Origin of the sequence: Antarcticirhabdus aurantiaca, from assembly GCF_009765365.1 — a bacterium.
Taxonomy (GTDB): Bacteria; Pseudomonadota; Alphaproteobacteria; order Rhizobiales; family Rhizobiaceae; genus Antarcticirhabdus; species Antarcticirhabdus aurantiaca.
In genome coordinates this window covers 1-52,119 of the sequence record NZ_VTOM01000008.1, presented here as the reverse complement: position 1 = coordinate 52,119, position 52,119 = coordinate 1, and the positions used below count along the sequence as shown (strand labels likewise).

The 52,119-nt window shown below is 68.0% G+C and carries 65 protein-coding genes and 2 tRNA genes (1 of these 67 only partly in view); 37 read left to right on the top strand and 30 right to left on the bottom strand.

Annotated features, from left to right (window positions below; all coding sequences use genetic code 11):
• Positions 1-240 carry the 3' end of a hydrogen peroxide-inducible genes activator gene (locus tag FZN60_RS11325; RefSeq protein ID WP_158873597.1) on the top strand. 678 nt of this gene lie to the left of the window's left edge, so 240 of the gene's 918 nt are visible here — the last part of the coding sequence; the start codon falls outside the window, past its left edge; the stop codon is at positions 238-240.
• Here the strand turns inward: FZN60_RS11325 and FZN60_RS11320 are convergent.
• The 4 genes from FZN60_RS11320 to FZN60_RS11305 form a co-directional block, all read right to left on the bottom strand.
• Positions 234-797 carry a formaldehyde-activating enzyme gene (locus FZN60_RS11320; RefSeq protein ID WP_158873596.1) on the bottom strand — a complete coding sequence of 188 codons (564 nt, stop codon included), beginning with the start codon at positions 795-797 and terminating at the stop codon, positions 234-236. The genes FZN60_RS11325 and FZN60_RS11320 overlap by 7 nt on opposite strands.
• 125 nt (positions 798-922) lie before the next feature.
• The gene (locus tag FZN60_RS11315; protein WP_158873595.1) at positions 923-2,155 is read right to left on the bottom strand and encodes a Tad domain-containing protein; all 1,233 of its coding nucleotides are present in this window, start codon (positions 2,153-2,155) and stop codon (positions 923-925) included.
• Between the two features lie 207 nt (positions 2,156-2,362).
• Complete coding sequence (gene guaB / locus FZN60_RS11310) at positions 2,363-3,868, bottom strand: IMP dehydrogenase (protein WP_158873594.1); 1,506 nt, start codon at positions 3,866-3,868, stop codon at positions 2,363-2,365.
• A 116-nt stretch (positions 3,869-3,984) separates the two neighbouring features.
• Complete coding sequence (locus tag FZN60_RS11305) at positions 3,985-5,016, bottom strand: MBL fold metallo-hydrolase (protein ID WP_246726716.1); 1,032 nt, start codon at positions 5,014-5,016, stop codon at positions 3,985-3,987.
• 223 nt (positions 5,017-5,239) lie between these two features.
• On the opposite strand from FZN60_RS11305, the gene FZN60_RS11300 reads away from it, so the two are divergent.
• Positions 5,240-6,631 (top strand): MFS transporter, encoded by a 1,392-nt coding sequence (locus FZN60_RS11300; RefSeq protein ID WP_158873593.1) that lies wholly within the window; start codon positions 5,240-5,242, stop codon positions 6,629-6,631.
• A 116-nt stretch (positions 6,632-6,747) separates the two neighbouring features.
• Here the strand turns inward: FZN60_RS11300 and FZN60_RS11295 are convergent, their stop codons facing one another.
• The 5 genes from FZN60_RS11295 to pyrC form a co-directional block, all read right to left on the bottom strand.
• Entirely contained in the window at positions 6,748-7,506 is a 759-nt protein-coding gene (locus FZN60_RS11295) for an RlmE family RNA methyltransferase (protein WP_158873592.1), read from the bottom strand.
• A complete protein-coding gene (locus FZN60_RS11290) occupies positions 7,503-8,852 on the bottom strand; it encodes a Ppx/GppA phosphatase family protein (RefSeq protein ID WP_246726715.1) in 1,350 nt (449 codons plus the stop codon). The genes FZN60_RS11295 and FZN60_RS11290 overlap by 4 nt, the downstream gene beginning before the upstream one ends.
• Before the next feature lie 335 nt (positions 8,853-9,187).
• Positions 9,188-11,263, bottom strand: coding sequence for a penicillin-binding protein 1C (gene pbpC, locus FZN60_RS11285; RefSeq protein ID WP_158873591.1), 2,076 nt, complete (start codon positions 11,261-11,263; stop codon positions 9,188-9,190).
• Positions 11,264-11,283: 20 nt separating this feature from the next.
• The gene (locus FZN60_RS11280; RefSeq protein ID WP_158873590.1) at positions 11,284-16,809 is read right to left on the bottom strand and encodes an alpha-2-macroglobulin family protein; all 5,526 of its coding nucleotides are present in this window, start codon (positions 16,807-16,809) and stop codon (positions 11,284-11,286) included.
• A 121-nt stretch (positions 16,810-16,930) separates the two neighbouring features.
• A complete protein-coding gene (gene pyrC, locus FZN60_RS11275; protein WP_158873589.1) occupies positions 16,931-17,983 on the bottom strand; it encodes a dihydroorotase in 1,053 nt (350 codons plus the stop codon).
• 221 nt (positions 17,984-18,204) lie between these two features.
• Between pyrC and FZN60_RS11270 the strand changes: the two genes are divergently transcribed.
• From FZN60_RS11270 to FZN60_RS11240, 7 genes are all read left to right on the top strand, one after another.
• Positions 18,205-19,584, top strand: coding sequence for an efflux RND transporter periplasmic adaptor subunit (locus tag FZN60_RS11270; RefSeq protein ID WP_158873588.1), 1,380 nt, complete (start codon positions 18,205-18,207; stop codon positions 19,582-19,584).
• Positions 19,585-19,599: 15 nt separating this feature from the next.
• Complete coding sequence (locus FZN60_RS11265; protein ID WP_158873587.1) at positions 19,600-22,770, top strand: multidrug efflux RND transporter permease subunit; 3,171 nt, start codon at positions 19,600-19,602, stop codon at positions 22,768-22,770.
• 145 nt (positions 22,771-22,915) lie between these two features.
• A complete protein-coding gene (locus FZN60_RS11260) occupies positions 22,916-24,616 on the top strand; it encodes a long-chain-fatty-acid--CoA ligase (RefSeq protein ID WP_304505854.1) in 1,701 nt (566 codons plus the stop codon).
• A 407-nt stretch (positions 24,617-25,023) separates the two neighbouring features.
• Positions 25,024-25,100, top strand: a tRNA-Met gene (locus FZN60_RS11255).
• A gap of 242 nt (positions 25,101-25,342) precedes the next feature.
• A tRNA-Gln gene (locus FZN60_RS11250) sits at positions 25,343-25,416 on the top strand.
• Positions 25,417-25,549: 133 nt separating this feature from the next.
• Positions 25,550-25,765, top strand: coding sequence for a hypothetical protein (locus FZN60_RS11245; protein WP_158873586.1), 216 nt, complete (start codon positions 25,550-25,552; stop codon positions 25,763-25,765).
• Positions 25,762-25,986 carry a DUF2493 domain-containing protein gene (locus FZN60_RS11240; RefSeq protein ID WP_158873585.1) on the top strand — a complete coding sequence of 75 codons (225 nt, stop codon included), beginning with the start codon at positions 25,762-25,764 and terminating at the stop codon, positions 25,984-25,986. Before FZN60_RS11245 ends, FZN60_RS11240 begins: the two co-directional genes overlap by 4 nt.
• A 206-nt stretch (positions 25,987-26,192) precedes the next feature.
• Here the strand turns inward: FZN60_RS11240 and FZN60_RS11235 are convergent, their stop codons facing one another.
• The gene (locus tag FZN60_RS11235; RefSeq protein ID WP_158873584.1) at positions 26,193-27,218 is read right to left on the bottom strand and encodes an IS110 family RNA-guided transposase; all 1,026 of its coding nucleotides are present in this window, start codon (positions 27,216-27,218) and stop codon (positions 26,193-26,195) included.
• Between FZN60_RS11235 and FZN60_RS11230 the strand changes: the two genes are divergently transcribed.
• From FZN60_RS11230 to FZN60_RS11170, 13 genes are all read left to right on the top strand, one after another.
• Positions 27,217-27,474 carry a hypothetical protein gene (locus FZN60_RS11230; RefSeq protein WP_158873583.1) on the top strand — a complete coding sequence of 86 codons (258 nt, stop codon included), beginning with the start codon at positions 27,217-27,219 and terminating at the stop codon, positions 27,472-27,474. The two genes, FZN60_RS11235 and FZN60_RS11230, sit on opposite strands and share 2 nt — an antisense overlap.
• Positions 27,471-27,770 (top strand): hypothetical protein, encoded by a 300-nt coding sequence (locus FZN60_RS11225; protein WP_158873582.1) that lies wholly within the window; start codon positions 27,471-27,473, stop codon positions 27,768-27,770. Before FZN60_RS11230 ends, FZN60_RS11225 begins: the two co-directional genes overlap by 4 nt.
• Positions 27,767-28,180, top strand: a complete 414-nt coding sequence (locus FZN60_RS11220; protein ID WP_158873581.1) for a hypothetical protein — start codon at positions 27,767-27,769, stop codon at positions 28,178-28,180. The genes FZN60_RS11225 and FZN60_RS11220 overlap by 4 nt, the downstream gene beginning before the upstream one ends.
• A complete protein-coding gene (locus tag FZN60_RS11215) occupies positions 28,167-28,385 on the top strand; it encodes a hypothetical protein (protein ID WP_158873580.1) in 219 nt (72 codons plus the stop codon). The genes FZN60_RS11220 and FZN60_RS11215 overlap by 14 nt, the downstream gene beginning before the upstream one ends.
• Positions 28,351-28,587, top strand: a complete 237-nt coding sequence (locus FZN60_RS11210) for a hypothetical protein (RefSeq protein WP_210253416.1) — start codon at positions 28,351-28,353, stop codon at positions 28,585-28,587. The genes FZN60_RS11215 and FZN60_RS11210 overlap by 35 nt, the downstream gene beginning before the upstream one ends.
• Positions 28,580-29,038 (top strand): hypothetical protein, encoded by a 459-nt coding sequence (locus tag FZN60_RS11205; protein ID WP_158873578.1) that lies wholly within the window; start codon positions 28,580-28,582, stop codon positions 29,036-29,038. Before FZN60_RS11210 ends, FZN60_RS11205 begins: the two co-directional genes overlap by 8 nt.
• Positions 29,031-29,324 carry a hypothetical protein gene (locus tag FZN60_RS11200; RefSeq protein ID WP_158873577.1) on the top strand — a complete coding sequence of 98 codons (294 nt, stop codon included), beginning with the start codon at positions 29,031-29,033 and terminating at the stop codon, positions 29,322-29,324. The genes FZN60_RS11205 and FZN60_RS11200 overlap by 8 nt, the downstream gene beginning before the upstream one ends.
• Positions 29,321-29,659 (top strand): hypothetical protein, encoded by a 339-nt coding sequence (locus FZN60_RS11195; protein ID WP_158873576.1) that lies wholly within the window; start codon positions 29,321-29,323, stop codon positions 29,657-29,659. The genes FZN60_RS11200 and FZN60_RS11195 overlap by 4 nt, the downstream gene beginning before the upstream one ends.
• Complete coding sequence (locus FZN60_RS11190) at positions 29,652-29,999, top strand: hypothetical protein (protein ID WP_158873575.1); 348 nt, start codon at positions 29,652-29,654, stop codon at positions 29,997-29,999. The genes FZN60_RS11195 and FZN60_RS11190 overlap by 8 nt, the downstream gene beginning before the upstream one ends.
• The gene (locus tag FZN60_RS11185; protein ID WP_158873574.1) at positions 29,992-30,306 is read left to right on the top strand and encodes a hypothetical protein; all 315 of its coding nucleotides are present in this window, start codon (positions 29,992-29,994) and stop codon (positions 30,304-30,306) included. Before FZN60_RS11190 ends, FZN60_RS11185 begins: the two co-directional genes overlap by 8 nt.
• Positions 30,307-30,968: 662 nt before the next feature.
• Entirely contained in the window at positions 30,969-31,178 is a 210-nt protein-coding gene (locus FZN60_RS11180) for a hypothetical protein (RefSeq protein WP_158873573.1), read from the top strand.
• 21 nt (positions 31,179-31,199) lie between these two features.
• A complete protein-coding gene (locus tag FZN60_RS11175; protein WP_158873572.1) occupies positions 31,200-31,610 on the top strand; it encodes a helix-turn-helix domain-containing protein in 411 nt (136 codons plus the stop codon).
• 77 nt (positions 31,611-31,687) lie between these two features.
• Positions 31,688-32,443 (top strand): ImuA family protein, encoded by a 756-nt coding sequence (locus FZN60_RS11170; protein ID WP_158873571.1) that lies wholly within the window; start codon positions 31,688-31,690, stop codon positions 32,441-32,443.
• Positions 32,444-32,708: 265 nt separating this feature from the next.
• On the opposite strand, the gene FZN60_RS11165 is transcribed toward FZN60_RS11170, so the two are convergent.
• The 8 genes from FZN60_RS11165 to FZN60_RS11130 form a co-directional block, all read right to left on the bottom strand.
• Positions 32,709-32,846: a hypothetical protein gene (locus FZN60_RS11165; RefSeq protein WP_158873570.1), complete on the bottom strand. Its 138-nt coding sequence runs from the start codon at positions 32,844-32,846 to the stop codon at positions 32,709-32,711.
• 885 nt (positions 32,847-33,731) lie between these two features.
• Entirely contained in the window at positions 33,732-34,115 is a 384-nt protein-coding gene (locus tag FZN60_RS11160) for a hypothetical protein (protein WP_158873569.1), read from the bottom strand.
• A complete protein-coding gene (locus tag FZN60_RS11155; protein WP_158873568.1) occupies positions 34,115-34,537 on the bottom strand; it encodes a hypothetical protein in 423 nt (140 codons plus the stop codon). The genes FZN60_RS11160 and FZN60_RS11155 overlap by 1 nt, the downstream gene beginning before the upstream one ends.
• Entirely contained in the window at positions 34,534-35,436 is a 903-nt protein-coding gene (locus tag FZN60_RS28640) for a glycoside hydrolase family 19 protein (protein WP_199266543.1), read from the bottom strand. The genes FZN60_RS11155 and FZN60_RS28640 overlap by 4 nt, the downstream gene beginning before the upstream one ends.
• A gap of 173 nt (positions 35,437-35,609) precedes the next feature.
• Entirely contained in the window at positions 35,610-35,870 is a 261-nt protein-coding gene (locus tag FZN60_RS11145; RefSeq protein WP_158873567.1) for a hypothetical protein, read from the bottom strand.
• A gap of 1 nt (position 35,871) precedes the next feature.
• Positions 35,872-37,215 carry a hypothetical protein gene (locus tag FZN60_RS11140; protein WP_158873566.1) on the bottom strand — a complete coding sequence of 448 codons (1,344 nt, stop codon included), beginning with the start codon at positions 37,213-37,215 and terminating at the stop codon, positions 35,872-35,874.
• 68 nt (positions 37,216-37,283) lie between these two features.
• Positions 37,284-37,640 carry a hypothetical protein gene (locus FZN60_RS11135; RefSeq protein WP_158873565.1) on the bottom strand — a complete coding sequence of 119 codons (357 nt, stop codon included), beginning with the start codon at positions 37,638-37,640 and terminating at the stop codon, positions 37,284-37,286.
• A gap of 19 nt (positions 37,641-37,659) precedes the next feature.
• Positions 37,660-38,064 carry a hypothetical protein gene (locus tag FZN60_RS11130; RefSeq protein WP_158873564.1) on the bottom strand — a complete coding sequence of 135 codons (405 nt, stop codon included), beginning with the start codon at positions 38,062-38,064 and terminating at the stop codon, positions 37,660-37,662.
• 382 nt (positions 38,065-38,446) lie between these two features.
• Here FZN60_RS11130 and FZN60_RS11125 point away from each other — a divergent pair, with 382 nt between their 5' ends.
• Positions 38,447-38,629 (top strand): hypothetical protein, encoded by a 183-nt coding sequence (locus FZN60_RS11125; RefSeq protein ID WP_158873563.1) that lies wholly within the window; start codon positions 38,447-38,449, stop codon positions 38,627-38,629.
• Here the strand turns inward: FZN60_RS11125 and FZN60_RS11120 are convergent.
• From FZN60_RS11120 to FZN60_RS11065, 12 genes are read right to left on the bottom strand one after another with little or no spacing between them, the layout of a single operon-like run.
• On the bottom strand, positions 38,614-38,970 hold the full coding sequence (locus tag FZN60_RS11120; protein ID WP_199266542.1) for a DUF1353 domain-containing protein: 357 nt from the start codon (positions 38,968-38,970) through the stop codon (positions 38,614-38,616). The two genes, FZN60_RS11125 and FZN60_RS11120, sit on opposite strands and share 16 nt — an antisense overlap.
• Entirely contained in the window at positions 38,967-39,485 is a 519-nt protein-coding gene (locus FZN60_RS11115; RefSeq protein ID WP_158873562.1) for a hypothetical protein, read from the bottom strand. The genes FZN60_RS11120 and FZN60_RS11115 overlap by 4 nt, the downstream gene beginning before the upstream one ends.
• Positions 39,473-39,934, bottom strand: coding sequence for a DUF4376 domain-containing protein (locus FZN60_RS11110; RefSeq protein WP_158873561.1), 462 nt, complete (start codon positions 39,932-39,934; stop codon positions 39,473-39,475). The genes FZN60_RS11115 and FZN60_RS11110 overlap by 13 nt, the downstream gene beginning before the upstream one ends.
• Before the next feature lies 1 nt (position 39,935).
• Positions 39,936-41,042, bottom strand: coding sequence for a hypothetical protein (locus FZN60_RS11105; protein ID WP_158873560.1), 1,107 nt, complete (start codon positions 41,040-41,042; stop codon positions 39,936-39,938).
• Positions 41,039-41,398, bottom strand: coding sequence for a hypothetical protein (locus tag FZN60_RS11100; RefSeq protein WP_158873559.1), 360 nt, complete (start codon positions 41,396-41,398; stop codon positions 41,039-41,041). The genes FZN60_RS11105 and FZN60_RS11100 overlap by 4 nt, the downstream gene beginning before the upstream one ends.
• A 12-nt stretch (positions 41,399-41,410) precedes the next feature.
• Entirely contained in the window at positions 41,411-41,659 is a 249-nt protein-coding gene (locus FZN60_RS11095; protein ID WP_158873558.1) for a hypothetical protein, read from the bottom strand.
• The gene (locus FZN60_RS11090) at positions 41,659-42,291 is read right to left on the bottom strand and encodes a hypothetical protein (protein WP_158873557.1); all 633 of its coding nucleotides are present in this window, start codon (positions 42,289-42,291) and stop codon (positions 41,659-41,661) included. Before FZN60_RS11090 ends, FZN60_RS11095 begins: the two co-directional genes overlap by 1 nt.
• Complete coding sequence (locus FZN60_RS11085) at positions 42,291-42,851, bottom strand: hypothetical protein (RefSeq protein WP_158873556.1); 561 nt, start codon at positions 42,849-42,851, stop codon at positions 42,291-42,293. Before FZN60_RS11085 ends, FZN60_RS11090 begins: the two co-directional genes overlap by 1 nt.
• A gap of 11 nt (positions 42,852-42,862) precedes the next feature.
• The gene (locus FZN60_RS11080) at positions 42,863-43,552 is read right to left on the bottom strand and encodes a baseplate wedge 1 family protein (protein ID WP_158873555.1); all 690 of its coding nucleotides are present in this window, start codon (positions 43,550-43,552) and stop codon (positions 42,863-42,865) included.
• The gene (locus FZN60_RS11075) at positions 43,552-44,451 is read right to left on the bottom strand and encodes a hypothetical protein (protein ID WP_158873554.1); all 900 of its coding nucleotides are present in this window, start codon (positions 44,449-44,451) and stop codon (positions 43,552-43,554) included. The genes FZN60_RS11080 and FZN60_RS11075 overlap by 1 nt, the downstream gene beginning before the upstream one ends.
• Positions 44,448-44,822, bottom strand: a complete 375-nt coding sequence (locus FZN60_RS11070; RefSeq protein WP_158873553.1) for a contractile injection system sheath initiator — start codon at positions 44,820-44,822, stop codon at positions 44,448-44,450. The genes FZN60_RS11075 and FZN60_RS11070 overlap by 4 nt, the downstream gene beginning before the upstream one ends.
• Positions 44,819-45,265, bottom strand: coding sequence for a hypothetical protein (locus FZN60_RS11065; protein WP_158873552.1), 447 nt, complete (start codon positions 45,263-45,265; stop codon positions 44,819-44,821). Before FZN60_RS11065 ends, FZN60_RS11070 begins: the two co-directional genes overlap by 4 nt.
• Positions 45,266-45,321: 56 nt before the next feature.
• On the opposite strand from FZN60_RS11065, the gene FZN60_RS11060 reads away from it, so the two are divergent.
• The 14 genes from FZN60_RS11060 to FZN60_RS10995 all read left to right on the top strand — a co-directional run bounded on the left by FZN60_RS11060 (position 45,322) and on the right by FZN60_RS10995 (position 52,058).
• On the top strand, positions 45,322-45,594 hold the full coding sequence (locus FZN60_RS11060; RefSeq protein ID WP_158873551.1) for a hypothetical protein: 273 nt from the start codon (positions 45,322-45,324) through the stop codon (positions 45,592-45,594).
• On the top strand, positions 45,594-45,965 hold the full coding sequence (locus FZN60_RS11055; RefSeq protein ID WP_158873550.1) for a hypothetical protein: 372 nt from the start codon (positions 45,594-45,596) through the stop codon (positions 45,963-45,965). Before FZN60_RS11060 ends, FZN60_RS11055 begins: the two co-directional genes overlap by 1 nt.
• Entirely contained in the window at positions 45,962-46,264 is a 303-nt protein-coding gene (locus FZN60_RS11050) for an XkdD/Y8K6 family phage-associated protein (protein ID WP_158873549.1), read from the top strand. Before FZN60_RS11055 ends, FZN60_RS11050 begins: the two co-directional genes overlap by 4 nt.
• Positions 46,261-46,428 carry a hypothetical protein gene (locus FZN60_RS11045; protein ID WP_158873548.1) on the top strand — a complete coding sequence of 56 codons (168 nt, stop codon included), beginning with the start codon at positions 46,261-46,263 and terminating at the stop codon, positions 46,426-46,428. Before FZN60_RS11050 ends, FZN60_RS11045 begins: the two co-directional genes overlap by 4 nt.
• On the top strand, positions 46,428-46,661 hold the full coding sequence (locus FZN60_RS11040) for a hypothetical protein (RefSeq protein ID WP_158873547.1): 234 nt from the start codon (positions 46,428-46,430) through the stop codon (positions 46,659-46,661). The genes FZN60_RS11045 and FZN60_RS11040 overlap by 1 nt, the downstream gene beginning before the upstream one ends.
• Positions 46,658-46,945 (top strand): hypothetical protein, encoded by a 288-nt coding sequence (locus FZN60_RS11035; RefSeq protein ID WP_158873546.1) that lies wholly within the window; start codon positions 46,658-46,660, stop codon positions 46,943-46,945. Before FZN60_RS11040 ends, FZN60_RS11035 begins: the two co-directional genes overlap by 4 nt.
• Entirely contained in the window at positions 46,942-47,859 is a 918-nt protein-coding gene (locus FZN60_RS11030; protein ID WP_158873545.1) for a PD-(D/E)XK nuclease-like domain-containing protein, read from the top strand. Before FZN60_RS11035 ends, FZN60_RS11030 begins: the two co-directional genes overlap by 4 nt.
• Entirely contained in the window at positions 47,856-48,986 is a 1,131-nt protein-coding gene (locus FZN60_RS11025) for a recombinase RecT (protein WP_158873544.1), read from the top strand. Before FZN60_RS11030 ends, FZN60_RS11025 begins: the two co-directional genes overlap by 4 nt.
• The gene (locus FZN60_RS11020; RefSeq protein ID WP_158873543.1) at positions 48,986-49,369 is read left to right on the top strand and encodes an HNH endonuclease; all 384 of its coding nucleotides are present in this window, start codon (positions 48,986-48,988) and stop codon (positions 49,367-49,369) included. Before FZN60_RS11025 ends, FZN60_RS11020 begins: the two co-directional genes overlap by 1 nt.
• Before the next feature lie 88 nt (positions 49,370-49,457).
• Complete coding sequence (locus FZN60_RS11015; protein WP_158873542.1) at positions 49,458-50,453, top strand: hypothetical protein; 996 nt, start codon at positions 49,458-49,460, stop codon at positions 50,451-50,453.
• Positions 50,440-50,961, top strand: coding sequence for a hypothetical protein (locus tag FZN60_RS11010; protein ID WP_158873541.1), 522 nt, complete (start codon positions 50,440-50,442; stop codon positions 50,959-50,961). Before FZN60_RS11015 ends, FZN60_RS11010 begins: the two co-directional genes overlap by 14 nt.
• Positions 50,948-51,433: a hypothetical protein gene (locus FZN60_RS11005; RefSeq protein WP_158873540.1), complete on the top strand. Its 486-nt coding sequence runs from the start codon at positions 50,948-50,950 to the stop codon at positions 51,431-51,433. Before FZN60_RS11010 ends, FZN60_RS11005 begins: the two co-directional genes overlap by 14 nt.
• Positions 51,430-51,744, top strand: a complete 315-nt coding sequence (locus FZN60_RS11000; RefSeq protein ID WP_158873539.1) for a helix-turn-helix domain-containing protein — start codon at positions 51,430-51,432, stop codon at positions 51,742-51,744. The genes FZN60_RS11005 and FZN60_RS11000 overlap by 4 nt, the downstream gene beginning before the upstream one ends.
• Positions 51,627-52,058 carry a hypothetical protein gene (locus FZN60_RS10995; protein WP_500786073.1) on the top strand — a complete coding sequence of 144 codons (432 nt, stop codon included), beginning with the start codon at positions 51,627-51,629 and terminating at the stop codon, positions 52,056-52,058. Before FZN60_RS11000 ends, FZN60_RS10995 begins: the two co-directional genes overlap by 118 nt.
• Positions 52,059-52,119: the final 61 nt, after the last annotated feature.

Sequence of the window (52,119 nt, the reverse complement as noted above, 5' to 3'; positions counted from 1 at the left end):
ACGATCCTGCAGATGGTGTCAGGCGGCCTCGGGGCGACGCTGGTGCCCAGCGTCGCGGCGCGGGCCGAGGCGCGGCCCGGGCTGACCTTTCTCGCCTTCGCCGATCCCGCCCCGGCCCGAAGCCTCGTTCTCGCCTTCCGCGCGTCCTCGCCGCGGCGACGCGACTTCGCCGCGCTGGCTCCGCTGATTCGCGATGCCTTGTCGGCGGAGCCGGCCGCGACCGCGGCCGCCGCTCAGTAGTCGACGACGCCGTCCAGGGCGTAGTGCTTGACCGACTTGCGGTTGGCGATGAGCTCGTCGACGCTCGGCTCGTTGCGCATTGCGCGGGCGATGGCGAGCTTCGTCGCCTCGTAATTGGTGCGGTAGAGGTCGCGCTTGTCGAGATTCGGGTCCTCCGCGCAGCGCGGATCGAGCCAGATCATGATGATCATGCACAGCTCGTCCAGGCCCTCGCGCGGCAGGATGCCCTCGATGATGCAGTCGACGATCGCGTCGCCCGTCGCGCCCTGAACGACGCCGCCGAGCAGCTCGACGTATTCGGCGCTGCGGATCGTCGCCTTCGTCGTCATCATCGTCGCCGGGCGGACGAGCTGGTTGAGATCGCGCACCACGAACATGCGCGTATGCCCCTCCGCCTGCCCCATCATCGAGGCGAAGGCCTGCCCCACGGGCCCCCGCACCGAGCCGATCAGCACCTCGGGCATCGCGTCGGTCGCCTGCCCCTCGGCCGCGAGCACGGTCGCCTCCCCGGTACGGAACCAGATGGGGGTGGCGGGGGCGGACTGGGGATCGGTCATGAAGGGTCACGTCTCGTTTCAGCGCCGGGCGTGTTGCCCAGGCGCAAGGCCCGGCAAGCCTCACTCTTCATCAACGGGCGGTCAAGCCGCACCGCGATGGTCGCTTCTCACATGAAGCGGCTTCTTCACTGCACGAGGCGGCGACTCGGAAGAAGGGCCTTTGTGACTTCGAGCAACTTGGCGGCAGCGTTATCGGCGTCCGAGGCGACGAAATGGAGACCGCTGCTCGCACAGTCGCGCAGTCCCTCGCTGATGCCATCATAATATCCGGACACGCGGCTTTTAAAGAATCCATCCTTATCGTAATTGGCGACGTACTTAACCTCGAGCACCACCAATTTCATCCCCTTATCCTTGATAACCTTGCATAACTTCGGATCAAGCGGTCCAAGACCGAAGCTTCCGAACCAAGGATCGGTATCCCGCACACCATCAGTGATGAGGATCGCGATCTTTTCAGGATCGCTGCTCCGCTCCCCTGTTCCTTGATCACCGAGCCCCGCATTGAAGCGATTGAAGGCGTTCGCGAAATTCGTGTGCTTACTGGCAACGGGTCTTGCCTTCTCCTCAAGGGAGGCGATGACATCTCCACCCAAGTCGGTCGGTCTCTGAATTCCCCAAGCGAAGTCGTCCGAGAAGAAGGCGGTTGAGATCCGGGTCTTCCACATCGAATTGGGTTTGGCATTCTCGCCGAGGATCTGGCGCGTCATGGTCTTTACCGCATCGCGCACGACGTCGATGCGCAGCCTCGCTCCTTCGCTCGGCTGCTTCTGCAAGGCTTCCTGATTCATGTCGTAGACCGACTTATCTGCCCACTCCGGCTCGACGATGTGGCAGGCGAAGGCGCAGGGACGCTCAATGCGCGTTCCCCGCCAGTCCTTCATTTTTCCGTTCTCGCGCATCCACTTGGCCGTGAAGGCTTCCAGCTTCTTCCGATCGTCATCGCTCGCCGCGATGTTCATGGACTCGGAGGCGTCCACGAGAACGTAGAAGTCGGTGTACTGCTTGCGCTGGATCGACGAAGTAGCCATGGCCGCGACGTTCATGCTGTCGATCCGCACGAGGGGGAGGAAGCTCGGTTTGATGCTCCCTTCGGCCGCGACCTTCACCGTCCGCTGTTCCTTATCCACCTGAATGACGATCGGGATCGACTTCAGCTCCGGCGGAAGGCTGGCGCGGCCAATGGCCAAGGCGGCTTCGTCAGGAGCGGCGTCGATATCCTTCTCAAGCTGTTTGGCGGCGGAGAGCGCGATCGCATCCACCGCTGCCTGGAGCGCGCTGGTGCCGCGATATTGCCGCGACAGGTCGACTGCGCCACCGAGGGCTGCGGCGAGCATGATGCCTACCAAGCCGGCCATGATACCGAAGTTGCCGGCTCCACTCCTGCAGAAACGGAAGTATAGCTTACTCATATCGCGCATCATGTGCCCCTGTGCGTGGGGAACAATCTGCAGCGATGTGCGTGTAAAAGGTGTTTACGCTACAACTCTCTGCCTCTTTCAGTATTCACACCTACTAAGCGGAACACAGTCAAATCGATAAATAACTACTATTTATCGATCTGCTCAAGCCCCGCCGCCGGGGTAGTTGGGGCTTTCGCGGGTGATGGTCACGTCGTGGGCGTGGCTCTCGCGAAGGCCGGCATTGGAGATGCGCACGAAGGTGGCGTTGCGGCGGAAGTCCTCCAGCGTCGGGGCGCCGGTGTAGCCCATGGCAGCGCGAAGGCCGCCGGCGAGCTGGTGGAGGACCGCCGAGACCGAGCCCTTGTAGGCGACCTGGCCCTCGATACCCTCGGGGACGAGCTTCAGCGTGTCGCGCACCTCGGCCTGGAAGTAGCGGTCGGCCGAGCCCCGCGCCATGGCGCCGACCGATCCCATGCCACGATAGGCTTTGAAGGAGCGGCCCTGGTGGAGGTAGACCTCGCCGGGGCTCTCTTCCGTGCCGGCCAGGAGCGAGCCGACCATGGCGGCCGAGGCGCCGGCGGCGAGCGCCTTGGCGAGATCGCCGGAGAACTTGATGCCGCCGTCGGCGATCACCGGGATGCCGGCCTTGTCGGCCTCGCCCACCGCGTCCATGACGGCCGAGAGCTGCGGCACCCCGACGCCCGCGACGATGCGGGTCGTGCAGATCGAGCCCGGCCCGATACCGACCTTGATGCCATCGGCGCCCGCGTCGATCAGCGCCCGGGTGCCCGCCGCCGTCGCGACGTTGCCGGCGATGACCTGCACCTCGTTGGAGATGCGCTTCACCCGCGTCACCGCGTCGAGGACGCGTTGCGAGTGGCCGTGGGCGGTGTCGACGACGACGAGGTCGACGCCCGCGTCGATCAGGCGCTCGGCGCGCTCGATGCCGTCGGCGCCGACGCTGGTCGCGGCGGCTGCGAGCAGGCGCCCGGCCGCGTCCTTGGCGGCGTTCGGGTTCAGCTGCGACTTCTCGATGTCCTTGACGGTGATCAGGCCGATGCAGTGCCCCTCCTTGTCGACCACGAGGAGCTTCTCGATCCGGTGCTTGTGGAGAAGGCGCTTGGCCTCTTCCTGGTCGACGGTCTCGCGCACCGTGATCAGGTTCTCCCGCGTCATGAGTTCGAATATCTTCTGCCGGTCGTCCGATGCGAAGCGCACGTCGCGGTTGGTCAGGATGCCGACGAGGCGGCCCTTGGAATGGCCGCCCTTCCCTGCGTTCTCGACGACGGGAATGCCGGAGATGCGGTGGATCGCCATCAGGGCGCGGGCGTCGCCCAGCGTCGCGTCCGGGCCGATGGTGACGGGGTTCACCACCATGCCGGACTCGAACTTCTTCACCTGCCGCACCTCTTCCGCCTGCTCCGCGGGCGACAGGTTGCGGTGGATGACGCCGATGCCGCCGGCCTGGGCCATGGCGATGGCGAGGCGCGACTCGGTCACCGTATCCATGGCGGCCGAGATGATCGGGAGGTTGAGCTTCAGGGTGCGGGTGATCGCGGTGCGGATGTCGACCTCGCCCGGCATCACCTCCGAATGTCCCGGCTGAAGCAGCACGTCGTCGAAGGTCAGCGCGGTCGCGCCGGTGGCGGTTTCGATGATCCGGGCCATTGCCAGTCCCTTACGCAGTCAGCCGAAGAAGGATGGCAAGGGCTGGTAGCATGGCGCCTCGGGGATGGGAAGGCGCCGGACAGCGCCTTCCGCCGCATCGCAGCACGAGAGCGGGCTCAGCCCTCCTCGACCGCGAACTGGTAGCTCGCCGGCACGTAGCGGAAGGCGTCGCCCACCGCCTCGACGAAGCCGATCGCCGGGAAGGGCAGATGATAGCCCATCACCGCCATGCGCTCGGACGCCAGCATGGCGGCGAGGCGCCGGCGCGTTTCGGCCGCCGCCTGCTTGTCCATGTCGAAGCGCACGTGCCAGTCCGGCCGCTGGAACGAGATCACGAAGTGGCTGAAGGTGTCGGCCGCCATCAGGACGCGGTTCTCGCCTTCGCCGAGCTCGAAGGCGAGCATGCCGGGCGTGTGGCCGAAGGCGGCCCGCGCGACCATGCCGGACACGATCTCGTCGCCGTCCGTCAGGAAGGTGATCCGCTCGCGCAGCGGCACGACCATGGCCTCCACCGCCTTGGCGTTGCCGGCCGCCGGACCGTTCTTCGCGGCGTCCGAGGTCCAGAAGTCCCATTCCGCCTGCCCCGCGACGACGCGCGCGTTCGGGAAGGCGGGCTGGCCTTCGGTCGTCATCAACCCGTTGATGTGGTCGCCGTGGAAGTGCGTCAGCGCGACGATCGTGATGTCCTCGGGCGCGAAGCCCGCGCCCGCCATGCGGTTGGCGAGGAGGCCCTGCCCGTTGTCCAGGCCGGCCGGGCCGAAGCCGGTGTCGACGAGAATCCGCTCCTCGCCCGCCTCGACGATCACGGGGTTGAAGAAGTTCGCGAAGCGGTTGGGCGGCAGGAGGTTGGCGCGCATCAGCTCGGCGACGCTTTCGGCGCTCTGGTCCTCGCCGAAGGTCGGATGCGGCCCCTCGCCCGGCCGGATGCCGTCGAGAACGGTGACGAGCGCCACGTCGCCGACCACCGTGCGGCGCCAGCCCGGCGCGAAGGGAAGGATGTCCTCGCCGCCGCCTGCCATCGCGCTTTCCTCCTCGGTCGGAGCGGTCGGATCCGCCTGCTGCGCGTCCTGCGCGCGCGCGCCGCCGATTGCAGCGGCGGACAAGGCCATGCCGCCCGCCGCAGCCTTCAGGGCCTGGCGTCGGCTCATCGTCGGCTTCAACACATCACCTCTCCCGAATCATCGTTCATCGCGCGGGGAAAGCAGGGCGCGGAGCGCCGACGGCAAGCCCCGATCACCCCTCCTTGTTCGGCGCGGCGTCGGAAACAGTTCGTAACGCAAGTTGGCTTTCCCGGCCCGCCGTCGATCTGGCATGGAACCCGCACCCGTCGCGGCGCCTTCCGGCCCTGCTTCCCCAGGGGTCGCCCGTCCCGTGAAACGCATCGTCCCGCTCGTCCTCGCCGTCGCCCTGTTCATGGAGAACATGGACTCGACGGTGATCGCCACCTCCCTCGCGACCATCGCGCGGGACATCGGCACGAGCCCGATCGCGCTGAAGCTGGCGCTGACCAGCTATTACGTCTCGCTCGCGATCTTCATCCCGATCTCCGGCAGGATGGCCGACCGCCTCGGCGCCAAGCTCGTGTTCCAGGGCGCGATCGCCGTCTTCATGCTCGGCTCGCTCGCCTGCGCCTTCGCGAACTCGCTGGAATCCTTCGTCCTCGCCCGCTTCCTCCAGGGCATGGGCGGGGCGATGATGACGCCCGTCGGCCGGCTTCTCCTGGTTCGCGCCTCGTCGAAGTCCGACCTCGTCGGCGCCATGACGTGGTTCTCGATCCCCGCCATGATCGGCCCGCTCGTGGGGCCGCCGATCGGCGGCGCCATCGCGACCTATGCCGACTGGCGCTGGATCTTCCTGATCAACCTGCCGATCGGCGCCATCGGCATCCTCCTCGCGCGCCGCTTCCTGCCGCACATCGATCCGATCCGCGGCGTCGCCTTCGACTGGCCGGGCTTCGCCCTGTCGGGCCTCGCCTGCGCCGGCCTCGTCTTCGGCCTGTCGGTGGTGTCGCTGCCGGCCCTACCGCCGGTGATGGGCGCGGGGCTTGCCGGGCTCGGCCTCGTCTTCGCCGCGCTCTATGTTCGCCATGCGCGGCGCACGAAAACGCCTGTCCTCGATCTCGGGCTCCTCGGCACGGCGCCCTCACTGCGCGCCTCGGTGATCGGCGGCGCGCTGTTTCGCATCGGCACGGGGGCGCAACCCTTTCTCCTACCCTTGATGCTCCAGCTCGGCTTCGGCTTCACCCCGCTCCAGTCGGGGCTCGTCACGGCCTCGACGGTGGGCGGCGCCATGGCGATGAAGTTCCTGGCGCGCCCGATGCTGAAGCGCTTCGGCTTCCGCGGCGCGCTCGTCCATACCTCCATCGTCGGCGGGCTGTCGCTCGCAGCCATCGGCCTCTACCGGCCCGAATGGACGGTGCCCGCGCTGATGCTGCTGCTTCTCGTCGGCGGCTTCTTCCGCTCGCTGTTCTTCACCGGCGTCAACGCCTTCGCCTTCGCCGACGTGCCGGGATCGAAGGCGGGCGACGCGACGGCGATGCTCGCGGCCTTTCAGCAGGTGTCGATCGCGATGGGCGTGGCGCTCGCCGGCGGCATCCTGGAGGCGGGCATCGTGATCGGCGGAACGGGCGAGGCGGCGCTCATCGACTTCACGATCGCCTTCGCAGTCGCCGGCCTCGTGACCTGCTCGGCCCTCTTCGCCTTCCTGCGGCTCCCCGCCACCGCCGGCGCCGAACTCTCCGGCCACCGCGCGCCGGCGGAGTGAGCCGCGGAAGCGGTCACGCCTGTCGCGATCCCGGCGAACGAGGCCTCAAACGATCGCGCGCCTTCGCGCGCCGCCGGCCCGGCGTCGGATGAGAAGCGAGCGGCCGATCTCGATCGTCACGGCTGGCCGAAGTCAGCCTCCGCGTCGTCGACGTCCTCGCCCGGCCCCTCGTCCCGGCGCCCCTTGAACCCCTTGGCGAGGAGGTAGAGCTCGACCGAGCCGTCGCGCGAGGCGGGCGGCTTGACGTGGTGGACGGCGGCGAAGTGGCGCTTGAGCTGGGCGAGGAGGTCGCCTTCGGTGCCGCCCTGGAAGGTCTTGCACAGGAAGTGGCCGCCCGGCTTCAGCACCGAGATCGCGAAATCCGCGGCCACCTCGCAAAGGTGCATGGTCCGCAGGTGGTCGGTGCGGCGATGGCCGGTGGTCGGCGCGGCCATGTCGGACAGGACGATATCCGGCGGCCCGCCCAGCGTCTCGATCAGGGCGCCGGGCGCCTGCTCGTCGAGAAAGTCCATGAGAAGGATCGTCGAGCCGGGAATGGGGTCGACGGGCAGATAGTCGATGCCGACGACGCGCACCTGATCGTCCGGCGAGCCGACGCGCTCCACCGCCACCTGGCACCATCCGCCGGGCGCCGCGCCGAGGTCGACGATCCGCGCGCCCTTCTTCAGGAGGTGGTAGCGGTCGTCGATCTCGATCAGCTTGTAGGCCGCACGCGAGCGCCAGCCCTCCGCCTTGGCGCGGCGCACATAGGGGTCGTTCAGCTGGCGCTGCAGCCAGGCGCGCGAGGAGGCCTTGAGGCCGCGCTTCTTCTTGACGTTGACGGTGAGGCCGCGGTCGCCGCTGGCCTTTCCGCCGGTTCCGCGTCCGGTGCTCATGCGTTCGTTCCGTATCCCTTGTCGGCGCCGTTGCCGCCGCGCCGCCAGACACCGTCGGCGACCATCATCTCGGTGAGCAGGCCCTCGCGGAGCCCGCGGTCGGCGACGCGAAGCGCCCGAGCCGGCCAGACGCGCCGGATCGCCTGGAGGATGGCGCAGCCCGCCAGCACCAGATCGGCGCGATCCGATCCGATGCAAGGGTTGGCGACGCGCTCCTCGAAGCTCCAACCGGCGATGGTGGCCACGAGCGAGTCGGCCTCGGAGCTGGTCAGCCAGAGCCCGTCCACCTGCCGCCTGTCGTAGCGCTCCAGGCCGAGATGGACGCCGGCCAGCGTCGTCACCGTGCCCGAGGTGCCGAGAAGGTGGAATCCCGGCTGCCCGACGATGGCCTCCAGCTTGTCGCGCCCGCCGAAGCTGGCGATCAGGATCGTCACCTCGTCGACCATGCGCTTGAACAGCTCGGGGGTGACGTTTCGCCCGCCATAGCGTTCGGCGAGGTTCACGACGCCGACGGGAAGCGAGGTCCAGGCGACGATGTTGTTCGACAGGCGCCGCGAGAAGCCGCTGCGCAGATCGAGGAGGGCGATCTCCGTCGAGCCGCCGCCGATGTCGAAGAGCACCGCGCCCTTGGCGGAGCGATCGACGAGCGAGCCGCAGCCGGACACGGCGAGCCGCGCCTCGGTCTCGCGGCTGACGATCTCGAGCTGCAGGCCCGTGCGGTCGCGCACGCGCTCGATGAACTCCTCGCCGTTCGACGCGGCGCGGCAGGCTTCCGTCGCGATGAGCCGCGAGGCCGCGATGCGCCGCGCCGAGAGCTTGTGCGAACAGATCTCCAGCGCCGCGATCGCGCGGTCCATGGCGATGGTCGACAGGCGTCCGGTGCGCCCCAATCCCTCGCCGAGGCGCACGATGCGCGAGAAGGCGTCGATCACGCGGAACTGGCCCGGCTTCGTGGGCACGGCGACGAGCAGGCGGCAATTGTTGGTGCCGAGATCGAGCGCGGCGTAGGCGGCCGGCCGCGGGCGCTCGCCCTCCGGCAAAAGCGCGGCACCGTTGGTGTGGCCATTGATCGGCTCGGGGCTTCGCTGCGGCGCGTCTCCGCGGCGCGGAGCCTGATTCGGTGGCGCAGGCCGCGCGGGGGGATGGCGGGCGCGCGGCTCGGCGGCGGACACGGCGACCCCTTCGGGGGCGCGCGAACGCTCGCCCGCCGGCTGCTTGTCGCCCGGCTTGCCCCAACGCCGCCCGCCGCGCCGGCGGACCTGCCGTGCGCCTTGGGCGAGCTTGCCGCTCGCGGCCTTGTCCGCCGCCGCGCGCTTCTCGGCCTGCGCGCCGGCAGCGACCGGCATCTGCGCCTTTCCCGCGCCGCCGCCTTTTCGGCGGCGCCGCTTCTGGCGCTTGGTCAAAGGCTCATCACCGTTCGGCCGCGCGTCGGCCGGCGACTCCCCCTTGCGCTCGGCACGGCCCGTCGGCCCCGCATTCGGCGCGGCGCCGGGTTTCGGCGCCTTTCGCTTGCGTCTTACGGATGTCGAAGGGGGCCGATGTCTCCGATCCAGCTCATGGATGCTCACACACGATCTCCGGCGATCGGCGCGCGGCTACGCGACGCGGATCACCTAATGTTTCAAGTCAGTTGATGCGGAGTGTATCAACTGACCCGTGAAGCACAAGGAGGGGCGAGCTGCTACTTCACAAGGACGCGCGTGCGCGCCGCCGCTCCCGTGGAATCCACGACCGAGAGCGCGACGAAGCCGGTGGCGTCCGGCGACCATTGCGCCGAGCGCCCGAGGACGTCCCGCGCCACCGGCCGCCCGTCGGCATACCAGGTGAAGGGAGGCCGGCCGTTGCGGACCTTGAGGAACAGGGTGCCGCCGGCCGCGTCGCCGAAGCCGACCTCCACCTGCGCCTTGTCCGGGGGATAAACGATCTCGGGCGCGAGGCCGCTTCTCGCCTCGGTCGCCGCGCGGCCGACGCGCTTCAAGGGCGGCGGCAGGGCGGCGCTGGCATCGGCGAGGATGCCGGGCGGCGGTCCCGGCAGGGCCACGGGCTTGCCCAGACGGGCGAAGACGTCGCGCATCATCGGGGCGGCCGAATCCTGGCCGACGAGGCCGGGCACCGGCGCGCCGTCCGGCCGGCCGAGCCAGACGCCGACGACGTGGCGCCCGTCATAACCGACCGTCCAGGCGTCGCGGTAGCCGTAGGAGGTGCCGGTCTTCCAGGCGATCGTGCCGGGCGACCCCTTGGCCGTCACCGGCGCCCCGGCGAGGATCGACGACACGTACCAGGCCGCCTGCTCCGACAGGATGCGCTTGGGAACCGGACCGGACAGGCCGGAGACGGGCTCGATGCGCAGCGGCTCGGCGAGGCCGCCATTGGCGATCCCGCCATAGATCGCGACGAGGTCGGTGAGGCGCAGGCCGATGCCGCCGAGGCCGATGGCGAGGCCCGGCAGCGAGCGGTCGCCGAGCTCCGGCTCGACCCCGGCCCGGCGCATGCGGTAGACGAGGCGGCTCGGACCAACGGCCGAAAGAAGCTCCACCGCCGGCAGGTTGCGCGACAGCTGCAGCGCCCGGCGCGCGGTGATCGTGCCCTCGAAGACGCGGTCGAAGTTCTCCGGAGCGTAACCGGCGAAGGCGGCGGGGCTGTCGTCGACGAGGCTCTCAGGATGGGCGACGCCGAGCTCGAAGGCGAGGCCGTAGATCAGGGGTTTGAGCGTCGAGCCCGGCGATCGCAGCGCGCGCGTCAGGTCCACGAAGCCCTGGCGCGAGGCGTCGAAGAGATCGGGCGAGCCGACGCTCGCGACGATCTCGCCCGTCGAGGCGTCGGAGACGAGGATGGCGAGGCTGACGGGCTTGGGCAGCTTGGAAACGGCGCCGCGGGCATAGGCTTCGAGGTCGGCCTGGGCGGTCTCGTCGAGCGTCAGGTCGATGCGCCAGGCGTCGGGGCGCTCGGCGTGGAGGCGCGCCGCGGCATGGGCGGCGAGGATCGGCAGCTCGCGCCGGGCGCTCGGCACGGGTTCGGCCATGGCATGCGTCGCTTCCGCCGGATCGAGGACGCCGAGCTCGCTCATCCGGGCGAGCACGCGGTCGCGGGCGCGCTTGGCGCGCTCGGGATATCGGTCGGGCCGGATGCGCTCGGGCGACTGCGGCATGGCGACGAGAAGCGCGGCTTCCGCCGCGGTGAGCCGGCCCGGCTCCTTGCCGAGCCAGGTGAGGCTCGCCGCCCGCACGCCCTCGACGTTGCCGCCGTAGGGCGCGAGGCGCAGGTACAGGCGCAGGATGTCGGACTTCGAGCGCGTGCGCTCCAGCGCGACGGCGCCGAGGATCTGGTCGAGCTTGGCCGCGAAGCTCCCCGTCGGCAGGCGCTCCAGCATGCGCGCGACCTGCATCGTCAGCGTCGAGCCGCCGGACACGACCCGCCGATGCTCGGCCATCTCGATCATCGAGCGGCCGAATGCGAGGAGATCGACGCCGTCATGCGCCTCGAAGCGGCGGTCCTCCCAGGCGAGCAGCATGCGCAGGTAGCGCGGATCGACGTCGTCCGGCCCGGCATCCAGCCGCCAGACGCCGCCGGGCGCGGCGAAGGCGCGCAGCAGCCGGCCGTGGCGGCCGAGCACCTCGGTGCCGACGGCCGGCTCGGCGAAGCCGGCAACGCGCCGCTCCACGGCGCGCTCGAAGGCGCCGTACGCCGCGAGCCCGAGCGCCAGCAGGATGAGGAGCGCGATGCTCCCGCCCTGCGCCAACCGCCTCAGCCGCGACATCGGCAGACGCCCTCCGCCGCCTACCGCGCACCATCGGCGACGGTGACGCGGCCTTCCGCGGTGGTGCCGCGGCGGCTCGGATCGTACATGTTCTCGACGAGCGCGGCCGGATGGACGAACTCGCCGGCCGAGACCGCCCGCACGATGTAGGCGAAGCGGCGGATGGCGGTGTCGTCCTTGTCCTTGTCGAAGGCCGCGACGAAGCGGTCGGCGCGGAACTCGACATGCGCGACCTCGCTGGAGAGCTCCAGCCAGTCGAGGCTGGAAACGTCGCCGCCGCGCAGGATCGCCGGATTGTCGATCGAGAAGCCCGCCGGCAGGGGGTCGTCCAGGACGAGCTTGGCCGGCCCGTTGTCGAGGGGCACGACTTCCAGCACCGCGACCAGCCGGTCGCCCTGCGCGATGGTCGCGGGGTCGGCCTCCTCGCCGTCCAGCGTGTAGTAGCGGCGCTCGATGGAGTAGCCGCTGGTTTCCGCCGGCCCGGCGACGGTGGGCACGCCGCGCACGGTGACGGCGGCGCTTTCGGGCGCGTCGTCGCGGTTGGAGACTTCGGGGCCGGCGCGCAGGCTCGCCTCGTCGAAGGAGCCGGACCAGGCGCCGTTCACGTCGCGGCCGGCGACCGTCAGGGCCGGCGGGTCTCGGTCGAGTAGGGCGTGGGCGGCCAGAAGCGACCAGGCATCCTCCTGCGTCGAGGTGTAGCGCGCGTCGCGGCGACCGGCATTGACCGCGTCCACGAGCCCGTTCAGCGACACCCCGTCGACGCCGCTCTCCAGGCCGACGGCGAGGACGCCTGCCTCGTCGCGCAGCTTGGTGCCGTAGTCGCTGCGCGTTTCCGGCCCGGCGCCCGGCGCTTCGGCGTCGCGCACCGCGTCGGACAGGACGCGCTCGGCCCGCACCCGGTCGCCGTAGAAGGCGAGCGCCGCGGCGAGCTGCGCCTTGGCGAGCGGGGTCGGGAAGTTCGACAGCTCGTTCTCGGAGTAGTAGCGCAGGTCGCCGATCGCCGCCCGGCCGTTGCGGGCGAGGACGTAGTAGCTGTAGGCGACCGCCGGCCAGTCCGGCGCGTCGCTGACATAGGCGAGGGAGTTGCGCAGGTTGTCGACGGCGAGCGTGAAGCCCTCCTCCGGAACCTGGTAGCCGGCCTCGCGGGCGCGGGTCAGGAAGTCGGTGACGTAGGCGTCGAGCCAGAGGTCGCCGTAGCCCGGCTCCCACAGGCCGAAGGAGCCGTTGGAGGACTGGTTGGCGAGAACGGCGGTGACGGCCTTCTGCACCCGCTCCCTGACGTCGTCGACGCCTTCCTGGCCGAGACCGGCCGCGACCACCGTCCTGTCGAGGTAGACGAGCGGCATTGCCCGGCTGACGAGCTGCTCGGTGCAGCCGTAGGGGTAGCGGTCGAGCGCGCGTACCACGCCGGCGACGTCGAACTGCGCGGCGCCGGTGACGCTGACGGTCACGGAGCCCGTGCCCGGCTGGAAGTCGGCGAGGATCGCCGGGTCGAGCGACAAGCGCCCGCCGTTCGGCGCGAGCTGGACGATGCTCTTCTCCACCTGCTCGGGCGCATTGGAGCGCACGGGCAGCGTGAAGGTCTTCTCCAGGCGTTCGCCGCCGGGCAGGCTGACGGACAGCCGCATCTCGGCGTCGCCGACGCGCGAGGCGAGGACGGGAACGAGCACGCGGGCGCGCGCCTTTTCCGACACGTCCACCGGATACTGCATGCCGCCGCTGAGCGACACAACGCCCTCCCCGCCGGTGAGGCTCAGCACGGCCTCGCCGGTCGGCCCGTCGACATGGGTGAGATCGACGGCGATGCGGGTCGAGTCGCCGGGGGCGAGGAAGATCGGCCGGCTGACCTCGACCACCACGGGATCGCGCACCAGCATGTCGGCATTCGCTTCGCCGACCGCCGTCTTCGTCCAGGCCAGCGCCATCAGCTTGAGCGAGCCGTTGAAGTCGGGGATCGGCAGCGGCACCGTCGCGGAACCGTCCGGTCCGACGGTGACGACGCCGGAATAAAGCGAGACCAGCTCGTCCATCGGCGGGGGCGCGTCGAGCGAGCCGGAGGCGTCGCCGCCTGAGCGCACGGTGCCGGGCGCGCCCTGCATGCGGTCGATCAGCTTGCCGTAGAGGTCGCGGATCTCGACGCCGAGCCGGCGCTTGCCGAAGTACCAGTCGGAGAGCGACGGCGGCTGGAAGTCGGTGATGTTGAGGATGCCCTGGTCCACCGCCGCGAGCGTGACGTAGGCCTGATCACCCGGCTGGAGGCCGGCGACGCGCACGGTGGCGTCGACGATCTGGCGCGGGCGGATCTCGGCCGGCGCTTCGATCGAGACCTGGAGCTTCTTCTCGGCCGGATCGACGCTGCCGTAGGCGAGCCCGATCGCCCGGCCCGGCATGCGCTTCTCCTCGATGCTCATCGGCCGGAAGGCGGTGGCGAGGACGTAGGCGCCCGGCCCCCATTCGCGGGTGACGGGGAAGGTCACCTCGCCGCCCTCGGCGGGGATGTCCGCGGTCTGGCGGGCGACGACCCCCTCGTCGAGGACGAGCACGTCGACCTTGGCGGCGAAGCGCGGCTCGATGCGCACGCGCGCGGTGTCGCCGATCCTGTAGCTCGGCTTGTCGAGGGAAACGCTGGCGACCTCCGGCGTGTCGATGGCGCGGGCCGCGACGTACCAGCCGGATTCGAAGTCGGCGCTGGCGGGAACGACGTCGCCGCTCGCGGCCTCGACCCGCAGCTCGTACTCGCCCCACTGCGTCGGAACGCTCAGCGCGGCCGGCGCTCCGTCCGAGGGCAGGTCGAGCGCGCCGTCGGCGACGCGCTCGGAGCGGCGCACGACCTCGTAGTTCCAGTCGCCGTTGGCACCGTACCATTGGAAGTCGGTGGTGATCCGGTTCAACGTCCAGCGCGCGCCCGACAGAGCGACGCGCGCGCCGGAAGCGTCGAGCGCGACGACGTCGAAGCCGGCCTCGCCACCCTCGTCGACGGCGCCGTCGAAGCGCGGCTTGATGCCGAGGCGCGGGGCGGCGCCCGCGAGGGCGAGCTGGAGGTCGCGCTCGACCGGTCGGCCGCCCGCGTCGAGAACGCGCACCTGGAGGCTCGCCTGCAGCGGCTTGGTCGTCGACGGCGGCGCGAAGGCGGGAAGGCTCACCTCCGCCTTGCCCTCGGCGTCGAGCTTCACGGTGTCGAAGGGCTGGCGGATCGTCTCGACCGCGTCGTCGGCAAGGCCGAAGCGGTAGCCCTCGAAGCCGGCGAGGCCCGCGGCCTCGCTCACCACCACCTCGCCCTGGACGTCGAGGTTGGCGGCCGGCGCGCCGAAGAGGTAGCGCCCGTCGACGGAGATCGTCGGGGGCGCCTCGGGGTCGAAGGTCTCGCTCGAAGCCGACAGGGTGAAGTCGAGCTTTTCGGGCTGGAAGTCCTCGACGCGCACGCTTGTCTCGGCGACCGCCGGCTGTTCGGGATCGGTGTGGACGGTGAAGCGCCAGGTGCCGCGCTGGGTGCCGGCCGGCAGCGCCGTGTCCCAGGCAAAGCCGCCGGCGCCGCCGTCGGCGAGCTGGCGGCGGCCGAACTCGACACCGTCCGGCCGGGTGACGATGCCGGTCAGCGTCAGGCCATCGACGGCCTCGCCCTTGCCGTCGCGCACGAGGCCGGTGATGTGGGTGGTCTCGCCGGTGCGGTAGATGCCGCGCTCCGGCGTCAGGAAGACGTCGAGCGCGCCGACGGGCGCCCGGCCCTCGACGCCGCGGTCGGTAAGGTCGAAGGGCGCGGCCTCCAGGTCGAGGAAGTTGAAGTCGGCGCCGTTCCTGGCCGCGGTCAGCACCACCGGCCGGTCGCCGCCGGTGCCGCGCAGGAGGCCGGCCGGGATCACCGCCTGCCCCGTCGCATCGGTGGTCGCGGTGGCGAGGATCTGGTTGTTGGCCGCGACCAGCGTGAGTTCCAGGCCTTCGATCGGCTCGGCGGTGCCGAGGAACCGCGAGATGACGTGGAAGCCGTCCGTGCCCGAGAAGGAGGCGAGGCCGATGTCGCTGACGACGAACCATTGCGTCGCCGGCTCGCTGGCGTTGGGCGAGGCGTTCTCGGCGACGGCGGTCAGGACGTAGACGCCGGGCTTGAGGTCGGACACCAGCTCCGCGACGGGAATCGCGGTGGTCACCTCCTCGTTGACGGCGTTGCGCACGCCGACCGTGCCCTTCCAGACGTCCTCGCCGCGCGTGTCGGCGATCGAATCGACGGAATAGGTGTAGAGGCGCGACAGGAAGAGCTTCTCGGCCAGCGTCGAGGCGAGGCCCCGCTCGCCGATGAACTGGACGCGCGCCTTGATCTCGTCGGTGTTGACCGTGGTGACGGGGATCGTCGCGTTGCCGCCCGCCGGCAGGACGTAGGCGGTGGTCGTGAAGCGCACCGAGGGATCGCGGTCGCGGACATAGACGTCGAGGTCGGCCGAGCGGGCGAGCGTTTCGCCATCCTGGGAGGCGATGCCCGAGCGCACCACGACGCGGTAGCGCTCGCCGTGGCGCACGCCGTCGACGCAGAGCTGGCTGCCGCTCGCAGTCACGGGAAGCGTTTCGCCGCCCTGGACGGACAGGTAGTCGCCGGGATTGTCGGAGTTCAGGATCGAGGGCGCGAGCGGGTCGGAGAAACTGACGCAGATCCGGGGATTGGCGGCATTGTTGTCGACCGTGTGCTCCAGGATGCGGAAGCCGTGCTCGGCGACGACGGCGTCGAGCCGCGCCCGGACGTCGGCGTCGTCTGCCACGGCGAGGCTGGCGCGATAGGCCTTGATCGCCGCCTTCCAGCTCGACTGCGCTTCGAGCGAGCGGCCGATGGCGTCGAGCGCTGCGGCCCGCCCGGGCTCGCTCGCGGCGGTGAGATAGGCGTTGATCGCCGCTCCGTCGCGCAGCCGCGCGTTCTCGACCTGCGCTTCGTATTCCTCCGGCTGGTAGGCCAGCGCCGCATCGAAGAGGCCCATCCAGGCGCGGTGCACGAGCGGCTCGCGCTTGGCAGCCTCCAACCAGGCGGTTACGGCGTCGGCCTGCGAGAGCGACGCGCCGGCCCGCTCGGCGAACTGGTCGAGGGTGAGGTCATCGAAAGTCGAGTCACGCGTCGCCTCCGTCAGCTCCAGGCGCAGGCGCTTGGCGGCGTCGCGGCTCGTGCGCGGTAGGAAGTCGAGGTCGGCGTCGCGCCGGTCGAGCGAAGCTTCGTCGGAGACAGCGGCGGTGGCGACGGCGGGACCGGTCGCGACGCGGCCCGATACGGCGCCGGCCACGGGGCGCTCCTCGCCGACCTCGCTCTTCAGGAAGCACCAGCGGCTCTTCTCGTTGAAGGTGAAGGCCGCGCACTTGTTGTCGGCCAGGCACGCCGTCTCGCAGAGGTCGAGATCGACGTCCCGCATGGTCTCGTAGTCGCCGCCGAACAGGTCGGCGCCGGACACGCGCTCCATGCGGCGCAGGATCTCGGAGCCGTCCTGCGCGAGCGCCGCGCCGGGAAGCGCCGCGCCGAGCGCCGTCGCGGCAAGCGCGCCGAGAAGCCAGCGGACGGTTGTCGAGCGAGCCATGGTTCCCCTCCCGGAAGGCATATCGGCCACGCGATTGTGACCCAAGCGCGAGGCGGGCGGAAGGGGTAGCGGCTCCATGTTTCCGCGGTGTGACGTCGATCGCCGCGCGGCGATCGGCCCCTCAGGCCGCCTGCCGCACGCGCCAGGAGAGGCCCGCATCCGGCTGGAACACGCGAACGCCGCCCCCCTCGACGGCCACGTCGCAGAAGATGTCGGACGCCGGCGCGCCGCGCTCCAGCGTGATCGTGTCCTCGTTCACCGGCAGGCCGTAGAAGGCGGGACCGTTGCGCGAGGCGAACCTTTCGAGCCGGTCGAGCGCGCCCTCCTCCTCGAAGACCTGCGCGAGGCAGGCCATGGTCACCGGCGCGTTGAAGACGCCGGCGCAACCGCAGGCGCTTTCCTTGTCGCCGATCGGATGGGGCGCCGAATCGGTGCCGAGGAAGAAGCGCCCTTTTCCCGAGACCGCGGCCCGGCGCAGCGCCAGGCGGTGCTCCTCGCGCTTGGCGATCGGCAGGCAGTAGAGGTGCGGCCGGATGCCGCCCCGGAAGATGTCGGAGCGGTTGATCATCAGGTGGTGTGGCGTGATCGTCGCGCCGATTCGCCCCTCCGCGCCCTCGACATAGGCGACGCCCTCCCGCGTCGTGACGTGCTCCATCACGACGCGCAGGCCGGGAAAGTCGCGGCGCAGCGGAATGAGCACGCGCTCGATGAAGACCGCCTCGCGGTCGAAGATGTCGACCGCTGGGTCCGTCACCTCGCCGTGGACGAGGAGCGGCACGTCGGCAGCCTGCATGGCTTCGAGCACGGGGCGGACCTTGGCGAAATCGCGCACGCCCGCATCCGAGTTGGTCGTTGCGCCGGCGGGGTAAAGTTTCACCGCCGAAAGCTCGCCGGACGCGGCGCCCTCGCCTATATCTCGCGGATCGGTCGTTTCCGTGAGATAAAGCGTCATCAGCGGCTGGAAGACGTGCCCGTCGGGCAGGGCCGCCAGGATCCGGCCGCGATAGGCGCGAAGCTCGGTCATAGTGCGAATGGGCGGCTTGAGGTTCGGCATCACGATGGCGCGGCCGAAGACGGCGCTCGTCAGCGGCAACACGGCCGCGAGCATGGCGCCGTCGCGCAGATGCAGGTGCCAGTCGTCCGGCCGGGCGATCGTCAGCGTGGTCTCGGTCATGGCGAGCTCCGTCTCGTTTCCGGGCGAGGGTTGGACCAAGCATCGGTCCGGCGCAAGGCTGCGGCAGCGGCGGATGGACGGTCGGAACGATGCGGCGGCTACGGACTCTTTTTCTGGGTACTGAGCCGCCTATAAGTGTTTTGTGCATCGCAATGCAGCCGAATATCTGCTACGGCGCCCATGCGAACGATCATTCGTTCGCGAGTGATCGGGATCAGTTCATGCGTCTTCGCTTCATCCGTTTGGCGGCCATCGCCGCTCTGTCGCTGGCTGTTTCCGCCTGTCAGGACGGCGCCGGCGGCGAAGGGGCTGCCGGCGGCGGCGCTGAAGGCGGAGGCGCGCCGCCGCCGTCCCAGGTCGGCGTGATCGAGACCAAGACCGAAGCGCTGCCCGTGATCTCGGAACTGCCCGGCCGCATCGCGCCCACGCGCATCGCCGAGGTGCGCCCGCGCGTCGGCGGCATCGTGGTCCGGCGCGTCTTCGAGCAGGGCACCTTCGTCGAGGAGGGCCAACCCCTCTTCGAGCTCGACAAGGCCACCTATGAGGTCGAGGTCCAGGCCCAGCAGGCGTCGGTCGCCAGCGCCCAGGCCCAGCAGCTCCAGGCCCAGCAGGACTACGACCGCATCAGCCAGCTGGCCCGCAACCGGACCGCCAGCCAGGCCCAGCTCGACACGGCCGAGGCCGCCCTCGCCCAGGCCCGGGCCGGCGTCCTGTCGGCCCAGGCCGCCCAGCGCGCGGCCGAGATCAACCTCGACTACGCGACCGTGCGCGCCCCGATCTCCGGCCGAATCGGCCGGGCGCAGACCACCGAGGGCGCGCTCGTCAGCGAAACCAGCGCCGAGCCGCTCGCGACCATCCAGCAGCTCGATCCGGTCTATGCCGACATCCAGCAACCGGTGTCGCAGCTCCTGCGACTGCGCACGGCGCTGGAGAGCGGGCGGCTGCGCCAGATCGCGCCCGACGTCGCCCAGGTCCGCCTGAAGATGGACGACGGCGCCGACTATCCCGAGCCCGGCAAGCTCCTGTTCGCCGAAGCGACCGTCGACGAGACCAGCGGACAGGTGACGCTGCGCGCCGAGTTCCCGAACCCGAACGGCGACCTCCTGCCCGGCATGTACGTGCGCGTCGCCATCGAGCAGGGCATCGAAGAGAACGCCATCGCTGTTCCGAACCAGGCGGTGCAGCGCGACACCGCCGGCCGTTCGCAGCTCTACATCGTCGACGCCGAGAACAAGGTCGTGGTGCGCAACGTGACGGTCGCCCGCGTCCTCGGCACCCGCTCGGTGATCTCGGAAGGGTTGAAGCCGGGCGAGAAGGTGATCGCCGACGGCTTCCAGAAGACCGGCCCCGGCGCCACCGTCGTGCCCGAGCCCTGGGTCAACCCGCTGACGCAGCCGCCCGCCGCGCCGGCCGCCGACACGCCTGCGCCTGCGCCTGCGCCTGCGCCTGCCGCCGAGGCCAATGCGGCGCCGGCGCCGTCCGCCGACGCCGGCCAAGCCGGCGCGGCCGAAACGACGCCGACCCCGACGCCCGCCCCCGGGCGCGACGTCGCCCAGTCCGAGCAGCCGGCCCGGCCGGTTTCCGGCGGCAGCGCCCAGTAAGGACGGCCCGACCCGATGCCAAGTTTCTTTATCGACCGCCCGATCTTCGCCTGGGTCGTCGCGATCTTCATCGTCCTGGCCGGCGTGATCTCGCTGCCCTCGCTGCCGATCGCCCAGTATCCGAACGTCGCGCCGCCCTCCCTGACGATCTCCACCGCCTATCCCGGCGCCTCGCCGGAGGATCTCTATCTCCAGGTCACGCGGCCGATCGAGGAGGAGCTGAACGGCGTTCCCGGCCTGATCTACTTCGAGTCCACCTCGGACGCGACCGGCGCCGTCCAGATCACCGTGACCTTCCAGGCCGGCACCGACATCAGCCAGGCCGTGGTCGACACGCAGAACCGCCTGCGCCGCGTCGAGGCCTCGCTGCCCGCCGCCGTCAACCAGCAGGGCGTCCTCGTCGAAGAGGCCGGATCGAGCTTCCTCATGGTGGTCGCCCTCACCGGCGACGAGACCGCCAACCTCGATGCCGTCGGCCTCGGCGACTACGTCAGCCGTAACGTCCTCAACGAGATTCGCCGCGTCGACGGCGTCGGCCGGGCCCAGCTCTTCGCCTCCGAGCGCGCCATGCGCATCTGGATCGACCCGGACCGGCTCGTCGGCCTGAGCCTGTCGGTCGCCGACATCACCAACGCCATCCAGGGCCAGAACGCCCAGGTCGCGGCCGGCTCGATCGGCGCCAATCCGAACCCCGTCACCCAGCAGGTGACGGCGACCATCCTCGTCAAGGGTCAGCTCCAGACGCCCGAGGAGTTCGGCCAGATCGTCCTGCGCTCCAATCCCGACGGCTCCCTCGTGCGCCTGTCGGACGTCGCGCGCGTCGAGATCGACGCCGAGGACTACAACTTCAACACCTTCCTCAACGGCCAGCCGAGCGCGGCGGTCGGCGTCCAGCTTTCGCCGACCGGCAACGCGCTCGACGCGGCGACTGGCGTGCGCGAGGTGATGGAAAGCCTGAAGCCGCTCTTCCCGCCGGGGGTGTCCTATTCCATCCCCTACGACACGACGCCCTTCGTGTCGGCCTCGATCGAGAAGGTGATCCACACCCTCCTCGAAGCCGTCGCGCTCGTCTTCGTCGTGATGTTCGTGTTCCTGCAGAACTTCCGCTACACGGTCATTCCGACCCTCGTCGTGCCGATCGCGCTGTCGGGCACGCTGGCGGTGATGCTTGTCGCGGGCTTTTCCATCAACGTCCTCACCATGTTCGCCATGGTGCTTGCGATCGGCATCCTCGTCGACGACGCGATCGTCGTCGTCGAGAACGTCGAGCGCATCATGGCCGAGGAAGGACTGTCGCCGAAGGAGGCGACGAAGAAGGCGATGAGCCAGATCACCGGCGCGGTGATCGGCATCACGCTCGTGCTGTGCGCCGTGTTCGTGCCGCTCGCCTTCTTCCCCGGCTCGGTCGGGGTCATCTACCGTCAGTTCTCGCTGACGATGGTGACGTCGATCCTGTTCTCGGCCTTCCTGGCCTTGTCGCTGACTCCGGCGCTGTGCGGCTCGTTCCTGAAGCCCGTGAAGGCCGGCCACCACCACGGCAAGCGCGGCCCGTTCGGCTGGTTCAACCGCGGCTTCGACTGGACCTCGCATCGCTACAGCCGCGTGGTGCGCGCCACCGCCAGCCGGCCGAAGCGCTTCATGATCGTCTACCTCGCGCTTTTCGCCGGGCTCGGCTGGTTCTACGTCCAGATCCCGACGGCCTTCCTGCCGCAGGAGGACCAGGGCTTCCTGATCTCGTCGTTCCAGGGGCCGTCCGACGCGACCTCCAACCGCATGCGCGCCGTCACCTCCGAGGCCGAGAAGTTCATCCTCGAGCAGCCGGGCGTGAACTCGATGGTGACGATCCAGGGCTTCTCCTTCTCCGGCCAGGGCCAGAACGCCGCCCTCGCCTTCATCACCCTCAAGAATTGGGACGAGCGCGGACCGGCCGAGAGCGCCGACGCCCTGTCGGGCAAGATCACCGGACGCCTCCTGCAGTTCCGCGACGCGATCGCCTTCGCGCTCTCGCCCCCGCCCATCCAGGGCCTCGGCACGACCGGCGGCTTCGAGTTCCGCCTTCAGGACCGCGGCAATCTCGGCACCACGGCGCTGTTCGCCGCGCGCGACCAGCTCCTGGCTGCCGCCGGGCAGAGCCCCATCCTCACCGGCATGCGCTTCGAGGGCCTGCCGCCGGGTCCCCAGATCGCGCTCAACATCGACCGCGAAAAGGCCAACGCCTTCGGCGTCACCTTCGCCGACATCAACTCGACGATCTCGACGAGCCTGGGCTCCAACTACGTCAACGACTTCCCCAATGCCGGCCGCATGCAGCGCGTCACCGTCCAGGCGGACGACCGGGGCCGCATGCGCGTCGAGGACGTGCTGAACCTCAACGTTCGCAACGCCCAGGGCGGCATGGTGCCGATGTCGGCCTTCGCCACCGCCGACTGGACGGTCGGTACCTCGCAGCTCGTCGGCTACAACGGCTATCCGTCCGTCCGCCTCTCGGGCGGCGCGGCGCCGGGCTACTCCTCGGGCGAGGCGATCGCCGAGATGGAGCGGCTCGCGAGCCAGCTTCCCGCCGGCTTCGGGTTCGAGTGGACGGGCCAGTCGCTGCAGGAGATCCAGTCGGGCAACCAGACGCCGTTCCTGATCGGCCTCGCCATCCTCTTCGTCTTCCTGTGCCTCGCGGCGCTCTACGAGAGCTGGGCGATCCCGATCTCGGTCATGCTCGTGGTGCCGCTCGGCGTCATCGGCTGCGTGGCCGCGATCATGCTCCGGGGCCTGTCCAACGACGTCTACTTCACCGTCGGCATCATCACGATCATCGGCCTCTCGGCCAAGAACGCCATCCTGATCGTGGAATTCGCGGTGGAACAGATGGAAGCGGGCAAGGGCCTCCTGGACGCCACCGTCGAGGCCGCGCACCTGCGCTTCCGACCGATCCTGATGACCTCGCTCGCCTTCACCGTCGGCGTCATCCCGATGGCGATCGCGACGGGCGCCTCGGCCGCCAGCCAGAACGCCATCGGCACGGCCGTCGTCGGCGGCATGATCTCGGGAACCTTCCTCGCGATCCTGTTCGTGCCGGTGTTCTTCACCTTCATCATGCGCCTGTCCGGCACCGCCAAGCGGATGGAGAAGACGAAGGCGGCGCCTCCCGCCAAGCCCGGCGGCGGCGAGCCCGCGCCGCAGCCGGCGGAGTGACTCCCGTCCCTGTACCGGAACGCCCGCCGGCTCCGCCCGGCGGGCGCTCGTCGCTTCAGGGTCACGCAACCGTTCCAGCCGCGCGAGTTCCGTTTACGTCAATGCTGGTGTATGCCTCGGCGAGGTCGATGTCTGGGAGGAATCGATGACGATCATGCCGACCACGGCGCAGACGGCCGTGGCCAAGCCTTGGCTTTCCAGCTATCCCGCCGGCATGCCGGCCGAGCTGCCGGACTTTCCCTACCAGTCGCTCGGCGACCTTCTCGACGAGGCCCTCGCCCGCCACGGCCCCATGCCGGCCTTCCGGCTGCTGGGCGCCACCATGACCTATCGCGAGCTCGACGAGGCCTCGCGCGCCTTCGCCGCCTACCTCCAGTCCCTGGGTCTGAAGCCGGGCGACCGCGTCGCCCTGATGATGCCGAACGTCTTCCAGTACCCCGTGGCGGTTGCCGGGGTCGTTCGGGCCGGCCTCGTCGTCGTCAACACCAATCCGCTCTACACCCCGCGCGAGCTCCAGCATCAGCTGACGGATTCGGCCGCGCGCGCCATCGTGATCCTGGAGAACATGGCCGCCACGCTGGAAGCGTGCCGCGCCGCGGTTCCCGTCGAGCACGTCGTCGTCACCGGTCTCGGGGACATGCTGCCGACGCTCAAGGGCGCGATCGTCAACTTCGTGGTGCGACGCGTGAAGAAGCTCGTCCCGCGCTATTCGCTGCCGGGCGCGGTGCGCTTCAAGGACGCTCTGCGGCGCGGCCGGGCCGCGCGCTTCACGCCGGTTCGCCGCGAACTCTCGGACATCGCCGTCCTGCAATATACCGGCGGCACCACGGGCGTGTCGAAGGGCGCGGTGCTGACCAACGCCAACATCGTCGCCAACGTCCTCCAATCGGAGCTGTGGAACGCCCCGGCCCTCGAGAGGAAGCCGGCGGACGAGCAGCTTTCCACCGTTTGCGCGCTGCCGCTCTACCACATCTTCGGCTTCACCGTGAACATGATGCTGTCGATGCGGCAGGGCGGCTGCAACATCCTGATCCCCAATCCGCGCGATATCCCGGCGACTCTGAAGGAGCTGCGCCGCTGGCGCTTCCACTCCTTCCCGGCCGTCAACACGCTGTTCGGCGCCATCGCGCGCCATCCGGACTCGACCAAGATCTACTGGTCGAGCCTGACGCTCTCGGTCGGCGGCGGCATGGCTGTCCAGGCGGCGACGGCAGAGCTCTGGAAGCAGCGCACGGGCTGCGCGATCTGCGAAGGCTACGGCCTGTCGGAAACCAGCCCCTCGGCGAGCTGCAACCCGGTTCTCTCGACCGAATATACCGGCACGATCGGCGTCCCCATTCCTTCGACCGAGTTCCGCATCGTCGACGACGACGGCGTCGGCCTTCCGCTCGGCGAGCGCGGCGAGATCGCGATCCGCGGCCCCCAGGTCATGGCCGGCTACTGGAACCGCCCGGAGGACACCGCCCACGCCTTCACGGCGGACGGCTTCTTCCGCACGGGCGACATCGGCACCATGGACGAGCGCGGCTTCGTGCGGATCGTCGACCGCAAGAAGGACATGATCAACGTGTCCGGCTTCAACGTTTATCCGAACGAGATCGAGGAGATCGTCACCCGCATGCCCGGCATCGTCGAGGCGGCGGCGGTCGGCATTCCCGACGAGAGCTCGGGCGAGGCGGTGAAGCTCGTCCTCGTGCGCAGCGATCCGTCCGTCGACGAGGATCGGGTCAAGGCCTTCTGCCGCGAGCAGCTGACCGGCTACAAGCGCCCGCGCGCCGTCGAGTTCCGCGACGAGCTGCCGAAGACCGGGGTCGGCAAGATCCTCCGCCGCGCGCTGCGCGACTGACGAGGCCGACGCCGCCCTCCCCTTCCCGGCGGGCGGCACCGCTCGGCTTGGACGCGGAGCACCCGACCGCGTCGGCGTGCCGCCCGGCCAAGTCCCGTCCGCCGCACGAATTCTGCCCGCGCTCCTCACGGTAGAAAGGCGGCTGATTGGCGCGCGCTGCGATGTCCGTCCCCATCCGCCTCTCGTGCCGGCCTCGCGCCCGTCTGCCCTTCGCGTCTCCACCGCACGACTGGGTCTTTCCGGCACGCGAATCGTCGGCTAGGCTCCGCGCAACGATGAACGACTGCCGCACAAGGGCTTGGGCGGCACAGGAGCCTTTTTTCGCCGTCATGCAAAAAGGGCTTTTCATTCACGGAACTGTCGCTTATATCCCGCTCACCGACGGCGACGAGCCGCTCGGCAGGTGACGCGGGGTGGAGCAGCCCGGTAGCTCGTCAGGCTCATAACCTGAAGGTCGCAGGTTCAAATCCTGCCCCCGCAACCAACATCGAATGACTGCACAGCCCTGGCTTTGCCGGGGCTTTTGCATTTCTGGACTTCGCCCCTCCAAACCGACGTCTGCCGCTCGATCGACACCACGCGTGGCCCGATCACGCCTCGCGCGGCACTCCTCCTTGGCCCGTCGCAAACACGAACGAAAAGCGTTCGCCAAGCGACACTTTTCGGGTTCACATCCGCATCGGTCTTCTCTATATGGAGCCCATCGCAGGCGACACACTGCCCTGCTGGGGAATAGGTTAACGGTAGACCAGCGGACTCTGACTCCGTTAGTCCTGGTTCGAATCCAGGTTCCCCAGCCACTCAAAACCCTACGTTTCCAGGCTTTCTGACAGCTCGACACGCCCGACATGGGCGCCTCGACCGTCGCACTGTACCGCACGAAACCGGGCACAGTCTGTTCTCGGCTCGTTCAGGGTCGCGGAGGGCTGGTTGATGGGCCTCACCGTTCCGCAGATCAAGCTTCTCGCCAACACCATTGAGGACGACTTCGAGGTCAGCGTCCGATCGAGGCCAGCCTGCGCCCTCGTCCGACGCGGCTATGCCATCTGGTCGATCACGTACCAGGGCATGGGCTTTCTCCAATCCACCGAGAAGGGGAAGGCCGAGATGGCGCGCCTCGCTCGCGCCAAGCGGAGGGGCGCCCGATGACGCGCGTTCTCGTCTGCGGCGGTCGCCACTACAACGACGCCCGCACCCTCAACGCCACCCTGGACGCCATCAAGGACGAGGTTGGCATCACGGCCATCATCCACGGCGGTGCTGGTGGCGCCGACCACCTCGCCGGCCTGTGGGCACACTTCTACGGCATGGCATGTGTGGACGCCCCTTCTGGCGCAAGAGAAATCTTCGGTCCAGGTTGCTGCGCGTGATCGGGTGCTGCCATGTGTCCGGCCTCTGATGCGGCACGAAACATGGCCGCGGGCCCGTATGGGAGTACGAGGATCAGGTCCACATCACTGGAACGCGCTCGAAGCGCTCCCCATGCGCCTGGTTCTCCTGATCCCGCCTCACCGACGTTGCGCCATACCTGTCCTTTGACCTCCTCACGCCACCGACAGCCTCGCGCCCGTCCCGCTTACGCAGGCACGGCCGGAGCTCGATAGGTTCCACCCTTCGTCAGCAGCGCCCAAGCGATGCGGGCGTTCTTGTTGGCCAGCGCGACGATCACGAGCATCGGCGGCTTGCGCGCCAGCATTCGACCCAGCCACGAGCCGGCCGGCACACCCTTGCGCCTGGCCCAGCGCACCACCGCACTCGAAGCGATGATCAGGAGGCGCCGCAACGTGCGCTCGCCCATGCGCGACGTTCGGCCGAGGCGCTCCTTTCCGCCTGTTGATCGCTGTACGGGTGTGAGGCCCACCCAGGCGGCAAAGTCGCGTCCCGAGCGGAACGTATCCACCGGTGGGGCCAGCGCTTCGATGGCGGTGGCGATCAGCGGGCCGATCCCGGGCACCGTCATCAGCCGGCGCGCAACGTCATCAGTCTTGGCGCGGGCGGCGATCTCGGCATCGAGAGCGGCGGTCTGTTCCTGCAAATGACGCAGCGTGCCGACGAGCAGGGCAAGGCAGGTGCGGGCCGCCTGCGGCAGCTCCGAGGCAGGGTCTTCGATCTGAGCGATCAATCGTTCGACGTGGAAAGGGCCTTGCGGCGCGATCAGGCCGTACTCGGCCAGATGCCCGCGGATCGCGTTGATGATCTGCGTGCGCTGGCCGACCAGCATGTCGCGGGTCCGGAAGATGACGGCGGAGGCCTGCTTGGCCTCACTCTTCACGGCCACGAACCGCATGGTCGGGCGCTGCGCGGCTTCGCATATCGCTTCGGCATCGGCGGCATCGTTCTTCTGCCGCTTAACGAATGGCTTCACGTAAGCCGGGGCGATCAGCTTTACCTCGTGACCGAGCTTGCCGATCTCGCGGCCCCAGTGATGAGCACCCGGGCAGGCCTCCATTGCGACCAGGCAAGGCTCATGGCCCGCGAAGAAGGTGAGAAGCTGATCGCGCCGCAGCTTCCGGCGGAACACGACGTTGCCGGCAGCATCGGCGCCGTGAGCCTGAAAGGTGTTCTTGGCCAGATCCAGGCCGATGGTGCTAACCTGCGTCATGGACGCCTCCCTGTGGTGGCTTTCGACACCCCATCCTGGCACGACGATGCCGTCGGGGGCGTCCACCCCATCACCGGAGGTCTACGAGGCCGACTGGCACGAGCACGGCCGTGCCGCCGGCCCGATCCGCAATGCTCGGATGATTGCCGAAGGTCGTCCCGACCTCGTCATCGCCTTCCCCGGCGGTCGCGGCACGGCCGACATGGTGTCTCGCGCTCGCAAGGCGGGGATCGAGGTTCGGGAGGTGTCGGCATGAGGCCCGCCCTCCACTTCGTCGGCTTCCGCGACGACCGCTACACCTCTGCCGTCCGCGTCTTCGGCGAGCCCGACTTCATCCATCGCGGCTGGGACCGTCGTGCCCTGCGCGAGATCGCTGACGTGGATACGGTCGTCTTCGCCGATGGCCCGCACGACCAGGCGCCGCGGGCAAAGAGCTTCACAGACATCCATGACGGATCGGAGCCGGGCTCGCCGTTCGTCGGCTCGTCTCTCTCCGCCATGCGCTCGGTGAAGGTGCCGGGGAAGCGGTTCAGGATGGGGAGGGAGGGGTGAGCGAGCAGAGCTTCCGCATCGACTGGCTGGGCGGCAATTGCCCCGTCCAGGCTGAAGGCGAGATCGACGGCAAGCCCTTCTATTTCCGCGCACGGGGCGAGCGTTGGTCCATGAGCATCGGGGGCAACGATGTCGTGGGTGAGCCCGAGTGGTATTACGAGGAGCCCTATGGCGACGAGGATTTCGCCGCAGGGTGGATGACAGAGGACGAGGCTCGCGCCTTCATAGACAGATCCATCGCCCTGTTTAGGCGCAGGCCTGATGACCCCACCGTCTCCCCAGAAGGCGGTGATAGCGTCGCGGCAGCCCGTTCCTCCTCCCTCCCGTCTCGTTCTTCCAGTCTGGAAGGAGAAGGCTGCCGCGAAGACCTCGGGATCGGGCAGAGGGAGGCGGACAATGGCCGCTCATGAGATGGCCGACCCGAGCATCTCGCCCGATCAGCAGCCCGGTTTCTGGCCGAATTGGCAGGCGCCGACACTCATGGCTGAAGCGATCCAGATGCCGCTTCACCCGCCGCACAAATGGATCAACGGCGTGCTGAACGCGCACCGGAAGACAGGTCGCCCCGGCGGGCAGAGGGATGAAGGAGGCTGCCGCGATGCCATCACAGCTTGATCGCGTCCGTCAGCAGGTAGCCGCGCACCTCGACGTCATCGGCCACCTGTTCATCCCCGGTGCCAAGCTCACGATCCTGGTTCGCCGTCCTGGCGAGCCTGATTGCGATTTCCTGATGACGAACGACGAGATGTCGGAGGTAGCCGCCATGGTCGCGCGCCTGTCTGATGATGCCGGTGAAGAAGGCTACCGCGATGCGTGAGATGACCAACAGCGCCCGCGAGACGCTGCTTCTCGCCCTCCGCCTACGTGCCCAGAGCGTCGATCCGACCGATGGCACCATCATGCGCGAGGCTGCCGACATGATCGAGCACTTGATCATCGAAACGGGGTATCAACGCGCGGCTTTCGAAAGAAAGGCAATCAAGCTCCTTGACTGGAATAACTCGGTCTTCACGACTGACGCGTCAGAGCACAAAGCTTGGTGCTTCTTCGGGCGATACCACATCCGCTCCCTACCGACGTGCAAGCCGCCCGAGATGTATCAGTGGTCGTCCCCGATAGGTCGGAAATGGGGCAACGAGGATACCCTTGAAGCCGCCAAAGCCGCCGCGCAAGCTGACCTAGAGCATCATATCGCCTCCACCTTTTCCGCAGAAGGCTGTGACAGCGTTGCGGCAGCCCAATCTTCATCGGAGACCGATCATGTCTGAGACACGACCTCGCAACGTAGCGACCGTCCTCGCCGATGCGATTGACGATGTGATCCTGTCTGCCCTGGAGCGCCGTCCGGATCGAGAACTGTCCACGGTCGGCTTCATTCTCGCCTTCGCTCGGGAGCTTCGAAAGACTTGGCCTGACGTCACCGACAAGCAGGCCGCCGAGTGGCTGCGCGGCTATCTCGACGTGAAGATCGGCACACCTGGGCATGACTGGACATATGGCGGGGCGGCGCACCTCGCCCGCGAATACATCGCCGAATACGGAGAGCAGCCATGACCCAGGACGTGAAGGAGAAGGCTGCCGCGATGCACGAGGCCACCGACATCGGGACGCTTATCGAGCGGGTGGAGGCTGCGAAACTCCCACCTCGCCAACGGTTGGTCCTGTCCAAGCTCGGCAGCATGTCGCGATCCGAGAAGGACATAGCCGAAATGGCGGGCATCCGCACGACATGGCCGGCTGAGACGGCGCGCAAGCACCTCATGGCGCTGCGCAAAGGCGGGCTGGCGCGCGAGATCAAGGTCAAGTTCGGCCGATCCGTGTGGCAGTCAACCGAAGCAGGCTCCGCCCTTCTCCGCTCTCTCCAGTCCGAGGAAACCAGCAATGGCTGAGGAGATGATGACAAAGGCTGCCGCGATGCGAGGCGACGGACAGATGACGATGGTGGAGCAAGCCGCCAAGGCGATCTACAGTGCGTGGGCGGCCGAGAACGAGGTCACGCACACATGGGACGAACTGACCGAGGCGGTTGCCGTATCGCCCGCTGACGCCGCCCCCACGCTGCATAGAATGCACCGGCTCGCCTTCGCAGAAGCTCGGGCCGCGCTTGAAGCGGTGCGCGAGCCGACCGACTTCGTGCTGGCCGCCGCCCATCGCAACAACCATCCTCGCGACATCGAGACATGGCAGACGATGATCGATGCCGCTCTCTCGGAGGCCGACCATGGCTGAGAAGGAACAGGCTGCCGCGATGCCGAACAGAGCTAGGCTGACGAAGGCTCAACGGCGCGCGCTGGAAGCAGCGAAGCAGGGGCCGCTGACGATCTGTGCTCGCGGGTGGCTGGCCTTTGATGGCGCGGATGGATCTCGCCATGCCTTCGCATCGGTCCACGCCGCAGGACAGAGAAAATGGCTGGCGCAGGTGGATAAAGGGCCATTCAGCCACACGAAGCCGACAAGCTACGTGCTGACCGACGCCGGCCGCGCCGCCCTCGCCGAAGACCCTCTGCCCGAGACCAAGGGCATCGCGGCAGCCTGATCAAAACCCGGTCAAATGGTAACGCATTGATCTGGATGAAACTTTTACCTAAGCTCCCCAGCAGATGCAGAAATTGCATGAGTTGCCTGACCTTCCCCACCTCTGCTCATAGCCGGAAAGGCGGGGGTGTGGCTGTGGCTTCTACGCAGTCGACTTATCGCACGATAAACGCCAGATTGCCCGTGGAGCGGCATAGTGCGCGCGGGACACAGCCGAGCCATGAGAGCTGATGAACGACGCATGTTCCTCTTGGCGACCGTCACGGTCTTCATGCTCGCCGTGCTTCAGATGATTCCCCTCCTGCTATGACGGCTCTTTCACCCAAAGGCTGGCTATGGCAGCCATCCCGGGTGCGTGTCATAGTCAGCCATGACCCGAAGGTCGGAACTCACGGCGATGCAGATCTGGGCACTCACGTTCCTAGATGATGGCCTCAACGACGAGGACGCAGTCGGGCGTGAGACTTTCGAGCTTGAGGCTCAGCCGGGCCTCTTCCAAGCTGCAGAACACCTCGTGAAGCTTGGGCTCGCCGAGGTTCGGATTGGCCCTTCGCTCCCCCGGTCCTTCTCGGCCTGGTATCGCCTGACGCCTCGCGGGCGAAAGCGGATCGACCACGGGCATGACGGGTGACGGGCTAGGCTGACGCGTGCCATAGCTCCGCCATGGAAGAAGACGACGACATCATCGCCGAGATGGACGCCCGCCTGGACGCCCATCGCATGCTTCTCGCACTCATCATCCGCAACCTGCCCGACCGAGACAAGGCGCTGCTGGCACTTCAGCAGCTCGAAAGCCTCTCGCGCAAAAACAACCTTCACGGCGGCACGATCCGGGAGCTTGCCGAGATCCGGGACGTGCTGGACGACCTGTAGGGCCGCATGCATAGTCGGCGCATGGATGCGACCGACGCCTCACAGGTAGAAGCCCCTAAACGCCTTCAAGGCAAGCGGGGGAACGATCATGATCGGGCGATTGCTTCTATGCTGCGACAAGCTCGCACATCGAGAGGCGTCAGCCAGCCGCAGCTGGCCTTCCTTATCGGCTGCAGCTTCCAGCAGGTCCAGAAGTACGAGTCGGGCAGCAATCGGATATCGGCCGGGCGGCTTGTCTCGATCGCCCGAGCTCTCAAGATGGACATCGCAGAGTTCTTCGGCGACTTGCCAGCGCTCTCCAGCGGGCCGACGCTGCAGGCTGAGGAGTTGCGCTTTATCCGAGCCTATCGCTCTATCTCTGCCAAACAGGCTCGGTCCCTTGATGCCTTGGTCGCGGCACTTGAGGCATATGGCGACGTGAACGCCGCCTAGCGACTCACTGATTGTTCATGCCATCTGTTCTACCTTCGTTCTTACAGGCGGAGGCAGACCGGCATGGACCCGCGACGATGAGCACGCACGACCAGCGACTTGCCGAGCTGCGCGACCGCGTCCGCAAGATCGAAGGAGCAAAGGCGCGCGGGCACGGCGTCCTGCCCTTCGGCATCTCTGAAATCGACGCTCGTCTACCCGGTGGCGGCCTTGCGCTCGGCGCGCTGCACGAGTTCGCGGGCGGCGGCAACGGCGCGGTGGACGGCGCGGCCTCGGCCCTCTTTACCGCAGGTGTGGCGGCGCGCACGAAGGGCATGATCCTCTGGTGTGTCGTCCGGCAGGATCTCTTCGCCCCTGCTCTCGCGCAAGTTGGCCTCAAGCCCGGCCGGGTCGTCTACGTCGAAGCGGGCAACGAGCAGGAGCTGCTGGCCTGCTTTGAGGACGCGCTGAACCACGGTGGGCTCGGCGCGGTGATCGGTGAGGTGGCGAAGCTCTCGATGACGGCCTCGCGCCGGCTGCATCTGGCGGCAGAGCGCTCTGGCACTCTGGCACTCGCCATCCGCCGCTGGCGGCGCCAGACGGAAGCCGCGGACTTCGGCCAGCCGACGGCCAGCGTCACGCGCTGGCGCATCTCGGCACTGCCTTCCGTCGCTCTACCTGTGCCAGGCGTCGGCCGCGCCCGGTGGCTCTTGGAGCTGATCCGCGTGCGGTCCGGCGAGAGCGCCGATTTCGAGGTTGAGGCGTGCGATCGTGAAGGGCTGATGGCGCTTTCGCCTGATCCGGCACAGCGGGCGGCCAACGCCCATCTGGCGCGACGCAAAGCAGGGTACTGAAACGACGAAGCCCGCCAATCGGGGAACGATAGGGCGGGCTTCGGGTGGGACGCGAAGATCGGAGCCAACCCGTCCCACATCGACAGCTTACGAGCAGCGGCAGGGCGTGTCACGAACGAAAAAGCCCGCTCCTCGTGCGAAAGGAGCGGGCGTGTTTGCGGGCGGCGAATTCCCTCAAGGGCACCCGCAGAAACAGACTGCCTTGTCAGGCTTGTCTGAGCCTGAGCCACTGAAGAGATGGAGACGCAGCCATCAGCACGGCTTCCTAGATTAGCCCCTTACGGATGGCGATGTTCACCGCATGAACGGCATTGCGAGCTTTCAGAGCGTCGCAGGCAACTTCGATCATCCCGACGATCGCGCCTTCATCACGCCCTAGCTCATCGGCGATTTCCGGCACCATGCGCCCCTTGGCGAGTAGCCGCAGGCAGTCAACCATATTGGGCGGGTACGGGCATGATGATGCTATTTCAAGATGCGTCCTCTGGCGCGATAGACCAAGCGACCGCCTGGGTCGTGTCTGACTATGGCCTTTGGCTATGCACCATGCGGTCCAGCGGCCGGGCGGATGAGAACATGAACGTTATCGGAAATCTCCACGAGCATGGGCTCATCACAGAACCAAGGCTCGAACCATGCTTCCCAGGCACGTGTGGACAGGAGCAAGTTGTCATTGGCGCCATCCACGATCAGAGATCCCGGATGATGGCACAACCTCTGCCAGGACAAGCCTGATGACATATCGCGCCTCGATCCAAATACGTCTCTTAAACTGACAAGATGACCTATTGACGTACTTGTCTAGATCGATTGTCTATGCACAGCCACGCTTAATCATCGAAATGGCGCCGGAACGTCATCGTCAGCCACGCAAAACTTCGCCAGGGCGAGGACTAGGCGGGGCTCTTCTGGCGCGAAGCTCAGCTCAGGCGAAACGACCCACCCAGCCCGGCAGCTCCTTGCGCCAGCGATGATGCGGCGGGGTTCGCCGCGGTTCGCTCGCACCCTCAGTCCAGCCTACTGACATAAAAATCGTCATTACGGACAATCACCTACTCCATGTTGAGCTAGGGCGACCTATTAGATGGTGTTGCGCAATCCGCGCCGATAGCGCGCGACAGGCCCATACCCCCTCCTTCCAATGTACTCGCGCTCTTCGACGCCTTTGACGCCTTCATGAAGACGTTGATCGAGGAGGCCGAGAAAATGATCGAGCCTGTCGTGACGCCCGATGCCCCGCATCGGCACTATGCGCCGATCAGCTCAGGACGCCAGCCATGATCAAGTGTCAGCGCCGCTGCAGGGTCATCGCGTGGCGCAGTTCCTTGATCTCGTCCTCGAGCTTGAGGATCGCTTGTGTCCGCTGATCGCTGGCGCGCAGTTGATCCTTGGCCAGCGCCGCCGCGTCTCTGGCGGTGGCCGCGCCCTCCTTCATTGCCATAGCCAGCGCCTCGATCGAATGCGTCTGCTTGCTGATCGCCACGACCTGCAGCGCGATCTCGCCGGACAAAGCTCTGACCGACTCACTGTCAACAAGGGCGCCGGCAATCACAGACATCGTCTCAGGCGGCTGGCGGGTCTCCGAGTTCCACCCGGCCTTGACCACCAGCGCGCCGATGGCAGTCCCGATCCCCGTTGCGAGCCAATACAGCCACTCCGGTATGCCTTCCATCAGCCGTTCCGCCGCTTGTCTTTCGTGGCATGAAAGAGCGCGTACAGGCTGTAGACGCTCAGCATGAAGTAGGTCCAAGCGCCCGTGGTGAGGATGCCGGACAAAAAGTAGGCACCGAGAAAGCCGATGCAGAGGATGCCGGAGGCCAAGGCGCCGAGGAACGCGCAGATCATGCGCAGGGTCGAGGTCACCATCTGGCGTGCGCCGTTGATGAACAGGGCGATCAGCCAAACGAAGCCGATGCCGCCGATCATGAGGCCGGTGCCCTCTTCGCCAAGCTGTGCGAAGCCGTCCCAGGAGGGCGAGGTGAAGGTGGGGCTCGGGTGCATCAGCACGGCGCCGAAGCCGAACAGGACGGTTGCCGAGTACCACTCAGCCGAGCGCTCATGGAATCGGCGGCGAACCTCCCTTATGGCGATCACGGCCGCGTCTCCGCATTCCGCGGCGCGAGGTAGGTGCCCGCCCACGCGCCAGCCGCGAGCAGCAGCGCCGTGACCTGGATCAGCACCTCCGGGTCGGTCGCGATCGACGCGGGGATCCAGCCGAACTTGGCCATGAGCCCCAGCAGCGGCGAGACGACGATGACGCCAATCGCTCCACCGTTGGCCTTTGACACGGGGCCTCCCGTCGGCGTCGGCTTGGCGACGGGCTCCGGCTCGAGCGGCGGCCCGCCATTGTGCCCGATCGGCACAGGCGTCTGCGCCGGCGGCACGATCACCACGGCGGGCGTCTCCGGCACCGCACCGGCGCTCGCCCCGTCGTAACCGGCGCCGTCGAGCGCCACTTCGAACTGCCGCGCGTGGCCGGCGATGAGCTCAGCCTTGTCAGTGCCGTTCACGACCCGGCGGGCCTCGCGGTAGTCGACCTTCGTGCCAGCCACGTAGTCGCCGAGCTTCCGGCCCGTGAAGGTGCCGAGCATCATGCCCTCGACGAGGATCCTCGCGGCGATCGGGCGCTGTTCGGCGAGATCAGGATTGCCGACGAGATCGACGCCGAGGCGCTTCGCCCAATCGGTGTAGTTCCGCCGGCCGGTGATCTGGACGAAGCCCCGACCGCGAAAGCGCCGCCCGTCTCCGGCTGTCGTGTTGCCGAGGTCGCGCCGGCCCTCGTAGGCCTCGCCGCTGGCGTATTCTCGCATGGTGCGGAAGCGGTCGCCCTCGTGGAAGGCCGTCGCCAGGATGTAGGCGAGCTTGCCGCGGTCGCCGTCGCCGTAGACCTGGAAGGCGGCAAGGATGGCGCTGACGCCGTCCACGGCTTCCTGGCTGAGCGAGCCGGCAAAGGGCGCGGCGCGGATGGTGGCGAAGAACTGCGCGAGGTCCAAGGAACCCTCCTATGAGCGGGCATGAAAAAAGCCCGCTCGAAGCGGGCCTGTTGAAGCAGAGGGCGGGGAAGCATCGTCGCAGGAGCCATCCCGCGGCGATGTCGAAGGCGGAGCCGATCCACCAGCAAAGGCGGAACTCGATGCGGTGCGCGAGGGTCGGAGGGGCGAGTTCGTTAGGCGTCCTCATCCGGCTCAGGCTCCGGCGGAAAGGCCTCCGTGACGTCGAGCGACACCACCGTGAGCATCCGGAAGGCATCGCGGCGCGCTTCGAAGGCGTCGTCGTAGATCACTCGCTCGGGCAGGACGTACTTGCCGGTGTGAGGCCCGCCACGCACGAGCACCGGATCGAGCCGGTTCTCGTCACCGGCCGTCTCCTCACGGAAGCGCGCGGCCTGAAGCTTGTCCATGAGCAGAAAGGGTCGAAGGTCGGCCATCTTAGGCGGCTCCTATGGCGGTGAGGAAGGTTGAGAAGCGGTTGTGGATCGCCTGCGCCTCGGCGTCGGTAATGCCGCCGCCCGTGAAGGCTGCGGCCAAGCGGTCGTCGGCGTATTCGGTGCCGTTGCGCAGTAGGTACGCCGGCCCGGTCGCAATCGCATTCGAGACCGCCGTGTCGGAAAGGCTCAAGGCGCCGTTGCGATAGTAGGCGCGGGCGTTGGCCCCGGTGCGCGTGAGGAAGCGGCTCCCGGTCATGGCCTCGGCCGCGCCGAGGTTGAGCGAGGTGCTGTCGTTCATGCGAGCCTCGCCGTTGCCGGCCGTGTTCGGGCGGATGTAGCTTCGCGTTGACTGCGATGATCCGATGAGCGGCCGGAAGCCTGACTTGGGTCCCTGGAGATTGCACCATGTGCCGATCGTGGCCGAGTTCAGCGCGTACTGATTGCCAGTCGCGTTGAACGCCTCGTTGAAGGACAGGTGCGACGACAGAGCGTCGCCCGCATAGCCGCGATCCGTGGTGAACGACGGCGTATTGACTGCCGCCAGCGACTTCGTGGGGGCGCGCAGGTTGAGCCGAGCGGCTTGCGCATCGTGCGCCGCGAGGATGGTCAGCCAATCGAGCTTCGACCAAACGCCGTCCGTCTTCAGACCGGCAACCAGGTCGCTGTAGAGCTGCTTGCGAGCGGCTGCCGGCTGGACCGTCATGGCATCGAACGCCGCCTGTGCATCCGGGTCGTAGCCCGCCGCGGCGGCGGCCACCGTGGGGGCGCGCACGAGGGCTGTGGATGCGATCAGCGCGGGCGCCACGTTGACCGCGCCCGGCTGGACGACGGGGCTCGGCACGACTGCCGTGCTGGCGATGATGGCCGGCGCGATCTGCGAAGCGCCCGCCTGGATCGTTGGCGCGAACACGGCCGAGGTCGAGCCGACAACCGTCGGCAGGACGGCGACCGGACCAGGCTGAACGGCCGGGGCGAAGACGGAAGCCGTGGATACGATGAGTGCCGGAGCCACCGACACGGCGCCGGGCTGCACCGTGGGCGCCGGCACCGCAGCAGTCGAAGCGATGACGGCGGGGCGAACCTCCGCGGCGCCGGGCGCGAGCGCTTCTACTGTCGGAGCGCGCACCTGCGCCGTGCTGGCGATCATCGCCGGCTGCACCGTCACGGCTCCAGGCTGGACGCTGGGCGCGCGCACCGCCGCGGTGGAGGCGATGACGCTCGGACGCACCTCGACCGCACCAGCGGCCACTGACGGGGCCAGGACGCGCGCCGTCGAGGCGATGAAGGCCGGGCGGACCTCGATCCGGTCCGTGACGGGCGGCAGGGGCGGCGCGGCGAGCGCCACCGTCAGCCCCGCCGCGGCCGTGACGAGGATGCCGACGGTGGCGGCGCGCTGGATGGTGACGGTCGGCGTCATGCCTGGCCCCGCGTCACCGGCTTCTGCACCGGGATCTTCAGCGCCACGTAGAGGTAGACGTCGGGGTTCGGATCGGTGCGGGCGAGATCGAGCACGACCGACGAGTGGCCGATCGCCGCCGTCTGCTCCGCGGTGAGGCGCACCTCGATCGTGCCGTCATCGATCCGCACGAGCCCGCCGTTCTGCGTGGAGAGCTCGGCCAGGATGGAGCGCGCGCCAGGGTAGCTGCGCACGTCCGCCCGCAGCTCGCACCCGTCGGGGAAGAGGACGTCACCACCCTGCCCCGTGACCGCGATGCGCAGCGTATAGGCGTAGGACAGGACGATCGGCGGTCCTTGGATCGTCTGCGACATGGCGCGCGCTCCTTGTCGCTTAGAGGGCGAAGATGCCTTCGGCCGCCCATGTGACGACCACGTTGCCGCCATTGGGCGTGACCGGCAGGCCCGGGGCCGCGTCGATCAGGGTAACGAGCCGAGAGGTGCTTTCCGTGCCGGTGTCGATGTAGATCAGGATCGCCTCGGCCGCCGAGCCGGTGCCGGTGCCGGCAGGTACGTTGGGGATCGTGACATCCGACGCATCGAAGACGCCATTGACGAGGGTCTTGGAGGTCAGCGTCTGCGGCGTCCCGATGCGCGCGCCGGACGGGACGGACGAAAGAAACTCATGGGCGGCTGAGTAGGTGTAAGCGCCCGTGTCGATGAGGACGACCTTCACCGTGCTGCTGGCAAGAGTGGTGAGCAGCTGCTCCTTGAGCTTCATGTAGAGAATGTTGGCCATAGGGATGCTCCTTCAGGGCACATGAAAAAGCCCGGCTCGAGCGCGGCCGGGCGGTGGAAAGATCGCGAACGAAGGTTCCCCGCGCTGCAGCAGGGCGCTACCTTCGGTCGGGGACAAACTGAAACCTCAGAGAGTCGAGCCGATGATCGAGCAGGTTCCGAGCGCCGCGGCGGCGCTCGCTTTTGTCGGCGTATTCGCGACGGCGGTTTTCATCTGGCTCGAGGACGCCAAGGCAAAAGCCAAAAGATAAAATGGCCAGCGTGTCGCCTGACGCAGACGGGATCGCCCGGTACAATCAAGAGACTTCGACCCTCTGCATGCACGGCTTATTTATCGAGCGAGTGCTAGGCGTATCGGATATGCCTGTGAGTGAGATGCCCGCATGGTGCTCGAGGTCGCACTTCCCGCCGTTTCTTCCGTCGGTTTCGTGCTGCTTGTCATATTCGTCGCGTTCCTATGGCTTGAACATCAGCGTTCGATGATCGCCGCTGACGCTCTCAAAGCGGCCGCAGCCAAGGCAGCCGCAAAGCGAGAAGCTGCTGAACCTGGCTACTGCCAGCGATAGAAGGCGACGGCCGACGTCATCGCTAGCCGACGAGCGGCCGAGACGCCGTCGGCCTTGAGCGCCTCGTTGAAGGCTCCAGCGGCCGTGACGCGATCAATGCCGCCGATCAACATCAGGTCGTGGATCGCCGCAGCTTTGAGAAAGCGCGGATCGCGAGGTGAGAACGCCCAGCGCAACGCCAGCGGGATCGAAACGTCGAAGGTGGTGTTGGCCGGCACCGTGAAGAGCCAGCCGCTGTCGACCTTGCCCACCTCCCACGCGATCGGCGCCGTGGTGCGATAGAGGATGCCGCCGACGGGCACGAACAGACCGGCGGTCTCGACGCTGGTGTAGAGGCTCACCCGCGCGGGCGCCCGGCGAAGACGAAGAGGTGCGCCACGAAGCCCGGCGGCTTGATCGGCACGGGCGTCGGCGCCGCGGAGCCCGCTTTCGCCGTCGTCCGCTTCACGTCAGCGGTCACGATGCCGGGCGACGTCGTGAGGAGGCTAGCGAGGAGCCCAGACACGTTCGGCTTCACGGACGCCTGGTTGTCCTGGTAGTCGTGCGCGTGCTCGGGCAGATGCGCCGCCAGGAGCGTTACGCTGTCCGAGCCGATCAGCGTTCCGGCCGCGCCGTCGAAGCCGCTGGCGACCGTGGCGTAACCCGCCGGAACCTTTACCAGCTTGAACTTCGCCGAGGTCGACCCGGCCAGGAACCACGACATGCCAGCGGCCTTGGCCACGAAGTCGGGGTACATGGCGCGCTGGTACTCGGTCTTGCCGTCCAGTCGCAGCCAGGCCGGCCCGAGATCGTCGAACAATGCATGCCGAAGGAGGCCGATCGGCAGCGTGACATTGCGAAGGTCTACGCCGGCCATAATGCGTTGCTCCCGATATCCGCGATGACCTCTCCGGCGGTGATCCGCTGCTTGAGGTCATTGCCGGCCACGATCAGCAGACCCTCACGCGCTGCCACGGCATTGCCGAAGGCCACCATCGTCTGCGCATCCATCGGCACGCGCGTATCGTTGGCGGCGATCCAGAAGAAGTCGACGGGCAGGCCATGCCAGCGCATATCGCCTTCCTGGACGCCATTCATGATCGCCACGATGGCCGAGATGCGGGACCGGTCGATGCGCTCGCGCGAGGTGTCGTCTGACTGGAAGACGTTACCGGCATAGGTGATGCCCGCGCGGAGGCGGCGATCACGCTCGGCGTCGATGTCGGCATCGGTTCGCGCTGCTGGCTGCCGCCCCGCCTCGAACGTCGCCTCTTCGGCGGCCGTCATCGTGACGGTCTGGCCGTTGACGATCTGCTGAAGGGCCATGTCAGCGCCTCCCGAAGAGCTTGACGGTGCCGGCGTCCAGCTGCCCGGCGCTGGCGCTGATGCGGATGCCGTTGATCGGATCGCCCACGTACCGAGCCTCGCTGGATGCGATTGCGCCAAGGGTTGCTGATGATGGAACGGCCGACCCTATAGCCGATGCCCTGATGGTCGCAGCTCCAGCATTGAGCCCGATTGCGCTGGCCAGGTAGTTGATGGCCGATGCCGCAGGGAACGCTGCGCCCATCGCGCCGAGGGACTGCCACGTCGCGCCGTTGTCGGTCGTGATCTCCAGGTTGATCGACGCGTTTGAGCCGCTGTTGTGGCTCATCAGCCGAGCGTCGACGATGGCGTCGTTGATGTTGAGCCCGGTGAACGTGACAGCCGCTACGGCGGCGCTGATCGTCACCGTCGAGCCAATCTGGCGCATCCTCGGGGCCGTTGCCGGGGAGAGCGCACGGGTGGTGTCCGTTCCGGCATCGACTTCGGCTTGCGTTGCAAGCTCGACTACGCCTTTGGCAGCCGTCGTTGCATCGGGCAAATTGCTCGTCTGGTAGCCGTCTCCGGCTGCGTTGACCCGCAAGAACCGGAGAGCGTCGGCAGCGGTGAGGCTAGGCAAATTGAGGCCTGCAGCTGCCTCTTCCGCATCGTCGCGGGCTTGCTCCGCATCCTGCGCGTAGCCGCTGGCATCAGATGCAGATCCGGCCGCAAATCCCGCGGCACTCTGCGCCGCCTGGCGATCGGCCGCGGCGCCTGAGCCGTCCATGAGGATCGACCACCTGGAGGCATCCGTGCCCGGGAGGACGCCTGTGGAAGCCGCGAGCGCGATCCAAGCACTGCCCATGTAATGCACGCCGTCGCGCGCCGCATAGGTCGCCACGTTGGCCCAGGCGCCGCGCCAGTTGATGCCGATCGGGCCGTTAGGACCCTGCGGGATGGTGAAGTCGAGCACCGCATCGGCCTCGGTGCCGCTATTCTCCACGGCAGCGGCCGAGCCCGGCGCGCCGGTCGTGACGATGCCAATCGCAACGGTCGCGGCTCGCCCGCGCGGTCCCGCCTTCTTGACGGACACCCCTTCCGGAGACGAGGGCGTGACGGAAACGATGGTCATCGCGTGATGCCCCTCTGGATCGTCACCTTACCCGCCACGAAGCGATCCACGATCCCGTCGGCGTTGGTCCAGACCATGTCGTAGGCGTAGTCGCCGGGCGGGATCAGTCTCAGAACCTCGGGCGGCACGTTCCAAGCCACAGTGCCATCGGTCGTCGGCGCCGTGATCTGCAGCATGCCGTTGGCGGTGCTGGCCTCGAGAATGATGTGCAAGGCTTCGGCTGGCTGCCGGAGCTGCGCGACGAACGAAGATCCGGCGAGATTGACGGGCGTCTCTGCCTCGCCCTCCGTGAGGGTCAGCGCATCACGCCAATCCTCGTTGGTGGCAATGAGGAAATCGACCGTGGTCAGCGACATCGCCGGTCATCCTCATGCGTCATAGAGGAAGCCGGACACCCCGAGCGGCGTGCCACCGGTCGACAGGATGTCTCCGGCCTTGGCCGTAACGGGACCAACGGGAAACGTCGAACTCGTGGAGAGAAGGTCCACGCCGTTGATGCGCATCGTCACGAGGCTCGTCGTGTTGATGGCGAAGGTGGAGAACACGGCCTGCTTGCCGGCCGGAACCGTGTACGGCGTGCCGCTCGCAACATTGGCGTAGAAGGGTGTGCGGGCCATTACATGCTCCCCAGGAAGAACATTTCAGAGTGGAGGTAGTCGGACAGCGTGATGCTGGCCGCGATTTGATCGACGGTTGCCTTGCGATGAGCCCCATCGGCGGCGGAATAGATCGCGACGAGGTCCGCCGATTTCGGCGCCGGCTTGGCCGTGAGGCCGTTGATGTCCAGCTTCAGCTCGCGGTTGGCGCCGAGTGTACCGCCGCCCTGGATGCCTTCGCTCGTCGTCACCGAGCGCACCGCCCCAAGCGCCGCCATCAGGCTGTCGCGGGTGATCACCTTGGCTTCCTGAAGCGACACGTCCCAGAAGACGAAGAGGTCGCCGGTCTCCAGGCTGATGTCGGTAGCCGCCCCCTTCACCACGCGGTTGATGAGGTGCAGCGCCGCCTGGTTGGAGGTGAGGCCGAACCAGTTGCCCTGCGTCGGGTCGAAGCGCTTCAGCGTGCGAACATCCCGGTGATACCAGAGCTTCGATCGGTCCGAGGGAGCCGTGTTGCCGATCTCGATCTCGGCGAGCCCCATGTCCTTCAGGACCCGAGCTTCGAAGTCGCGCATGTCGAGCGGCAGGGCGTCCTTCAAATTGCCTGTCGAAGACGTGACGAGCTTGTCCGTGGAAGGGTTCAGAGCCGGCATCAGGCCACCGTCAGTTCGGCGCCCATCGGCGCGATGGAAAGAACGACGTCGTTGGTCGAGACGGCGATGTCGATGCCGCCGGCATTCTTGAGGCGCCGGAACTGCAGGCTTCCGCCGTTGACGGAGGCGTAGACGAGGCCTGTGCCGGTGCCGATGTTCTCGCCGCCTGTGATCGACCCGCCAGCGCCGCCCACGCCGGCCAGGAAGGCGGTGCGGGTCGTTTTACGGTGCGCACCCGCCGAGATGTCGAAGAAGGCGACGATGTCATCGCCGGCGACGGAGTTCTCGACCTCAAGGCCGGAGAAGTTCAGGCGCAGCGTGCGATCATCCTGGAGATCGCCACCACCTTGGATGCCCTCAGTCGTGGCGACCTGCCGGAACTTGGATGCCATGTCCCCGATGTTGAGCGCGTTGATCGTGCTCTGAAGGGTCTGGATCAGCCAGTTGAACAGGCCGGGGTCAGCTCGGCCACAGCGGAAGCCTTCCTCGATCTCATCGGCAGTCGGCGGCGTGATCAAGGCGTCGTCGTCCGACGCCCAGACCGGGTCGAAAATAGCCATGGAGGCCTCGTTCAGTTGAGGGTGATCTGGACCGGGAAGGAGCCGTCGCAGAAGCCGCCCCACCCGTCGCCGAAGCCGAAGGCGGGGCCGTTGCCGTGCCAGATGTCGAGCCGAACACCCGGCGCGATCGGCAGAGCCTGCCGGTAGAGGTGGGCGATGGAGATCTCGACGCCTGACAGGAGCCGTCCGGTGGCCACAGCGACGCGGCCGGGCGCCTCCCGGTAGATGACGGCGTCGGCTCCGAAGACGGCGCGTGAGGCGAGCGTGAGACCGTGGCGCGAGTAGTCGCCGCGGTTGGTGATGATGCGGGCCTTGAGGAAGCCTCGATAGAGCTCGTCGTCGATGAAGCGGAACGGCACGTAGTCGGGCCCGCCGCAGTCCCACTCCGCCTCGCAGAAGCCCGCGACGGGGATGGTGGGCGGCCCGCACTCGTCGGCGCAGGCGAAGCCGAACACCGGGCGCCGTTGCCCGGCGCGGTGGTCGCGCGGCCAGCCCACCACCTTGCCGAGGATCGTCAGCTGGTCGCCGACGGCCGTGTCGACGTCGAAGAAGTCGAGCATCCGGCAGGCGAGGTTCTGAGCTTCGGCGGCTTGGCCGAGGTAGGCCCGCATCACGCCTTCGAGGCGCGGGCTTTCGCGGTACTGCGTCAGACGCTTGTCGATCTTCGACTGCACCAGCTCGGCGGGATCGATGCAGGCCATCAGACGTATCGCACCGAGACATAAGGGGCGAGGATCACCGGCCGCTCGAAGATCGCGGTCGGGATCTGGTCGACCACGATCAGGTCGGCGTTGCGGGCGATCCGCGTCTCGACCACTTCGATATCGCCAACTTGCGCGGCTTCCGATGCGATGCGCGTCTCAAGGACGGTGTCGCCATTCCGGTAGCCGGCCTCTCCGGAGAAGGCTGCGACTACCGCCGCGGCGATCGTGCCGACGCTCGGCGGCGCGCTGTCCCGGCTGTCGGCGATCGGTCGCACGTCGACCTCGACGCGGATCGGCACCTCGGCCGGGCGGATGAACGCTACCTGCTGGCAGAAGCCGTCTGCGATGACGGGGATGGATACGTTGCCGAACAGCGTGATGCCACCGACCGAGTTCTGGAAGACGGCGAGAGCGACGGCTTCGTCCGTACCGCCCGTGACGGCATAGGCGACGGAGTGCGGCGGCAGACCGAGAGCGTCGGTCGTCTCGCCGGAGTTGGCGCGCACGGCGGCGAAGGTGACGCTTGGCAGGTCACGCAGGCGGTTGAGGTTCGCCGTGAACGAGATGTCCGCCTGGCCGAAGTTGGTGATGCGCAGGCGAAAGGCGTCGTCCGTCTCGTCGTCCGGTCGGGCGAGGCCGCGTAGCTTGGCCACGATGTCGAGGCGCGGGCCCTCGGCCTGGTCGGCGTCGAAGGAGGCGTAGACGTCGGCGAGCGTCTCCTGCGCGTCGACGAGGGCGTCGGTCATCACGCCGTTGATCTGGCCGAGCGGCGACTGTGACGTCTGGATGATGCCGGGTCCGAAGGTCGCGACCATCGCCTGTTCGAGCTCGTCGAGAATGGTCGCGATGTTCTTCGGGACGAAGCCCTCGGGCAGGACGCCATAGGTGTTGCTCATACCTGTGCGACCTCGTCGTGCTCGGTGGCGACCACGGCCCGCGCAACGTGGATGCCGCGAGTGCGCCGGTCGAAGCTCATTGCGAAGGCCTCAATGCCGGTGACGCCGTCGGTCTCCAGGATCTCGGTCTTGATAACGCTCTCCGCGAGCGCCTCATCGAACTGCCGGCCCATGATCTGCTCCAGCCAGGGCACGCCGCAGGTGGTGTCGATGAACCATTCGCCTTCGAAGGTCATGATCCGCTGGCGGGCGTGCTGGCCGACCGCCTCGCCGTCGGCGACGAGCTCCAGGTTGCCGTCTGCCGTCATGCCGAGGTCGGCGATGCCCTCTTCGTTCGACCGAAGTGCAAGTCCAAGCCGGGCGACCGTCACAGTGCCATTCCGTCGAGTAGATCGGCAATGGCGAGCACCGCGGCCTTCTGATTGTGGTCGTAGAGGCCGGTGCTTGACCCGCTGGTGACGACAGTCTTCGCGTTGGCGAGGCTGCGCAGCGCCGTGGCGATCAGGGTGTAGACGTTGCCCTGCGCGCCCTCGATAGCGACCTTCCCGTCAGGCGATCCGCGGATCCCGAACCTGCCATCCTCATCGAAGCGGACGTGATGGTTCTGCGCGTCGAAGTTCTTGATCGGGCTCGACACGCTGTCGCCGCCGACGACTGTCGCGCGCATGTCGGAGAGCGAGAAGGAGCGATCGGAGACCGCGTCGAAGGCGCCGCCGTCCGTGTCGTAGGCTGAGGCGTCGTACATCATCGGGCGTAGACGGACGCGGTCGCCGACCTTCAGTCGAGACGCCGCCGCCTGAGGCGGATGCTTCATCGGCTCCTTCACCCGAGCCGATGCGGTGTCCATCCCCTGAGCGGAGGCGCATCCCAATGACATCGCAGATCGCATTGAAGCCTTTCGGCGCGCAGCCTTGCGCGTTCACCTCGGCCGATCTCGCCGCCTTCGAGCGCGAGATGGCCCTGCCATTCGATGATCGCGAGATCGTCGACCCGGCCGCCGCGCCGGCGACCATCCGCGAGCGTCTCGTCACCCGCATCGATAGCTTGCCCTTCTGGCCGCTGGTCACGGTCGTGGTGTCGGCGACGTCGGGGTTCTGCTGCTTCCAGTTCGGCTACTTCGCCGGCAAGGCGGGGCTGTTCTGATGGCCCCCGCTTGGCACAACCTCCCCCACGCGAAGATCCCGCTCGAGCACCGCGTCACCATCGCCGGCCTCTACGTCGCTGACGTGGAGGTGGTCGCCTGGATCTACCGCGAGAACGACGGGATCTACGTCGGCGAGGTGGAGCTCGAAGGCCGACCGATCTCGCAGCACGGCTATGCCGCCTGCGATGAGGACGGAGCGCCGGTGATGGCTTCGGCGACCGTCAAGGACCCGGAGCCCTGGAACAAGGATCAGGTCTCGGCCGACGTCGCCTTCCTGCGCTCGGTCGAGCGGGACGTGAACAGCCTCTACGCAGAGGAGGCCGACAAGGCGCTCCGCGAGGCTGAGGACGGCTGGAGGGCTGCGGCATGAACCTCGCTCAGCACACGCCCGGCCCGCTCACTGTCGCCGCCAGTGGCGATCGTCAATTCCACATCAAGAGCGACTACCTGCATCGCGAAGGCGAGTGGGAGGACATCTATGTCTCGCTCAGCGGCTTCTGCGGGTCCTATGGCCCGCAGCTCTTCGCCGCCGCACCAGACCTTTTGCACGCAGCAAAGGCGGCGCTCTTCGTGCTGACGATCGTCAACGCGCGCTCGCCCGGGACCAACGAGCAAGGTGCGATCGAAGCGCTGGCCGCCGCCATCGCGAAGGCTGAGGTGCCGGCATGAGCGCGCCCATCCATCCCCGCGCCCCGGCCAAGCCCAAGGGCACCCGCACCGCCATCCGCCGCGCCATCCGCGACCAGTTCACCCGCTGGACCGAGGAAGCCCGCGACGTCCTGCGCTCGAACCAGATGCGTCACCTGTCCCGCCGGATCGGAGGGCTTCGCTGATGCCGCTGATCGAATCCTTCGACCCGGACGCGCCGCCGGTGGTGCGCAGCGTTCTGCCCAACGACGCGATCGAGCGCGGTGCCATGGCGATCTACGGCGTCGTCACGGGCGCCAAAACGCCGGAGCGCGCGGCCGAGGCCTGGGACCGTCGGGCCCGCGAGATCACCCGCAAGCGACACCGGCTGGAAGCCGAGGCCTGCCTGATGGCCGCTGGCTGGAGGCCGCGGCGATGATTCCCTGCCCCAAGATCGTCACCTACAGCTCACCCGAGGCCGCAGCCAACGAGCGCTTCCTCGCGGTCTTCTACATGCCGTTCGGCCCGACCAAGCGGCACCCGGCCGGCGGCGAGGTGCGACTGCCCATCCAGTTCTTCGGGCCCAACCGCGGCGCCGTCGTCGCGAAGGCCGAGACGTTCTGGGCCGAGGAGCAAGCGAAGGAAGCCAAGAAGCGCGAGGCCGCAGCCCTGCGCGATGCTGCAGCCAAGGCCGACCGCGAGAAGCGGAAGGTGGCGGCATGATCGAGCGCACCTGGACCGGCGAGACGATCACCGAGCCCGGCATCTATGCGTCCGTGCCCATCGAATCGTACCACCACGACACCGGGCTCTTGGACGGCTTCTCGATCTCGTCTTCGGGCATCCGCCAGGTGGACGACCGGCCCTCGGCCTATTGGATCCACAGCCCGTTCAACCCCGACCGGGTCGAGCGCGAATCCACCGAGGCGCTGAACTTCGGCAAGGCCGCGCACCACCTGCTTCTCGGCGAGGCCGACTTCGCACAGCATTTCGCGGTGCGGCCGGCCAAGCTCAACGGCAAGGACTGGCAGGGCAACCGCACCGACTGCAAGGAATGGCTGGAAGGCCGGGCCGCCGAAGGCCTGACCGTCATTCTGCCAGCGCAGATCGAGACGCTGAAGCGCATGCGCGACAGCCTCGCGGCGCATCCGATAGTCCAGGCCGGCGCGCTCAACGGGCGGATCGAGCGCAGCATGTTCGCCCGCTTCGGCAAGGTGTGGCTGCGCGCCCGGCCGGACGTGATCCCGATGGACGGCGGCGACTTCGTCGACCTGAAGACCGCCGCAGCCGTCGACGACGACAGCCTGTCCCGCGCGATCTTCTCGGCCGGCTATCACGTCCAGGCCGCGGTGGTGCGCATGGTCTGGTGCGCGCTCGGGCTCGACTTCGGCTCGTTCGTCCTCGCCTTCCTCGAGAAGACTCCGCCCTACGAGGTCCGGTTCTTCGAGATCCGCACCAGCGACATCGACCTCGGCGAGCGTCAAGCCCGCGCGGCGCTGCGCACCGTCGAGGAATGCCTGAAGCGCGGCCAGTGGCCCGGCTACGACGGCTGGGATCCTTCCGTCCTCAACATCGACATCCCGACATGGGCCCGCACGCGCGCCGAGGCGACGCTGGCGGTCAAGGAGGCTGCATGAGCCAAGTCGCCATCCGCGATCAGAACGAGCGGACGTCCATCCAGGCGGTGCCCTTCGGCCGCGAAGCCGGCGGCGGCTCGCTCGCCCCGCAGAACCTGGGCGAGATCGTCCGCTTCGCCGAGGTCATGTCCCGCGCCGACATCGCGATCCCCAAGCACCTCCGGGACAATCCGGGCGCCTGCCTCGCCGTCTGCATGCAGGCCTTCAAGTGGGAGATGGACCCGTTCTCGGTCGCCCAGAAGTCTTACAAGGTCGGCGATCAGATGGCCTATGAAGCGCAGCTGATCGCGGCCGTCATCAACACACGCGCCGGCCTGAAGCGGCGACCGCAGATCGAATACCGCGGCGCAGGTGCGGACAGGCAGTGCGTCGTCACCTTCGAGGCGATCGACGGCTCGACCCACGTCTACGAGAGCCCGCGCTTCGCCGCGATCACGACGAAGAACTCGCCGCTCTGGAAGTCCGATCCGGACCAGCAGCTCGGCTACTACTCCATTCGCGCCGGCGCCCGCCGCCATTTTCCGGAGGTGATCCTCGGCGTCTACGATCGCGACGAGCTCGAAGGCGCCCGCGATGTCACGCCGACGAGCGCTGGCCGGTCCTCGTTCGCCTCGCGCATCGTCGATCGGCAGAGCGCGACCGCAGAGCGCCGCGAGGGCTTCGACGGCGCGATGGTGGATCTGACGCTCGGCACGCGCCAGGAGCCGCAGGCGGGCGCGCCTGATGCTATCGGCACCGTCGCCGAGGATGATGCAGCGGCGACGGGCGAGCCGGAGCATGAGCGGCACGACGAGGCCAAAGAGATCGAGGCCGAGGCACGTCAGGCGGAAGCGACGACGTCGAAGCCCGCCCGTGACCCTGTCCTTCGCGCGAACCTGATCGAGTGCGCCCAGAAGCTCCTCGAGACAGCGAACGGCACCAGCGAGCCGGACGAGCTAGAGCGCGCCCTCAACGCCGCGACCAACGCCTGGAAGAAGGAATTGCCGGCCAACGGCGACGAGGTGCGCCGCATCTACCAGCGCGCCCATGCGGTCGTCACCGGCGCCCTGAACGTGCCAGCCGCGGTGAAGCTGATCGCTGCCGAGCTAGACCTGCCCGAGGCCGAGATCAAGCCGAGGGCGCGCTGATGTCCACGCCCATGATCGACAACCCGCTCGGCGGCCGCGCCGTGCCCGAGTGGATCGGCGCTCACCCCGACGCCAAGGTGCCGGACAAGGTTCGCGACCGGATCCTCGCCCGCGCCGAAGGCCGCTGCCACATCAGCGGCATTGAGATCCGCGGCAAGGACTGGGAGCTCGAGCACATCAAACCGCTCTCGATGGGCGGCGAGCACCGCGAGACGAACCTCGCTCCGGCGCTGGCCGAGCCGCATCGCGCCAAAACCGCCGCCGAAGCCGCCGGCCGGGCGAAGGCCGACCGCATCCGCCGCAAGCTCAACGGCACCTGGCCGAAGACCAAGCACCCGCTGCGCTCCCGCGGCTTCTCCAAGCGCGAAAACGGATATCGCTGATGACCGCCCTTCTCATCACAGGGGCGCTCGTCGCCCTCCTCATCGAACGAGCCCAGGCCCGCATCGACCAGATCGAGGAGATCGGTCGATGACCTCCGCGCCTGAAGCCCACAAGACCGCCGGGGTGGTGGTCGCCGACCTTCTGGCGCTCGGCCGCGAGATCGAGAACACGCATGGCGAGGAAGCCCGCAAGCTTCTCGACGCTGCTGCGGCTGCACTCTCCACTCCATCCGTCCCGGCCGTCGCTGAGCTATGGGGAGACGGGCTGGCGCAAAGCGCTGCATCGGGGGCAGCCGCAGGATGGATGCCGATGGAGAGCGCGCCGAAGGACGGCAAGGAGGTGATCCTTCGCATCCCGGCGCGCGGCTGGCCGGACCACTACCAGCAGATCGCCCATTGGGCGGATGACATGAGCGGCGAGGAACAGCCGCCGTTCCGAGGCTGGTTCCGGAATACCGGCTACGGGTACGCCGAGGTCGCAGACCCGACAGGCTGGCGCCCCCTCACCGCCAGCCCTGCGGGCGATGATCCCAAGGCCCTCGATGCGGCAGCCCGATCTTCACCCCTTCCCCCGCAAGGGGAGCCGGTGGCGGTCGAGGGCTGGGTGCCGAACACCGACTACACCAACAAGGCGACGTGGCCGCCAGAAGGCAACCTCCTCTACACCGCCTTCCACGATGCCCGCCTCAAGGGCGGCTGGTATGACGAACGGCTCAAGCGCCTGATGGCCTGGGCATCGTCTTCCGCCGAAGCCCTCGCCGCAGAGCGAGCCCGCGCGGACAGCCTCAAAGCGGAGCGAGACGCCGAAGCGGACATCAAGTGGCAACACCACGAGATGGTCGGCAAGCTGGCGAAGCGAGCATTCGACGCCGAAGCCCGCGCGGACAGGGCGGAAGAGGACGAGCGGGATCGGCTGTATGCGAAGGCGGCCGAAGAAAGCCGCCTGTGCGCGTCGGTGGTGTTCCGCGAGGACGCAGCCAGAACAGCAGCTTGGCTTGCCGAGAATGGCGCCATGCTCCCTGCCCAACGCGCCGCTCTCCGCGCCCGAACCCTCCTCAAGGAGACGCCCCATGACGAGCGATGAACTCGGGCTGCCGCAATCCCCTGCGCAGGCGGCAGAGGGGGAAGGCGACATCGTGGAGCGCCTGCGGGCCGATGTTGCCACCCAGAGAGAGTTTTCGGCCGGCGCAATCGCTCGCATCGAGGCGAAGCACCCCGGCCTGCTCCGACCGGAAGCGGTCGCGTTGATGCGAGCCGACATCAAGGAAGAGGCAGCCAACGAGATCGAACGCCTTCGCACTGCCCTCTCTGCAGAAGGATCTGCAAACGCCGCGGCAGCCCGACTAGCAGCCGAGGAGATGCGAGATCGGGCGGCGAAGGTGGCTGAGGCCGCTGGCGACACATGGAGTGGGACACGCGATCACGCTCAGGCGGCACAAGAGGCGGCGGTTGACGAGAAGTGCATCGCCATCGCCGAAGCCATCCGCTCTATTCCCCTCCCATCCTCCTTCCCCGAAGATCAGGAAAAGGCTGCCGCAACCCCGACCATCGCCGATCCGGTGAAGGAGGGCGGACGCGATGGCCTACGCTGAGACCACCTCCGTTTCCGTCGAGAAGAGCGAGGCCGAGATCAAGGCCATGCTGCGCAAGGCGGGCGCCACCAGCCTCATGTCGGCCGAGGAGCCGGGGAACGCCGTCGTCGCCTTCGAGATGCAGGGCCGGCGCATCCTCTTCCGGCTTCCCCTACCCGCACGCGACGACAAGCGCTTCGCCAATGACGGGCGGCAGCGCCTGCGCCCGGCCGACAAGCGGGCCGCTGCCTGGGAGCAAGCCTGCCGCTCGCGCTGGCGCGGGCTGATGCTCTGCATCAAGGCAAAGCTCGAAAGCGTCGAGAGCGGCATCGAGACCTTCGAGACCGCCTTCCTGGCGCACGTCATGCTCCCGGACGGGTCCACGGTCGGCGACTACGCCAAGCCGGCGATCGCGCTCGCCTATGAAACGGAGACGATGCCGCCGCTGTTGCCGGCGCCGCGCCGCCAGACTGAGGAGGCAAAGGAGCGATGAGCCGACACGTCACCGCAAAGGTCATCGCGGAGGAGTTCGGCTTATCGGCCCGTCACTGGACCCGCATGGCCTCGGCCGGGAAGATCCCCGGCGCCTGGCAGCCGTCCGGCGAAGGCGGGCACTGGCTCTTCGACCTCGACGCTTTCCGCCGCTGGCGGACCTCCACTCAGAAGAAAGTCGCCGAATGGCCGGGATATACAAGAGGGGTGAGATCTGGTGGGCGCGTGCGCATCGCAACGGAGAGGAACACCGCGTTTCCCTTAGAACGCGAGATCGACGGGTGGCTCAAGAGCGCCTTAGAAAATGGCTAGACGAAATGGATGCGGTCGCGTGGGGCGAGAAGCCCGCGCGCCCCTTCCGCGAGGTGATGAAGCGCTTCGCCGAGACGCACTTCCGAACGCTCAAGCCAGCCTCGGCCAAGCGCTACGCCGTCAGCATGAAGGCCCTCGCCCGCACCTTCGGCACGATGACCGTGCAGCAGGTCACGACGGCGACGCTCAGCGACTTCGAGACGACCCGGCGCAGCGAAGGCGCCAGCGCTCCGACCGTGCGGCGCGACTGGCCTGCCCCCGTTAGGTGGCCCGGTTCAAATCTAATGCATGGTTGGCTTATCGGCGACGTTTGAGGTGGCCGGCGAAGCGGGTTGGGGTGGCGCAGCCGGCCACGGCACGACGGCTGGTGCCGGC

What these genes read in the sequence shown, in the direction of transcription:
- FZN60_RS11035 (WP_158873546.1), top strand. Translation starts at nt 46,658, where the DNA reads ATGATTCCCTGCCCCAAGATCGTCACCTACAGCTCACCCGAGGCCGCA.
- FZN60_RS11145 (WP_158873567.1), bottom strand. Translation starts at nt 35,870, where the DNA reads ATGGCCGACCTTCGACCCTTTCTGCTCATGGACAAGCTTCAGGCCGCG.
- FZN60_RS11135 (WP_158873565.1), bottom strand. Translation starts at nt 37,640, where the DNA reads ATGTCGCAGACGATCCAAGGACCGCCGATCGTCCTGTCCTACGCCTAT.
- FZN60_RS11180 (WP_158873573.1), top strand. Translation starts at nt 30,969, where the DNA reads ATGGAAGAAGACGACGACATCATCGCCGAGATGGACGCCCGCCTGGAC.
- FZN60_RS11210 (WP_210253416.1), top strand. Translation starts at nt 28,351, where the DNA reads ATGAAGGAGGCTGCCGCGATGCCATCACAGCTTGATCGCGTCCGTCAG.
- FZN60_RS11295 (WP_158873592.1), bottom strand. Translation starts at nt 7,506, where the DNA reads ATGAGCACCGGACGCGGAACCGGCGGAAAGGCCAGCGGCGACCGCGGC.
- FZN60_RS11110 (WP_158873561.1), bottom strand. Translation starts at nt 39,934, where the DNA reads ATGGCCCTTCAGCAGATCGTCAACGGCCAGACCGTCACGATGACGGCC.
- FZN60_RS11125 (WP_158873563.1), top strand. Translation starts at nt 38,447, where the DNA reads ATGGTGCTCGAGGTCGCACTTCCCGCCGTTTCTTCCGTCGGTTTCGTG.
- FZN60_RS11075 (WP_158873554.1), bottom strand. Translation starts at nt 44,451, where the DNA reads ATGAGCAACACCTATGGCGTCCTGCCCGAGGGCTTCGTCCCGAAGAAC.
- FZN60_RS11105 (WP_158873560.1), bottom strand. Translation starts at nt 41,042, where the DNA reads ATGACCATCGTTTCCGTCACGCCCTCGTCTCCGGAAGGGGTGTCCGTC.
- FZN60_RS11060 (WP_158873551.1), top strand. Translation starts at nt 45,322, where the DNA reads ATGACATCGCAGATCGCATTGAAGCCTTTCGGCGCGCAGCCTTGCGCG.
- FZN60_RS11010 (WP_158873541.1), top strand. Translation starts at nt 50,440, where the DNA reads ATGACGAGCGATGAACTCGGGCTGCCGCAATCCCCTGCGCAGGCGGCA.
- FZN60_RS11290 (WP_246726715.1), bottom strand. Translation starts at nt 8,852, where the DNA reads ATGCCGGTCGCTGCCGGCGCGCAGGCCGAGAAGCGCGCGGCGGCGGAC.
- FZN60_RS11080 (WP_158873555.1), bottom strand. Translation starts at nt 43,552, where the DNA reads ATGGCCTGCATCGATCCCGCCGAGCTGGTGCAGTCGAAGATCGACAAG.
- FZN60_RS11235 (WP_158873584.1), bottom strand. Translation starts at nt 27,218, where the DNA reads ATGACGCAGGTTAGCACCATCGGCCTGGATCTGGCCAAGAACACCTTT.
- FZN60_RS11205 (WP_158873578.1), top strand. Translation starts at nt 28,580, where the DNA reads ATGCGTGAGATGACCAACAGCGCCCGCGAGACGCTGCTTCTCGCCCTC.
- FZN60_RS11000 (WP_158873539.1), top strand. Translation starts at nt 51,430, where the DNA reads ATGAGCCGACACGTCACCGCAAAGGTCATCGCGGAGGAGTTCGGCTTA.
- FZN60_RS11045 (WP_158873548.1), top strand. Translation starts at nt 46,261, where the DNA reads ATGAGCGCGCCCATCCATCCCCGCGCCCCGGCCAAGCCCAAGGGCACC.
- FZN60_RS11040 (WP_158873547.1), top strand. Translation starts at nt 46,428, where the DNA reads ATGCCGCTGATCGAATCCTTCGACCCGGACGCGCCGCCGGTGGTGCGC.
- FZN60_RS11025 (WP_158873544.1), top strand. Translation starts at nt 47,856, where the DNA reads ATGAGCCAAGTCGCCATCCGCGATCAGAACGAGCGGACGTCCATCCAG.
- FZN60_RS11095 (WP_158873558.1), bottom strand. Translation starts at nt 41,659, where the DNA reads ATGGCCCGCACACCCTTCTACGCCAATGTTGCGAGCGGCACGCCGTAC.
- guaB (WP_158873594.1), bottom strand. Translation starts at nt 3,868, where the DNA reads ATGGCCCGGATCATCGAAACCGCCACCGGCGCGACCGCGCTGACCTTC.
- FZN60_RS11305 (WP_246726716.1), bottom strand. Translation starts at nt 5,016, where the DNA reads ATGAGCCGACGCCAGGCCCTGAAGGCTGCGGCGGGCGGCATGGCCTTG.
- FZN60_RS11160 (WP_158873569.1), bottom strand. Translation starts at nt 34,115, where the DNA reads ATGGAAGGCATACCGGAGTGGCTGTATTGGCTCGCAACGGGGATCGGG.
- FZN60_RS11170 (WP_158873571.1), top strand. Translation starts at nt 31,688, where the DNA reads ATGAGCACGCACGACCAGCGACTTGCCGAGCTGCGCGACCGCGTCCGC.
- FZN60_RS11260 (WP_304505854.1), top strand. Translation starts at nt 22,916, where the DNA reads ATGACGATCATGCCGACCACGGCGCAGACGGCCGTGGCCAAGCCTTGG.
- FZN60_RS11015 (WP_158873542.1), top strand. Translation starts at nt 49,458, where the DNA reads ATGACCTCCGCGCCTGAAGCCCACAAGACCGCCGGGGTGGTGGTCGCC.
- FZN60_RS11085 (WP_158873556.1), bottom strand. Translation starts at nt 42,851, where the DNA reads ATGGCTATTTTCGACCCGGTCTGGGCGTCGGACGACGACGCCTTGATC.
- FZN60_RS11265 (WP_158873587.1), top strand. Translation starts at nt 19,600, where the DNA reads ATGCCAAGTTTCTTTATCGACCGCCCGATCTTCGCCTGGGTCGTCGCG.
- FZN60_RS11270 (WP_158873588.1), top strand. Translation starts at nt 18,205, where the DNA reads ATGCGTCTTCGCTTCATCCGTTTGGCGGCCATCGCCGCTCTGTCGCTG.
- FZN60_RS11195 (WP_158873576.1), top strand. Translation starts at nt 29,321, where the DNA reads ATGACCCAGGACGTGAAGGAGAAGGCTGCCGCGATGCACGAGGCCACC.
- FZN60_RS11050 (WP_158873549.1), top strand. Translation starts at nt 45,962, where the DNA reads ATGAACCTCGCTCAGCACACGCCCGGCCCGCTCACTGTCGCCGCCAGT.
- FZN60_RS11090 (WP_158873557.1), bottom strand. Translation starts at nt 42,291, where the DNA reads ATGCCGGCTCTGAACCCTTCCACGGACAAGCTCGTCACGTCTTCGACA.
- FZN60_RS11315 (WP_158873595.1), bottom strand. Translation starts at nt 2,155, where the DNA reads ATGGCCGGCTTGGTAGGCATCATGCTCGCCGCAGCCCTCGGTGGCGCA.
- FZN60_RS11230 (WP_158873583.1), top strand. Translation starts at nt 27,217, where the DNA reads ATGGACGCCTCCCTGTGGTGGCTTTCGACACCCCATCCTGGCACGACG.
- FZN60_RS11005 (WP_158873540.1), top strand. Translation starts at nt 50,948, where the DNA reads ATGGCCTACGCTGAGACCACCTCCGTTTCCGTCGAGAAGAGCGAGGCC.
- FZN60_RS11185 (WP_158873574.1), top strand. Translation starts at nt 29,992, where the DNA reads ATGGCTGAGAAGGAACAGGCTGCCGCGATGCCGAACAGAGCTAGGCTG.
- FZN60_RS11115 (WP_158873562.1), bottom strand. Translation starts at nt 39,485, where the DNA reads ATGGCCGGCGTAGACCTTCGCAATGTCACGCTGCCGATCGGCCTCCTT.
- FZN60_RS11030 (WP_158873545.1), top strand. Translation starts at nt 46,942, where the DNA reads ATGATCGAGCGCACCTGGACCGGCGAGACGATCACCGAGCCCGGCATC.
- FZN60_RS11225 (WP_158873582.1), top strand. Translation starts at nt 27,471, where the DNA reads ATGAGGCCCGCCCTCCACTTCGTCGGCTTCCGCGACGACCGCTACACC.
- FZN60_RS11055 (WP_158873550.1), top strand. Translation starts at nt 45,594, where the DNA reads ATGGCCCCCGCTTGGCACAACCTCCCCCACGCGAAGATCCCGCTCGAG.
- pbpC (WP_158873591.1), bottom strand. Translation starts at nt 11,263, where the DNA reads ATGTCGCGGCTGAGGCGGTTGGCGCAGGGCGGGAGCATCGCGCTCCTC.
- FZN60_RS11130 (WP_158873564.1), bottom strand. Translation starts at nt 38,064, where the DNA reads ATGGCCAACATTCTCTACATGAAGCTCAAGGAGCAGCTGCTCACCACT.
- FZN60_RS11200 (WP_158873577.1), top strand. Translation starts at nt 29,031, where the DNA reads ATGTCTGAGACACGACCTCGCAACGTAGCGACCGTCCTCGCCGATGCG.
- pyrC (WP_158873589.1), bottom strand. Translation starts at nt 17,983, where the DNA reads ATGACCGAGACCACGCTGACGATCGCCCGGCCGGACGACTGGCACCTG.
- FZN60_RS11100 (WP_158873559.1), bottom strand. Translation starts at nt 41,398, where the DNA reads ATGTCGCTGACCACGGTCGATTTCCTCATTGCCACCAACGAGGATTGG.
- FZN60_RS11065 (WP_158873552.1), bottom strand. Translation starts at nt 45,265, where the DNA reads ATGAAGCATCCGCCTCAGGCGGCGGCGTCTCGACTGAAGGTCGGCGAC.
- FZN60_RS11280 (WP_158873590.1), bottom strand. Translation starts at nt 16,809, where the DNA reads ATGGCTCGCTCGACAACCGTCCGCTGGCTTCTCGGCGCGCTTGCCGCG.
- FZN60_RS11320 (WP_158873596.1), bottom strand. Translation starts at nt 797, where the DNA reads ATGACCGATCCCCAGTCCGCCCCCGCCACCCCCATCTGGTTCCGTACC.
- FZN60_RS11240 (WP_158873585.1), top strand. Translation starts at nt 25,762, where the DNA reads ATGACGCGCGTTCTCGTCTGCGGCGGTCGCCACTACAACGACGCCCGC.
- FZN60_RS11245 (WP_158873586.1), top strand. Translation starts at nt 25,550, where the DNA reads ATGGGCCTCACCGTTCCGCAGATCAAGCTTCTCGCCAACACCATTGAG.
- FZN60_RS11175 (WP_158873572.1), top strand. Translation starts at nt 31,200, where the DNA reads ATGGATGCGACCGACGCCTCACAGGTAGAAGCCCCTAAACGCCTTCAA.
- FZN60_RS11020 (WP_158873543.1), top strand. Translation starts at nt 48,986, where the DNA reads ATGTCCACGCCCATGATCGACAACCCGCTCGGCGGCCGCGCCGTGCCC.
- FZN60_RS11165 (WP_158873570.1), bottom strand. Translation starts at nt 32,846, where the DNA reads ATGGTGCCGGAAATCGCCGATGAGCTAGGGCGTGATGAAGGCGCGATC.
- FZN60_RS11190 (WP_158873575.1), top strand. Translation starts at nt 29,652, where the DNA reads ATGGCTGAGGAGATGATGACAAAGGCTGCCGCGATGCGAGGCGACGGA.
- FZN60_RS11215 (WP_158873580.1), top strand. Translation starts at nt 28,167, where the DNA reads ATGGCCGCTCATGAGATGGCCGACCCGAGCATCTCGCCCGATCAGCAG.